Origin of the sequence: Amycolatopsis sp. GM8 (genome assembly GCF_021653975.1) — a bacterium.
In the GTDB taxonomy this organism is placed as follows: Bacteria; Actinomycetota; Actinomycetes; order Mycobacteriales; family Pseudonocardiaceae; genus Amycolatopsis_E.
Map to the genome: position 1 here is coordinate 167,864 of NZ_JAJKFK010000006.1, position 56,163 is coordinate 224,026.

At 70.4% G+C, this 56,163-nt stretch carries 58 protein-coding genes (2 of these 58 only partly in view); 44 read left to right on the forward strand and 14 right to left on the reverse strand.

Annotated elements, in window-relative coordinates; translation table 11 throughout:
- The 11 genes from LOZ83_RS40545 to LOZ83_RS27210 form a co-directional block, all read left to right on the forward strand.
- A protein-coding gene (locus LOZ83_RS40545) for a methyltransferase domain-containing protein (RefSeq protein WP_236794531.1) crosses the window boundary here: on the forward strand, positions 1–336 show its 3' end. It extends 735 nt beyond the left edge of the window; only the last 336 of its 1,071 coding nucleotides appear in the window; the start codon falls outside the window, past its left edge; its stop codon occupies positions 334–336.
- Between the two features lie 183 nt (positions 337–519).
- Positions 520–1,785: a class I SAM-dependent methyltransferase gene (locus LOZ83_RS27165; protein ID WP_236794836.1), complete on the forward strand. Its 1,266-nt coding sequence runs from the start codon at positions 520–522 to the stop codon at positions 1,783–1,785.
- Entirely contained in the window at positions 1,782–2,561 is a 780-nt protein-coding gene (locus tag LOZ83_RS27170; protein WP_236794532.1) for a glucose-1-phosphate cytidylyltransferase, read from the forward strand. The genes LOZ83_RS27165 and LOZ83_RS27170 overlap by 4 nt, the downstream gene beginning before the upstream one ends.
- Positions 2,558–3,583 (forward strand): NAD(P)-dependent oxidoreductase, encoded by a 1,026-nt coding sequence (locus tag LOZ83_RS27175; RefSeq protein WP_236794533.1) that lies wholly within the window; start codon positions 2,558–2,560, stop codon positions 3,581–3,583. Before LOZ83_RS27170 ends, LOZ83_RS27175 begins: the two co-directional genes overlap by 4 nt.
- Before the next feature lie 70 nt (positions 3,584–3,653).
- Positions 3,654–4,562: a glycosyltransferase family 2 protein gene (locus tag LOZ83_RS27180; protein ID WP_236794534.1), complete on the forward strand. Its 909-nt coding sequence runs from the start codon at positions 3,654–3,656 to the stop codon at positions 4,560–4,562.
- Positions 4,559–6,730 carry a glycosyltransferase gene (locus tag LOZ83_RS27185; protein WP_236794535.1) on the forward strand — a complete coding sequence of 724 codons (2,172 nt, stop codon included), beginning with the start codon at positions 4,559–4,561 and terminating at the stop codon, positions 6,728–6,730. Before LOZ83_RS27180 ends, LOZ83_RS27185 begins: the two co-directional genes overlap by 4 nt.
- A gap of 34 nt (positions 6,731–6,764) precedes the next feature.
- Entirely contained in the window at positions 6,765–7,121 is a 357-nt protein-coding gene (locus tag LOZ83_RS27190) for a DUF1616 domain-containing protein (RefSeq protein ID WP_236794536.1), read from the forward strand.
- Positions 7,118–8,350, forward strand: a complete 1,233-nt coding sequence (locus tag LOZ83_RS27195; RefSeq protein WP_236794537.1) for a lipopolysaccharide biosynthesis protein — start codon at positions 7,118–7,120, stop codon at positions 8,348–8,350. The genes LOZ83_RS27190 and LOZ83_RS27195 overlap by 4 nt, the downstream gene beginning before the upstream one ends.
- Positions 8,347–10,353 (forward strand): hypothetical protein, encoded by a 2,007-nt coding sequence (locus LOZ83_RS27200; RefSeq protein WP_236794538.1) that lies wholly within the window; start codon positions 8,347–8,349, stop codon positions 10,351–10,353. The genes LOZ83_RS27195 and LOZ83_RS27200 overlap by 4 nt, the downstream gene beginning before the upstream one ends.
- Positions 10,354–10,567: 214 nt before the next feature.
- Complete coding sequence (locus tag LOZ83_RS27205) at positions 10,568–11,092, forward strand: DapH/DapD/GlmU-related protein (RefSeq protein ID WP_236794539.1); 525 nt, start codon at positions 10,568–10,570, stop codon at positions 11,090–11,092.
- Complete coding sequence (locus tag LOZ83_RS27210) at positions 11,089–11,319, forward strand: hypothetical protein (RefSeq protein WP_236794540.1); 231 nt, start codon at positions 11,089–11,091, stop codon at positions 11,317–11,319. The genes LOZ83_RS27205 and LOZ83_RS27210 overlap by 4 nt, the downstream gene beginning before the upstream one ends.
- Before the next feature lie 2 nt (positions 11,320–11,321).
- Here the strand turns inward: LOZ83_RS27210 and LOZ83_RS27215 are convergent, their stop codons facing one another.
- Positions 11,322–12,551, reverse strand: a complete 1,230-nt coding sequence (locus LOZ83_RS27215; protein WP_236794541.1) for a hypothetical protein — start codon at positions 12,549–12,551, stop codon at positions 11,322–11,324.
- A 56-nt stretch (positions 12,552–12,607) separates the two neighbouring features.
- On the opposite strand from LOZ83_RS27215, the gene LOZ83_RS27220 reads away from it, so the two are divergent.
- The 5 genes from LOZ83_RS27220 to LOZ83_RS27240 all read left to right on the forward strand — a co-directional run bounded on the left by LOZ83_RS27220 (position 12,608) and on the right by LOZ83_RS27240 (position 17,697).
- Positions 12,608–13,444 carry a glycosyltransferase gene (locus LOZ83_RS27220; RefSeq protein WP_236794542.1) on the forward strand — a complete coding sequence of 279 codons (837 nt, stop codon included), beginning with the start codon at positions 12,608–12,610 and terminating at the stop codon, positions 13,442–13,444.
- A gap of 64 nt (positions 13,445–13,508) precedes the next feature.
- Entirely contained in the window at positions 13,509–14,327 is an 819-nt protein-coding gene (locus LOZ83_RS27225; RefSeq protein ID WP_236794543.1) for a family 16 glycosylhydrolase, read from the forward strand.
- Positions 14,328–14,420: 93 nt separating this feature from the next.
- On the forward strand, positions 14,421–15,038 hold the full coding sequence (locus LOZ83_RS27230; protein WP_236794544.1) for a malonic semialdehyde reductase: 618 nt from the start codon (positions 14,421–14,423) through the stop codon (positions 15,036–15,038).
- A gap of 74 nt (positions 15,039–15,112) precedes the next feature.
- Positions 15,113–17,158 carry a threonine--tRNA ligase gene (thrS, locus tag LOZ83_RS27235; RefSeq protein ID WP_236794545.1) on the forward strand — a complete coding sequence of 682 codons (2,046 nt, stop codon included), beginning with the start codon at positions 15,113–15,115 and terminating at the stop codon, positions 17,156–17,158.
- A complete protein-coding gene (locus LOZ83_RS27240) occupies positions 17,155–17,697 on the forward strand; it encodes an HIT domain-containing protein (RefSeq protein ID WP_236794546.1) in 543 nt (180 codons plus the stop codon). Before thrS ends, LOZ83_RS27240 begins: the two co-directional genes overlap by 4 nt.
- A gap of 62 nt (positions 17,698–17,759) precedes the next feature.
- Here the strand turns inward: LOZ83_RS27240 and LOZ83_RS27245 are convergent, their stop codons facing one another.
- Positions 17,760–18,302 carry a YceI family protein gene (locus tag LOZ83_RS27245; RefSeq protein WP_236794547.1) on the reverse strand — a complete coding sequence of 181 codons (543 nt, stop codon included), beginning with the start codon at positions 18,300–18,302 and terminating at the stop codon, positions 17,760–17,762.
- A gap of 96 nt (positions 18,303–18,398) precedes the next feature.
- Here LOZ83_RS27245 and LOZ83_RS27250 point away from each other — a divergent pair, with 96 nt between their 5' ends.
- The 6 genes from LOZ83_RS27250 to LOZ83_RS27275 all read left to right on the forward strand — a co-directional run bounded on the left by LOZ83_RS27250 (position 18,399) and on the right by LOZ83_RS27275 (position 22,666).
- Positions 18,399–18,908, forward strand: a complete 510-nt coding sequence (locus LOZ83_RS27250; protein ID WP_236794548.1) for a MarR family winged helix-turn-helix transcriptional regulator — start codon at positions 18,399–18,401, stop codon at positions 18,906–18,908.
- Between the two features lie 121 nt (positions 18,909–19,029).
- Entirely contained in the window at positions 19,030–19,641 is a 612-nt protein-coding gene (pgsA, locus tag LOZ83_RS27255; RefSeq protein WP_236794549.1) for a phosphatidylinositol phosphate synthase, read from the forward strand.
- Positions 19,638–20,561, forward strand: coding sequence for a phosphatidylinositol mannoside acyltransferase (locus LOZ83_RS27260; RefSeq protein WP_236794550.1), 924 nt, complete (start codon positions 19,638–19,640; stop codon positions 20,559–20,561). Before pgsA ends, LOZ83_RS27260 begins: the two co-directional genes overlap by 4 nt.
- Entirely contained in the window at positions 20,558–21,700 is a 1,143-nt protein-coding gene (locus LOZ83_RS27265) for a glycosyltransferase family 4 protein (RefSeq protein WP_236794551.1), read from the forward strand. Before LOZ83_RS27260 ends, LOZ83_RS27265 begins: the two co-directional genes overlap by 4 nt.
- Positions 21,697–22,191: an NUDIX hydrolase gene (locus LOZ83_RS27270; protein ID WP_236794552.1), complete on the forward strand. Its 495-nt coding sequence runs from the start codon at positions 21,697–21,699 to the stop codon at positions 22,189–22,191. The genes LOZ83_RS27265 and LOZ83_RS27270 overlap by 4 nt, the downstream gene beginning before the upstream one ends.
- A gap of 10 nt (positions 22,192–22,201) precedes the next feature.
- Positions 22,202–22,666, forward strand: coding sequence for an XdhC family protein (locus tag LOZ83_RS27275; protein WP_236794553.1), 465 nt, complete (start codon positions 22,202–22,204; stop codon positions 22,664–22,666).
- Between the two features lie 58 nt (positions 22,667–22,724).
- Here the strand turns inward: LOZ83_RS27275 and LOZ83_RS27280 are convergent, their stop codons facing one another.
- Positions 22,725–24,842, reverse strand: coding sequence for an elongation factor G-like protein EF-G2 (locus LOZ83_RS27280; protein ID WP_236794554.1), 2,118 nt, complete (start codon positions 24,840–24,842; stop codon positions 22,725–22,727).
- Positions 24,843–25,052: 210 nt separating this feature from the next.
- Between LOZ83_RS27280 and pdxS the strand changes: the two genes are divergently transcribed.
- A complete protein-coding gene (gene pdxS, locus LOZ83_RS27285) occupies positions 25,053–25,967 on the forward strand; it encodes a pyridoxal 5'-phosphate synthase lyase subunit PdxS (RefSeq protein ID WP_308190312.1) in 915 nt (304 codons plus the stop codon).
- 201 nt (positions 25,968–26,168) lie between these two features.
- Here pdxS and LOZ83_RS27290 read toward each other — a convergent pair whose 3' ends face one another.
- Positions 26,169–26,363, reverse strand: coding sequence for a hypothetical protein (locus LOZ83_RS27290; protein ID WP_236794555.1), 195 nt, complete (start codon positions 26,361–26,363; stop codon positions 26,169–26,171).
- A 108-nt stretch (positions 26,364–26,471) separates the two neighbouring features.
- Between LOZ83_RS27290 and pdxT the strand changes: the two genes are divergently transcribed.
- The 14 genes from pdxT (at position 26,472) to LOZ83_RS27360 (ending at position 38,788) form a co-directional block, all read left to right on the forward strand.
- Complete coding sequence (pdxT, locus tag LOZ83_RS27295) at positions 26,472–27,077, forward strand: pyridoxal 5'-phosphate synthase glutaminase subunit PdxT (RefSeq protein ID WP_236794556.1); 606 nt, start codon at positions 26,472–26,474, stop codon at positions 27,075–27,077.
- Positions 27,078–27,165: 88 nt separating this feature from the next.
- Positions 27,166–27,921, forward strand: a complete 756-nt coding sequence (locus LOZ83_RS27300; protein ID WP_236794557.1) for a YebC/PmpR family DNA-binding transcriptional regulator — start codon at positions 27,166–27,168, stop codon at positions 27,919–27,921.
- Between the two features lie 91 nt (positions 27,922–28,012).
- A complete protein-coding gene (locus LOZ83_RS27305; protein ID WP_236794558.1) occupies positions 28,013–28,549 on the forward strand; it encodes a DUF4262 domain-containing protein in 537 nt (178 codons plus the stop codon).
- A gap of 90 nt (positions 28,550–28,639) precedes the next feature.
- Positions 28,640–29,221, forward strand: a complete 582-nt coding sequence (ruvC, locus tag LOZ83_RS27310; protein ID WP_236794559.1) for a crossover junction endodeoxyribonuclease RuvC — start codon at positions 28,640–28,642, stop codon at positions 29,219–29,221.
- Entirely contained in the window at positions 29,218–29,814 is a 597-nt protein-coding gene (gene ruvA / locus LOZ83_RS27315; RefSeq protein WP_236794560.1) for a Holliday junction branch migration protein RuvA, read from the forward strand. Before ruvC ends, ruvA begins: the two co-directional genes overlap by 4 nt.
- Positions 29,815–29,838: 24 nt before the next feature.
- The gene (gene ruvB / locus LOZ83_RS27320; RefSeq protein ID WP_374202727.1) at positions 29,839–30,885 is read left to right on the forward strand and encodes a Holliday junction branch migration DNA helicase RuvB; all 1,047 of its coding nucleotides are present in this window, start codon (positions 29,839–29,841) and stop codon (positions 30,883–30,885) included.
- A 97-nt stretch (positions 30,886–30,982) separates the two neighbouring features.
- Positions 30,983–31,375 (forward strand): preprotein translocase subunit YajC, encoded by a 393-nt coding sequence (yajC, locus tag LOZ83_RS27325; protein ID WP_236794562.1) that lies wholly within the window; start codon positions 30,983–30,985, stop codon positions 31,373–31,375.
- A gap of 145 nt (positions 31,376–31,520) precedes the next feature.
- Positions 31,521–33,092: a protein translocase subunit SecD gene (secD, locus tag LOZ83_RS27330; RefSeq protein WP_236794563.1), complete on the forward strand. Its 1,572-nt coding sequence runs from the start codon at positions 31,521–31,523 to the stop codon at positions 33,090–33,092.
- A 1-nt stretch (position 33,093) separates the two neighbouring features.
- The gene (gene secF, locus LOZ83_RS27335; RefSeq protein ID WP_236794564.1) at positions 33,094–34,332 is read left to right on the forward strand and encodes a protein translocase subunit SecF; all 1,239 of its coding nucleotides are present in this window, start codon (positions 33,094–33,096) and stop codon (positions 34,330–34,332) included.
- Between the two features lie 3 nt (positions 34,333–34,335).
- Positions 34,336–34,854, forward strand: a complete 519-nt coding sequence (locus LOZ83_RS27340; RefSeq protein ID WP_236794565.1) for an adenine phosphoribosyltransferase — start codon at positions 34,336–34,338, stop codon at positions 34,852–34,854.
- 44 nt (positions 34,855–34,898) lie between these two features.
- On the forward strand, positions 34,899–35,180 hold the full coding sequence (locus tag LOZ83_RS27345; protein ID WP_236794566.1) for a hypothetical protein: 282 nt from the start codon (positions 34,899–34,901) through the stop codon (positions 35,178–35,180).
- Positions 35,177–35,572, forward strand: a complete 396-nt coding sequence (locus LOZ83_RS27350; protein WP_236794567.1) for a type II toxin-antitoxin system VapC family toxin — start codon at positions 35,177–35,179, stop codon at positions 35,570–35,572. Before LOZ83_RS27345 ends, LOZ83_RS27350 begins: the two co-directional genes overlap by 4 nt.
- A 94-nt stretch (positions 35,573–35,666) precedes the next feature.
- Positions 35,667–37,991 (forward strand): bifunctional (p)ppGpp synthetase/guanosine-3',5'-bis(diphosphate) 3'-pyrophosphohydrolase, encoded by a 2,325-nt coding sequence (locus LOZ83_RS27355; protein ID WP_308190314.1) that lies wholly within the window; start codon positions 35,667–35,669, stop codon positions 37,989–37,991.
- Positions 37,992–38,014: 23 nt separating this feature from the next.
- Positions 38,015–38,788 carry an enoyl-CoA hydratase/isomerase family protein gene (locus LOZ83_RS27360; RefSeq protein ID WP_236794568.1) on the forward strand — a complete coding sequence of 258 codons (774 nt, stop codon included), beginning with the start codon at positions 38,015–38,017 and terminating at the stop codon, positions 38,786–38,788.
- Positions 38,789–38,832: 44 nt separating this feature from the next.
- On the opposite strand, the gene LOZ83_RS27365 is transcribed toward LOZ83_RS27360, so the two are convergent.
- Positions 38,833–39,696, reverse strand: a complete 864-nt coding sequence (locus LOZ83_RS27365) for a peptidylprolyl isomerase (RefSeq protein ID WP_236794569.1) — start codon at positions 39,694–39,696, stop codon at positions 38,833–38,835.
- Between the two features lie 198 nt (positions 39,697–39,894).
- Between LOZ83_RS27365 and LOZ83_RS27370 the strand changes: the two genes are divergently transcribed.
- Positions 39,895–40,551, forward strand: a complete 657-nt coding sequence (locus LOZ83_RS27370) for a hypothetical protein (protein WP_236794570.1) — start codon at positions 39,895–39,897, stop codon at positions 40,549–40,551.
- 18 nt (positions 40,552–40,569) lie between these two features.
- Here LOZ83_RS27370 and LOZ83_RS27375 read toward each other — a convergent pair whose 3' ends face one another.
- Both LOZ83_RS27375 and LOZ83_RS27380 read right to left on the reverse strand, forming a co-directional pair.
- Positions 40,570–40,869, reverse strand: coding sequence for a hypothetical protein (locus LOZ83_RS27375; RefSeq protein WP_236794571.1), 300 nt, complete (start codon positions 40,867–40,869; stop codon positions 40,570–40,572).
- 37 nt (positions 40,870–40,906) lie between these two features.
- Positions 40,907–42,313, reverse strand: a complete 1,407-nt coding sequence (locus tag LOZ83_RS27380; RefSeq protein ID WP_236794572.1) for a YibE/F family protein — start codon at positions 42,311–42,313, stop codon at positions 40,907–40,909.
- Positions 42,314–42,450: 137 nt separating this feature from the next.
- On the opposite strand from LOZ83_RS27380, the gene LOZ83_RS27385 reads away from it, so the two are divergent.
- Entirely contained in the window at positions 42,451–42,855 is a 405-nt protein-coding gene (locus LOZ83_RS27385) for an SsgA family sporulation/cell division regulator (RefSeq protein ID WP_236794573.1), read from the forward strand.
- 7 nt (positions 42,856–42,862) lie between these two features.
- Here LOZ83_RS27385 and LOZ83_RS27390 read toward each other — a convergent pair whose 3' ends face one another.
- Entirely contained in the window at positions 42,863–44,962 is a 2,100-nt protein-coding gene (locus LOZ83_RS27390; protein ID WP_236794574.1) for a transglycosylase domain-containing protein, read from the reverse strand.
- Positions 44,963–45,090: 128 nt separating this feature from the next.
- Between LOZ83_RS27390 and sthA the strand changes: the two genes are divergently transcribed.
- Complete coding sequence (sthA, locus tag LOZ83_RS27395) at positions 45,091–46,503, forward strand: Si-specific NAD(P)(+) transhydrogenase (protein WP_236794575.1); 1,413 nt, start codon at positions 45,091–45,093, stop codon at positions 46,501–46,503.
- Between the two features lie 12 nt (positions 46,504–46,515).
- On the opposite strand, the gene LOZ83_RS27400 is transcribed toward sthA, so the two are convergent.
- From LOZ83_RS27400 to LOZ83_RS27410, 3 genes are read right to left on the reverse strand one after another with little or no spacing between them, the layout of a single operon-like run.
- Entirely contained in the window at positions 46,516–47,232 is a 717-nt protein-coding gene (locus LOZ83_RS27400) for a WbqC family protein (protein WP_308190315.1), read from the reverse strand.
- Positions 47,233–47,245: 13 nt separating this feature from the next.
- Positions 47,246–47,899, reverse strand: coding sequence for a YdcF family protein (locus LOZ83_RS27405; RefSeq protein ID WP_236794577.1), 654 nt, complete (start codon positions 47,897–47,899; stop codon positions 47,246–47,248).
- Between the two features lie 19 nt (positions 47,900–47,918).
- Complete coding sequence (locus tag LOZ83_RS27410; RefSeq protein WP_236794578.1) at positions 47,919–49,013, reverse strand: DNA-binding transcriptional regulator; 1,095 nt, start codon at positions 49,011–49,013, stop codon at positions 47,919–47,921.
- A gap of 459 nt (positions 49,014–49,472) precedes the next feature.
- On the opposite strand from LOZ83_RS27410, the gene LOZ83_RS27415 reads away from it, so the two are divergent.
- The 3 genes from LOZ83_RS27415 to LOZ83_RS27425 all read left to right on the forward strand — a co-directional run bounded on the left by LOZ83_RS27415 (position 49,473) and on the right by LOZ83_RS27425 (position 51,918).
- Positions 49,473–50,090, forward strand: coding sequence for a TetR/AcrR family transcriptional regulator (locus LOZ83_RS27415; RefSeq protein WP_236794579.1), 618 nt, complete (start codon positions 49,473–49,475; stop codon positions 50,088–50,090).
- The gene (gene mmuM, locus LOZ83_RS27420) at positions 50,087–50,941 is read left to right on the forward strand and encodes a homocysteine S-methyltransferase (protein WP_236794580.1); all 855 of its coding nucleotides are present in this window, start codon (positions 50,087–50,089) and stop codon (positions 50,939–50,941) included. The genes LOZ83_RS27415 and mmuM overlap by 4 nt, the downstream gene beginning before the upstream one ends.
- A 182-nt stretch (positions 50,942–51,123) precedes the next feature.
- Positions 51,124–51,918, forward strand: a complete 795-nt coding sequence (locus LOZ83_RS27425) for an SAM-dependent methyltransferase (RefSeq protein WP_236794581.1) — start codon at positions 51,124–51,126, stop codon at positions 51,916–51,918.
- Here the strand turns inward: LOZ83_RS27425 and LOZ83_RS27430 are convergent.
- From LOZ83_RS27430 to LOZ83_RS27440, 3 genes are read right to left on the reverse strand one after another with little or no spacing between them, the layout of a single operon-like run.
- Positions 51,915–52,820 (reverse strand): UbiA family prenyltransferase, encoded by a 906-nt coding sequence (locus tag LOZ83_RS27430; RefSeq protein ID WP_236794839.1) that lies wholly within the window; start codon positions 52,818–52,820, stop codon positions 51,915–51,917. The genes LOZ83_RS27425 and LOZ83_RS27430 overlap by 4 nt on opposite strands.
- Positions 52,820–54,037: a cytochrome P450 gene (locus tag LOZ83_RS27435; protein WP_236794582.1), complete on the reverse strand. Its 1,218-nt coding sequence runs from the start codon at positions 54,035–54,037 to the stop codon at positions 52,820–52,822. Before LOZ83_RS27435 ends, LOZ83_RS27430 begins: the two co-directional genes overlap by 1 nt.
- Positions 54,037–55,599: a prenyltransferase/squalene oxidase repeat-containing protein gene (locus LOZ83_RS27440; protein WP_236794583.1), complete on the reverse strand. Its 1,563-nt coding sequence runs from the start codon at positions 55,597–55,599 to the stop codon at positions 54,037–54,039. The genes LOZ83_RS27435 and LOZ83_RS27440 overlap by 1 nt, the downstream gene beginning before the upstream one ends.
- A 244-nt stretch (positions 55,600–55,843) precedes the next feature.
- Here LOZ83_RS27440 and LOZ83_RS27445 point away from each other — a divergent pair, with 244 nt between their 5' ends.
- Positions 55,844–56,163, forward strand: the 5' end (the start) of a protein-coding gene (locus LOZ83_RS27445) for a proteasome assembly chaperone family protein (protein WP_236794584.1). Its footprint extends 589 nt past the window's final position; the window shows 320 of its 909 coding nt (coding positions 1–320); the start codon lies at positions 55,844–55,846; the stop codon falls past the right edge of the window.

The window sequence follows — 56,163 nt, forward strand, 5'->3', positions numbered from 1 at the left end:
GGGCACGCGGCCGGCGCCGGGGCCCGCCGGTTACGTGATCGATTGACCGATTGTGCCGGGTCGGGCCGGCGAGTGGTCGGGTACGGCGCCGCCTCACGGGCCGTCGCACTGCTGCGGCACGCCGGTATCGGTCCGGAATTGCTGCCCGAGATAGTAGATATTTCTACCGCCAAGCACGGGCGCCGAATGCCCGCGAGTGCAATTCCGATAGTCGGTCCGGACACCCTGCGCGGCGATCTTCCGGACGCCGTCCTGCTGTTCGTGCCCGACCTGCTCGCCGAGGTGCGTGCCGCGTTCCCGGAGCTCGCCGGGCACGCTGAGTGGATCTTGGCATAGCGTTCACGCAGGTCAGCTCACACGTCGTGCTGAATCCGGCACGGAGCGCTCTGGCAATCACCCGATAGATGCGGATCGATCACCCAGTTGCGCGTAACACCAGAGCGTGACAGACCTATAGTCACCATGAACATCAATCAGGCGGGCGGGCCTGAGGAAACGAAACGGGGTGGCGGCGCGATCATGCTTGGCGTCGAGCGGCTGTCGTGCCGGCTGTGCGGAGACGCCGACCTCGTCAGCGTGGCCGACCTCGGGGCGAGCCCGCCGTGCGAGTCCTTTCTCGCGGCCGCGGAATTGGACGCGCCCGAATTGACGTATCCGCTGCATTTGCGATTGTGCGCGAATTGTTTTCTCGTGCAACTGCCGCCGTTGCTCGATCCCGACGAGACATTCACCGAGTACGCGTATTTCTCGTCATTCTCCAACTCCTGGCTGAAGCACGCCGGGGCATTCGTCACGACGTCCGTCGACCGGCTCGGGCTCGGCGACTCGTCGTTCGTCGTGGAGGTCGCCAGCAACGACGGGTACCTGCTTCGCAACGTCGTCGGGCGCGGGCTGCGCTGCCTGGGCATCGAGCCGTCGGTCAACGTCGGGCAGGCTGCGCGCGACGCCGGGGTGCCGACGCTGACGGCGTTCCTCGACGCGGAGACCGGCGCGGCGGTCCGGCGCGAGCACGGGCCCGCGGATCTGGTGGTGGCCAACAACGTCTACGCGCACATCCCGGACATCCTGGGCTTCACGCGCGGCCTGAGGGAGCTCGTCGCGGACGACGGCTGGCTCTCCATCGAGGTGCAGCACCTGCTGACCATGATCGAGCTGACCCAGTACGACACGATCTACCACGAGCATTTCCAGTACTACACGGTGGAAACCGCGCAGCGGGCGCTGAAGACCGCCGGGCTCGCGGTGGTCGACGTCGAGAAGCTGCCGACGCACGGCGGGTCCATCCGGCTGTGGGCGCGCCCCGAGGCCGTCGCCGGTGAGCCGAGCGAGCGGATGCGCGCGGTGCTCGCCGAGGAGAAGGCCGCCGGGCTGCACGAGCTGAGCGGGTACGAGGACTTCGCCGCCCGCGTCGACCGGGTCCGGCTCGACCTGCTCGACTTCCTGGTCCAGACCAAATGCCGCGGCGAGCGGGTTGTCGGCTATGGCGCGCCGGGCAAGGGAAACACGTTGCTCAACCACTGCGGTATCCGGCCGGACCTGCTGCCGTACACAGTGGACCGCAACCCCTACAAGCACGGCCGGTACACGCCGGGCACCCGGATCCCGATCGTGGCGCCCGAGCGGATCGCCGAGGACCGGCCCGACTACGTGCTCGTGCTGCCGTGGAACCTGCGGACCGAGCTGAGCGCGCAGCTCGCGTACATCGCGGACTGGGGCGGCCGGCTCGTGTTCCCCATCCCGCGGCTCGAGATCGTGTCCCCCGACAGAGAGGCGAGACAAGCATGAAGGTGGTGCTCTTCTGCGGCGGTTACGGCATGCGCATGCGTAACGGCCCCGCGGACGACGTGCCGAAACCCATGCAGTTGGTCGGTCCGCGACCGCTGCTGTGGCACGTGATGCGCTACTACGCCCATTTCGGGCACAAGGACTTCGTGCTCTGCCTCGGCTACGGCGCGCGGCACATCAAGGACTTCTTCCTGACCTACACCGAGACCGCGTCGAACGATTTCGTGCTGCGCGGCGGTCAGGTCGAGCTGCTGTCCACGGACATCAGCGACTGGTCGATCACCTTCGTGCACACCGGGACCGAGTCGACCATCGGCGAGCGGCTGCGCCGGGTCCGCGAGTACGTCGCGGACGAGGAGATCTTCCTCGCCAACTACGCCGACGTGCTCACCGACGCCCCGCTGGACGAGATGATCACGAACTTCGCCGCCGCCGACGCGGGCGCTTCGATGATGGTGGTGCCGCCGCAGTCCACGTTCCACTGCGTCGAGCTGGACGGGCGGCAGGTGCGTTCGATCAGTTCCGCGAGCCAGCTGCCGGTGTGGGAGAACGCCGGGTTCTTCGTGCTGCGCCAGGAGGTCTTCGACCACCTGCCGGAGAACGGGGATCTCGTCGAGGACGCCTGCGGCACGCTCGCCGAGAAGGGCCGCCTGGTCGCGTACCCGTACCGCGGGTTCTGGCAGCCGGCCGACACGTTCAAGGAGCGCGCCGCGCTCGACGCCGCGTACGAAAGCGGCGCGCGGCCGTGGATGCTGTGGGAAAGGGCGGCGGCATGAAGGTTCTGCTGACCGGGCACCAGGGTTATCTCGGCTCGGTGATGGCGCCGGTGCTGCGTGCCGCGGGGCACGAGGTCGCCGGGCTCGACTCGGGGCTGTTCGCGGAATGCGTGCTCGGGCCGAAGCCGGACGACCCGCCCGGCGAGCCCGTGGACCTCCGTGACGTCACCGCCGACCGGGTCGCCGGCTTCGACGCGGTGATCCACCTCGCCGCGCTGTCCAACGACCCGCTCGGCTCGCTCCGCCCAGAGCTGACCTACGACATCAACCACGCCGCGTCGGTCCGCCTCGCCAGGCTCGCCAAGGACGCCGGGGTCCGCCGCTTCCTTTACGCCTCAACGTGTTCGGTGTACGGCGCGGCGGGGGAGGACCTCGTCGGCGAGGACGCGCCGCTGCGGCCGGTGACCCCGTACGCCGAGTCCAAGGTGCGGGTCGAGGACGACCTGCACGAGCTGGCCGGCGACTCGTTCAGCCCGGTCTACCTGCGCAACGCGACCGCGTTCGGCTTCTCGCCCCGGCCGCGCGCGGACATCGTGCTCAACAACCTGGTGGGCCACGCGGTGCTCACCGGCGAGGTGCGGGTACTGTCCGATGGCACGCCGTGGCGCCCGCTCGTGCACGTGCTCGACATCGCGGCGGCCTTCACCGAGGCACTCGCCGCACCCGTGGACGCGGTGCACGACACCGCGTTCAACGTCGGCACCGAGGTCAACAACCTGACGGTGCGCCAGATCGCCGAAGCCGTGGCGGACGCGGTGCCGGACTCGAAACTGCTGATCACCGGCGAATCCGGGCCCGACCCCCGGTCCTACCGGGTGGACTTCTCGCGCATCCGGGCCGCGCTGCCCGGGTTCGAAGCCGCCTGGACGGTGCCGGCGGGCGCCCGCGAACTCGCCGACGCCTACACCCGGCACGGGCTGACCGCCGAGGCCTTCGAACAGCGGTACACCCGGCTCGCTCACCTGCGCGGACAGCAGGATCGTGGACTGCTGGCACAAGATCTGCGGCTCAGCGGAACCTGATCGCCCGCGAAGCGTCTGACCAATATCCCCCTCCCCGAAATCTCCCCCGGCCCCCGTGAGGAACCAGCGCGTGACGATCACCGAGTCCCCGCGTAGCGTCACCGGCGCGCAGCAGCCCGAGTTCGAGAACCTCGGCGACGCGATCGCCCGCGCCGCCCGGCACATCCCGAAGCGCCGTCTCGAACCCGACGTCACCATCGTCGTCCCGGCCAAGAACGAGGCCGCGAACCTGCGTGTCGTGCTGCCCGAGCTGCCCCGGGTGCACGAGGTCATCGTGGTCGACGGGCATTCCGGGGACGACACGCTGCAGGCCGCGCACGAGGCGCTGCCCGGGGTCCGAGTCATCCAGCAGACCCGCCGTGGCAAGGGGAACGCGCTCGCGTGCGGGTTCCAGGCCGCCTCCGGTGACCTGATCGTCATGTTCGACGCCGACGGCTCCGCGGACCCGGCCGAGATCGCCCGGTTCGTCGACGCGCTCGTCGGCGGTGCGGATTTCGCAAAGGGCACCCGGTTCGCCCCCGGCGGCGGCAGCCACGACATCACGGCGCTGCGCGCGGCAGGCAACTCGGGGCTGAACCGGTTGTCCAACACGCTGTTCTCCGGCGGGTTCACGGATCTGTGCTACGGCTACAACGCGTTCTGGCGGGACCTCGTGCCACGCCTGGCGCTGCCGCCGGTGTTCGCGCCGCCGGAGCCGGACATGCTGTGGGGCGACGGGTTCGAGATCGAGACCGTGATCAACTGCCGGGCCGCCGCACTCGGCCTGTGGATCACCGAGGTGCCGAGCGTCGAGCGCAAGCGCATCTACGGCGAGACGAACCTGCGCACGTTCACCGACGGCGGGCGCGTGCTGCGCACCCTCGTCGCGGAGTGGCAGCGCGTCGGCCGCCAGCGCCGTACCCGCCGGTTCGGCGAGTTCACCCCGGCCACGTTGCCGCAGGCGGCCGAAAGAGTGATCGAAAGAGCAGAAAGAGCATGACCGACACCGATCCCGCCACCACGGTGGTGATCTGCGCGTACACCGAGCGGCGCTGGGACGACCTGGTCGCCGCCGTGGCGGGAGTGCGGGCGCAGACCGCGCCGGTGGCCGAGATCATCCTTGTGATCGACCACAACCCGGAGCTCGAACAGCGCGCCGCGGCCGGGTTCTCCGGCGTGCTCGTGGTGCCGAACACGGGACGGCGCGGGCTTTCCGGAGCGCGCAACACCGCGATCGAACTCGCCAAGGGCGACGTGCTCGCGTTCCTCGACGACGACGCCGTGCCCGAACCGGACTGGCTCGAGCAGTTGCTCGACGGCTACCGGGACCCGCGGGTGCTCGCCGTCGGCGGGGCCGCGCGCCCGGTGTGGCCGGACGGCGAGCGCTCGCGGCTGCTGCCCGCGCGCGGGGCGGGCACCGGCGAGCTGGACTGGGTCGTCGGCTGCACCTACACCGGCCAGCCGGTGACCGACACCCCGGTGCGGAACCTGATGGGCTGCAACATGTCCTTCCGGCGTGAGGCGTTCCAGCTGGCCGGGCTGTTCACCGAGGATCTCGGCCGGGTCGGGCGCACGCCGCTGGGCTGCGAGGAGACCGAGCTGTGCATCCGGCTGGAGCAGGCCTCGCCGGGCGCGCTGATCGTGTTCCGGCCCTCGTCGGTGGTGCGCCACCGGGTCACGCCCGACCGGCTGACCTGGCGCTACCTGCGTCGTCGCGGCTGGGGTGAGGGGATCTCGAAGGCGCTGGTCTCGCGGTCGGTCGGGGCGGACGCGGCGCTGTCCACCGAACGCGATTACCTCCGCCGGGTCATCCCGGCCGCCGTGCTGCGTGAGTTCGGGAACTCGTTGCGCGGCAAGGGTTTCTCGGGGTTGGTCGCGCTGTTCGTCGTGGTGGGCGCGACCGCGGCCGGGTACGCGCGCGGCAAGCTGACCCGGCAGCGGCTGCGGATCCGGGTCAGCACCCCGAAACTCGTGCACGGCCCGATCCATGTGGCCACTGTGGACATTCGGGATATGCCCGCGCGGCTGCAGGTCCCGTCGCGCGCGGTCGGGCACTATCGCGCGGCGCAGGTACTGGTGCGCGACGGCGAGCGCACGCTGGACGTGGTGCTGCTGCCGGTGCACCGCGGCGCGGTCCGGCTCGACCTGATCGGCATCGGAACCCCCGCGGTGGCACCGAAACCGGAGTTCGAACGGCCGCTGATCAGCGTCGTGATCCCGACCGCGCACCGCAAGGACCAGGCCGTCGAAAGCGTGCGCGCCGCGCTCGCCGCGGGCTATCCCCGGCTGGAAATCCTGGTGGTGGACAACTTCCCGGCCGAGCCGGACGGGGACGACCGGCTGCGCGGCGAGGTCGAGCGGCTCGGCGCGCGCTACCTGGTCGAGCCGCGCAAGGGCGTGAGCACCGCGCGCAACACCGGTGCGGTGGCGAGCACCGGCGAGTTCATCGCGTTCCTCGACGAGAACATCAGCGTCGAACCCGGCTGGTTCGACGCGGTCGCCGAGGAGTTCGTCGCAGACCCGGACGTCGGCTGCGTGACCGCGATGGTGCTGCCGGCGAGCCTGGAGACCGACGCCGAGGTGCTCTTCGAGCGGCTCAAGGGCTACAGCCACACCGTCCGCCGCCAGCGGCTGGACCGCGAGACCGTGCGCGAGGACCCGCTGTACCCGCTGTCGATGGCGCGCTACGGCCCCGGCAGCTGCACGACGTGGCGCCGCTCGACGTTCGAGGGACTGCGCGGGTTCGACCCGTTGCTGGGCGCGGGCACGCCGGCGATGTCGGGGGAGGACCTGGACCTGTTCGTCCGCCTCGCCCGCGCCCGCGGCACGGTCGTCTACACCCCGCACGCGGTCGCCCGGCACACGCACCGCGCGGACTGGCTGGAGCTGCGCGAGCAGATGCGCGGCTACGGCGTCGGGCTCTCCGCGATGCTGCTGCTGTCGGTGGTGCGACGGCCGATCGGGGTGTTCTCGATCATCCGCCGCGTCCCGCGCGGGATGGCGCGGCTCGCGTCGCGGACACCCGAGCTGCCGCTGTCGGATCGTGCGGCCCGTTCGCGGCTGCGCCAGCTGCGCCGCGACGAGCGGTACGGCATGCTCGACGGCCCGCTCGCACTGGCGAGGGCATGGAAACGGCACCGGCTGGATGCACGGTCACGCCCCCGGTAGAGAATTGCCGTCGCGTTCGAACGGAAGGGTGGCAGTGACCGAGCAGCTCAGGATCCGCCGATTCACGGCGTACGGCCTGCTCGGTGTCTGTTTCGTGACCGTGCTCCTGATCGTGCTGGATCTGGACAGCCCGATCCGGACGATCGCGGTGCTGCTGTTCGTCGGCACCGCGCCGGGCTGGGCGCTGATCTCCTACGTCAACGTGCGGCACCTGTCGGTCACCTGGATCAGCGCGGTCGGGCTGTCGCTGTCGGTCGGGCTGATCGTGGCGCAGATGCTCGTGCTGACCCATCAGTGGCATCCGGAGGCGGCGGTGGTCGGGATGGCGATCGCGACGGCGGCGCTGCTGGTGCACCACGTGCTGCGCAGCCGCCCGCGGAGCGTGTCGTGACCCAGACGAAGCCCGGGCGCGCGGGCAAGGGAATGGTGGCCGACGGGCTCGCGCTGTCGGCCAGTGCCGGGATCACCGCGGTCGCCGGGATGGTCGGCTGGGTGCTCGCCGCGCGCCTGCTGCCCGCGGCCGAGGTCGGCGACACGTCCGCGTTCGTGTCCGGGTTCCTGCTCATCGCCGGGGTGGCCGAACTCGGCCTCGGCCCGGCGATCCTGCGCTGGCTTCCCCGGTCCGGCGCGAAGAACCGGCGGCTGCTCGCCCGCGGTTATCTCGCGGTGCTCCTCGGCGGGCTGGCCGGGTCGGCGGTGTTCGTGCTGGTGCCCGCGGGCGCCGACGTGGTGCATCGGCTGCCGGCCGGGGTGCTGCTGTTCGTGCCCGCCGCGGTCGGCTGGACGCTGTTCCAGTTCCAGGACGCGGTGCTCACCGGGCTCGGCCAGGCGCGCTGGGTCCCGGTGGAGAACGGGTCGTTCAGCGTGCTGCGGCTGGCTCTGCTGGGCGCGCTCGCGCCGGTCGTCGGCTCGCTCGGGCTGGTGCTGTCCTGGATGGTGCCGACCGTGCTCGGTGTCGTCGTCGTGACAGTGCTGGTGTTCCGCCGGGTGCGCCCCGGTGCCGGGCCGGGCGAGCTGCCGGACCGGCGGGAGGTCGTGCGGCTGCTCGCCCCGACCTACCCCGCGACCGTGTGCGTCGTCGTGCTGTACAACCTGGTGCCGCTGATCATCCTGCACCGCTTCGGCGCCGAGGCGAACGCGGTCTTCTTCGTGGTCTGGACCGCGATCAACGCGCTCGACGTGGCCGCCACCGCGTTCGTGAACCCGCTCGTCGTGCGCCTGTCCGCCGAGCCGGAGCACGCGCGGAGCCTGGTGCGGGGCGCCGGCGGGCGGCTGTTCCTCGTGTTCGCGCCGGTCCTGCTGATCGGTGGTGTGCTCGCCGGGCTGCTGCTGGCGATCTTCGGCCGGGACTACACCCAGGGCACCGACCTGCTCCGGATCCTGCTCGCCGCCCAGCTGCCGCGGCTGGCCGTCGTGCTCGCGGTCGGGGTGCACCTGGCGGCGGGCCGGGGCCTGGGCGTCGCCGCCCTGCACGCGGTCACCGCGCTGGCCGCCGTGGTGCTGGCGCTGGTGATGCCGAGCCAGCTCACGTTCGGCATCGGAATGCTTGTCGCGCAAGGTGTTCTCGCCGTCGTGGTGCTCGCCGACCTGCGTACCCGGCTGCCGGGGGCCCGCTCGTGACGAACCTGCCCACCCGGTTCCTGCGGCCGTTCCGCCCGAACCGGCCGGTCCGCCGCTACCCGGGCCGCAACCAGCCGGTGCACTACCCGCCGCCCAGCAGCCCGACCCGCTACATCCCGGCCGCGGGCAAGCTCGGCCCACCGGCACCACCGGACGCCAAGGCACCGCCGAAGCGGGCCGTCGAGTCACGGCCCCGGCTCGGCCAGGGCGCCGGCCGCCCCGCGATCCTCGCCGACCCGTTCGCCGGGCCCGCGCTCGCCGCGGTCGCGCTGATCCTGTGGGTCGTCGGGCTGCACCCCATCCCGCCGTCGGAGATGGGCGGTATGGGCATCGTCGCCGAGCTGTCCATCCCGACCCTGCTGTCCTATCCGATACTGGTCGCGGCGCTCGTGCTGGAACTGCTGCGCTACACCCCGCGCACCCCGTTCCTGTCCGGGTACACGCTGCTCGGCGTCGTGTTCGTGTACGGGCTGCAGCCCGCGGTCGAACAGGTCGCGCGGCTTCCGGTCGGCTGGCTGCACGTCGGGTTCGCCGACTACATCGCCACCCACGGCGACATCCTGCACAACTACGACGCGCGGTTCTCCTGGGCCGGTTTCTTCTCCCTCGTCGCGATGATCACCAAGGCGGCCGGGATCCCGGACGCGGTCCCGCTGCTGAACTGGGCGCCGCTCGTGCTGTCCGGGCTGATGGTGCTGGGCGTGCGGGCGCTCGCGGTGTCCGCGCTCGGCAACCGGCGCGCGTCCTGGATCGCGCCGTGGATCTTCCTCGCCGCCGACTGGACCGAACAGGACTACTTCTCGCCGCAGGGCGTCGCGATGGTGCTGCTGCTCGCCGCGCTGACGCTCACCTTCCGGCACCTGGTGCGGCCCCGGCTCACCGAACCGGTCAAGGCGAGACTGCGGGCCCGCCTCGCACCCCGCTCCAGCCCGAAGGCCCGGCTGGTCGCGCAGGGCGCGGTGGTGCTGATCGGCCTCGCGCTCGCGTTCACCCACCAGCTCACGCCGTTCCTGCTCGGCGCGCTCCTGTTGTTGCTGCTGCTGTTCGGCAGGCTGTGGCCGGCGTGGCTGCCGTTCCTCGTGCTCGGCGCCGCGGTCGTCTGGTTCTCCCTGGGCGCGTCGGAGTTCTGGAGCGGGCAGCTGATCCAGATGATCCTCAGCCCGCTCGGCGACGTCAGCTCGTCGGTGGACGAGGGCATCGTGAACCGGTTCGCCGGCGGCACCGGGCATCTGATCGTGCTCGCGGTCCGCGTCGTGACCACCGTGTTCGTGATGGGGCTGGGCGCGGTCGGCGTCGTGCTGATGCGCCGGGAGGCGCTGCGCTCGTGGCTGCTGCCGGTGCTGTGCCTGGCGCCGTTCGGGATCGCGGTCGCGCAGCCCTACGGCGGCGAAGTGTTCGTGCGGTGCTTCCTGTACTCGTTGCCGGTGCTGGCGCTGCCCGCGGCGATCGTGCTGGAACGGGCGGCGACCAGCGCGCGGCGGATGCGCTGGCGCAACCGGCCGACGCGCACCGTCCTGCTCGCCGGCATCCCGTGGCTCGTGCTGACCGGGCTGATCGCCACGACGGTCACCGCGCGCGGTGGCAACGACGCGTACACCAGCTTCACCCGCAGCGACATCTCCGCCGCGGCGTGGGCCGTCCAGCAGGCCAAGCCCGGGCAGCGGGTGGACTCGCTGGTGAACTCGGTGCCGTTGTCGTTCAGCAGGGTCGGCGAGGTCACCCAGTACGAAGTGGACGGTTACTGCCCGCGGCTGGACCAGCTCGACCCGCTCGTCGCGTGCGTCCGCGAGTCGGGGCCGGACTATCTTGTCCTCACCCCGCCCCAGATCGCGTACCTGAAGATCTTCGACGGCGTGCCCGCCGACTACGGCGACCGGCTCGTCAAGGGGCTGGCGGACACCGGGCTGTACCGGCTCGCCTTCAACGACGACGGCTCGCTGGTGCTGGCCAGGACCGCGCCGGCGGACAACAACATCCAGGGCAGTGGTGGAGGAACAGGGTGAGCGACTTGGAACAATGTCTCGGATCGGCTTGCGTGGCGGTGCGGGTGGCGGAACCTGAGGCGGCCCCTGGCTCCGGGATCGCCTCCTCATGAATGCCAATTCACCACGTCGGCGCTGTCCTCGCCAGGAACCACCTCAGAACCCGCGGCGGCGCCGGTTGACAGCCCACAGCGAGCGGCTCCGCCGCTCCGAACCGCCGCTTGGCCGCAGACTGATGGGCCAGGTGCGGATAGAGCTCTGGGCGATGACGGTCGGCGCGGTGGTCAACGGGCTGCTCGGCAGCGCGGTCATGCCGCGCCCGCTGCGGCTGGCCGGCTACAAGCTGCTCGGCGCGCAGGTGCGTTCCGGCAACATCTTTCCCGGCCTGCGCGTCTACGGCTCGATGCGGAACCTGGAGATCGGCCGGCGCACGTTCCTCAACGCCGAGTGCTACCTGGAGCCGGTGGCGCCGATCCGGATCGGTGAGGCCTGCCAGTTCGGCCCGCAGGCCATGATCGTCACCTCGCACCACCCGACGCTGCCCGACGGCACGGTGTCCCGGATCGCCGAGGGCCGCGCGGTCGAGATCGGCGACCGGGTGTGGGTCGGCGCGCGCGCCCAGATCCTGCCCGGTGTCCGGATCGCCGACGACGTCGTGATCGCGGCCGGCGCGGTCGTGACGCGCGACTGCCCGGTCGCGGGCGTGTACGCCGGGGTGCCGGCGCGGCTCGTCCGGAAGACGACGGTGGACACACCATGAGCCCGGCCGATGTGCTGACGCTGGTCACCGCGGTCCTCGGGGTGGCGCTGCTGGTCGTGCTCGTGGTCCGCACCGTGCTCAAGGAACTCGCCGTCGGCCGCCGCTCCACCGACTCGGCGAGCGCGCGCACGGTGCGGATCCGCACCCTGGACATCGTGGCGCTGGCGCTGACCGTGCTGACGGTGATCGGCGCGGTCTGGCGGATCGTGGTGGGGCTGACCGTATGACCTCAGTCCAGCGTGATCGAGTACGGCGCCAGCCGCTGTTGCGCCGAGCCGGAAAGGTTGAGCGTCAACGTTTCCGGGCCGTCCGTGAAGCGCACGAGGCTGTCCGGGACGTCGCGGGTGATCCGCACCGAGCCCTCGCGCAACCGTGGCGCGAGCCAGGTCCACGCCCGCGTGAGACTCGTCGGCCCGACGTCCGGCGGCGCCGACCACAACGCGGCGTACGGCAGGTCCGCGCTCGCCTGCGGCTGCCACAGCAACATGGCCGCCGCACCCGCTTCGGCGGCTCTCGCGACGGCGTCCAGGGTGACCACGGCCCGCGCCTGGTCGGTGTTCTCGGGCGCCTGCGGGTAGAACTCCGACCACCACACGGGCAGCCCGGTCAGGTTCCGCGCCCAGCGGGTCGCGTCGGCGTAGATGGCGCTCGCGGCGCCCGGCGAGGTGATCAGGCCCTGGTCGCGGGTCAGCGTCGACGCGTCGAGTGCGACGAAGTCCGCACCGTGCTTGTGCGTGTTCCAGTACGTGATGGCGTCGAGCGAACGCTGGTCGACGACCCCGTAGGCGCCCCGCATCGCCGACGGATGGGTGGTCGCGGCGAACAGGTCGAGCACCACGTACGGCCCGCCGATCAGCGCGTCCGGGCGCACTTTCTTCACCGCGTCGTAGACCTGGTTGTAGAAGTCGGTGAAGCCCGCGATGTCCCAGCCGCCGGCGCTGTCGTCCCAGAACCCCTTGAGTTCGTTCCACACCTGGAAGTAGCGCACCTGCGGATAGCGCTCGGCGACCTTCGCGGCCAGCGTGGCGAAGTCGCCGAAATGCGCGGGCTGCGGCGCGGCGGCGAGATCGTCCCAGTTCGTCGTACCGGCCTGGCCGCCCTTCATCCAGTCCGGTGCGCAGCACAGGGTGATCACCGGAACGCCGCCGGTCCGCCCGATCAGGTCCATCCGCTCGTCGAGCCGGGACCAGTCGTAGTCGCCCGGCGCCGGTTCGGGGTTGCCCACGCCGAAGCCCATGATGTGCTGGTTCTGCAGCAGGGGAGTGGCGCCGAGGATCCGCTCGCCGCTCGCGCGCTGGTCCGGCGGCAGCCACGAGTCCAGGCTGTACTGCCCGTGTGTCACGCCGAGCATCATCCCCGCCGTTCCGTCGGGCTCGTGCTGACCGGGCGCGGGCAGCCACAGCATCAGCGCCGTCACGAGCGCGGCCACCATCGCCAGGATGCCCATGATCCTGATCATGCGGGACCGATCACCGCCGCGCCCGCCGGCGGATCACACCGGAAGGAGGAATCGTCGTGAGACCCGCGGTCTCCGTCTGCGTTCCGGCATACCAGGCCGAGCGGTACCTCGCCGACACCGTCTCGAGCGTCCTTTCCCAGACCTTCGCCGACTTCGAGCTGGTGGTGCTCGACAACGCCTCGACCGACCGCACCGCCGAGATCCTCGCCGGCTTCGACGATCCGCGGCTCCGCGTGGTGCGCAACGAGCACGTGCTCCCGCTGGCCGACAACTGGAACCGGGCCGTCGCCGAAACTACCGCCCCGCTGGTGAAACTGCTGTGCGCCGACGATCTGCTGCACCCGCGCTGCCTCGAACAGCAGCACGCGGCGTTCGCCGCCGAGCCCGGCCTCGCGCTCGTGTGCAGCCGCCGCGACCTGATCAACGAGCAGGCCCGGATGATCACTCGCAACCGCGGACTGCGCGGTCTGCTCGGGAGGCGGCCCAGCGCCGACGTCGTCCGCAAGATCGTCCGGCACGGCGGGAACCCGCTCGGCGAGCCGGGCGGCGCGCTGTTCCGCCGCGAGCATTTCGACAAGGTCGGCGGTTTCGACGCGCGGTGGCGGTTCCCGATGGACCTCGCGCTGTGGATCCGGCTGCTGGAGCTCGGTGACTTCTACGGGATCGAGGAGTCGCTCGCCGCCTTCCGGATCAACCGCGGCTCGGTGTCGGCACGGGCGCAGCGCGCGGAGTACGCCGAGCAGCGCGACCTGAGCGAGAGCCTGGCGGCATCACCCGATTGGGAGATCCGGAAACGGGACCGGCTCGTCGGGGTAGCGCTGGCACCGGGCGCCCGGCTTCGCCGCCAGGCATTGTTCCTGCTGGCCAAGCATCAGGCCGAACGCGCGGAGTGACCGGCTCGCGCGGAAGTACGTGGAGGGCTGACATACACCCGAATGAGGGATGTATTTTGTCGCGGTGAAACGTCGAGTGATCGTCCTCGTGGTCTGCGTGGTGCTGGCCGTCGGCGCGGTGTTCGCCGTGCGCGCCACGGCGGCACGATTCGACTCCTCCGACGCGCAAGAGGTGGTGCCGACGCTGGGTTCGAGCCTCCCGAGCGTGATCCCCACCAGATCCTCCAGCGGTGAGGCCGGGGTCGACCTGAACTGGCCGCGCGCCGACGCCGACGAGTTCACCGGCACGAAGGTCAGCTCGGCCCGCTGGCGGGTCTACGACGGGTACAACACGGCGTCCAAGGAAACCCTGGACGCCAACCTGTGCAGCCTCTCCGGCGGGATCCTGACGATCACCGGCCTGGCCAACGACGCCGGCACCACGTGCGGCATGGCGTGGAAGCAGAACCGGACGTTCGGCCGGTGGGAGATCCGCGCGCGGTTCCCCGCGCCCGCCGACGCGGGTTTCAACCCGGTGTTCCTGCTCTGGCCCGCCGACGACGCGAACTGGATGCAGACCGGCGAGATCGACTTCGCCGAGGAGTACGACCCGGCCCGGCAGTACGTGCAGAGCTGGCTGCACGGCCCCGGCAACACCGACGGCGGCTACTACCGCAGCCAGCCGTTCGACATGACGCAGTGGCACAACTACGCCGTGGACTGGCAGCCCGACCGGATCACGCTCTACATCGACGGCCAGCCCTGGGGCGCCTACCTCGACAAGCAGTTCATCCCGCAGAAACCGATGCACCTGGTGATCCAGCAGAACTACAACCGCAAGCACCCGGGTGTCCCCGTGCGATCCTCGGTGCAGATCGACTGGGTGCGCATTTACGACAACTGAGCGTGATGCTGCCCACAGGAGCGGCGGGAAATAGTCAAACGCTCAACCAGGTTGCCCTAGGGTGTTGATGTACCAGCACTCCAGGGAGATTTCATGACTTCGAGCGTCAGCCTGACCGATGCGTTGCTAGTGCCGCAGGACGTGCAGGACCTGCTCTTCCGCGAGGCCCGCACGGCCAACAGCTTCAGTGCGGAGCCGGTTTCCGACGAGCAGCTCCAGGCGATCTACGATCTCGTCAAGTGGGCGCCGACGTCGATGAACACCCAGCCGCTGCGCGCGCTGGTGGTCCGCACCCCGGAAGGCAAGGAGCGGCTGCTGCCGCACATGTCCGAGGGCAACCGCGCCAAGACCGCGAGCGCCCCGGTGACCGTCGTGCTGGCCGCCGACACGGACTTCCACGAGAACCTGCCGAAGACCTTCCCGCACAAGCCGGACGCCAAGGACCTGTTCGTCGGCAGCGAGGAGGGCCGCGAGGGCTTCGCCCGGCTGAACTCGTTGCTGCAGGTCGGCTACTTCATCATCGGCGTCCGCGCCGCGGGCCTGGCCGCCGGCCCGATGACCGGCTTCGACAGCGCCGGCATCGACGGTGAGTTCTTCGCGGGCAACAAGTGGAAGTCGCTGGTCGTCGTCAACGTCGGCAAGCCGGGCGACAACCCGTGGTTCGGCCGGCTGCCGCGCCTCGACTACGACGAGGTCGTGGAGACCGTCTGATCCCTGGCGGAAAGCTTGCGGTGGACGGCGGATAGCATCGGTGGGTCACCGTTTTCGCGCACGAGGAGCCCATCGTGAACCTACCGTCGTCCGTCGCAGCCGCCCCCGCTTCAAGCGTGGTGGTACCGGCCGGGACCACGGCGGGGACGGCGGTCCGCGAGGCGGGCCTGCCGACGAAGGGCGCGGACGCGATCGTGGTCGTCCGCGACGCCGGCGGCCGGCTGCGCGACCTGGCCTGGGCGCCTGAAGCGGAAACCGCGGTCGAGGCCGTCGCGGCGAACACCGACGACGGCCGCAGCGTCATCCGGCACTCCGCCGCGCACGTGCTAGCCCAGGCTGTCCAGCAGCAGTTCCCGAAGGCCAGGCTCGGTATCGGCCCGCCGGTCAAGGACGGCTTCTACTACGACTTCCAGGTCGACACCCCGTTCACCCCCGAGGACCTGCAGGCGCTGGAGAAGCGCATGAAGCAGATCATCAAGGGCTCGCAGCAGTTCTCCCGCCGCGTCGTCGAGTCGGTCGAGGCCGCGCGCGAGGAGCTGGCGGACGAGCCGTTCAAGCTGGAGCTGGTGGACCTCAAGTCCGAAGTGGACACTGTGGACACATCAGAGGTGATGGAGGTCGACAGTAATCCCGCTGGCGAGCTGACCATCTACGACAACCTCGACCCGCGCACCAAGGAACGGGTCTGGAGCGACCTGTGCCGCGGCCCGCACGTGCCGACCACCAAGTACATCCCGGCGTTCAAGCTCACCCGGGTCGCCGCCGCGTACTGGCGCGGGGACGAGAAGAACCCGCAGCTGCAACGGATCTACGGCACCGCATGGGAGTCCCAGGAGGCCCTGGACGGGTACCTGGAGATGCTCGCCGAGGCCGAGCGGCGTGACCACCGCAAGCTCGGCGCGGAGCTGGACCTGTTCTCCTTCCCCGAGGAGCTGGGCTCCGGCCTGCCGGTGTTCCACCCCCGTGGCGGCATCATCCGCCGTGAGCTGGAGGCGTACTCGCGGCAGAAGCACGAGGAGCACGGCTACGAGTTCGTGAACACCCCGCACGTCACCAAGGGCGGGCTGTTCGAGACGTCGGGCCACCTGCCCTACTACGCCGAGAGCATGTTCCCCCCGATGCATCTCGAGGGCTCGGACTACTACGTCAAGTCGATGAACTGCCCGATGCACAACCTGATCTTCCGCTCGCGCGGGCGGTCCTACCGCGAGCTGCCGCTGCGGCTGTTCGAGTTCGGATCGGTGTACCGGTACGAGAAGTCGGGCGTGGTGCACGGGCTCACCCGGGTGCGCGGGATGACCCAGGACGACTCGCACATCTACTGCACCAAGGAGCAGATGCCCGGCGAGCTGACCTCGCTGCTGACCTTCGTGCTGGACCTGTTGCGCGACTACGGTCTCGACGACTTCTACCTCGAACTGTCCACTCGGGACGATTCGCCGAAGTTCATCGGCGAGGACGCCGAGTGGGAAGAGGCCACCGAGGCGCTGCGGACGGCCGCCGAGTCCTCCGGGCTGCACCTGGTGCCGGACCCGGGTGGTGCCGCGTTCTACGGGCCGAAGATCTCCGTGCAGGCCAAGGACGCGATCGGCCGCACCTGGCAGATGTCGACCATCCAGGTCGACTTCAACCAGCCCAAGCGGTTCGAGCTGAGCTACCAGGCGGCCGACGGCACCCGGCAGCAGCCGGTGATGATCCACCGCGCGCTGTTCGGGTCGATCGAGCGGTTCTTCGGCGTGCTCACCGAGCACTACGCGGGCGCCTTCCCGGCCTGGCTCGCGCCGGTGCAGGTGGTCGGCATCCCGATCGCCGACGAGCACGTCGATCACCTGCGGGCGATCGAGAAAGCCTTGCGGGCCAAGGGGATCCGCGTCGAGGTGGACACCAGCGACGACCGGATGCAGAAGAAGATCCGCACCCACACCACGCAGAAGGTGCCGTTCCTGCTGCTGGCCGGCGCCAAGGACGCCGAGGCGGGCGCGGTGTCGTTCCGGTTCCGCGACGGCGGCCAGATCAACGCGGTACCGGTGGCCGACGCGGTCGAGGCGATCGCCGGCTGGATCGCGCGCCGGGAGAACAGCTCGCCGACCGCCGAGGCGCTCGGGGCGGTTCTGGGGTGACCGAGCCCGAGATCGTTCCGCAGGACGGCATCGGCGTCCCCGACGCGCTGCAGCGCCTGTGGACGCCCCACCGGCTCGCGTATGTGCAGGGCCAGGACAAGCCCGAGGGCGACGAACCGGAGGGCTGCCCGTTCTGCCGCCTGCTCGACCTGCCCGACGAGGACGCGCTGATCATCGCGCGCGGCGAGCAGGTCTGGGCGGTGCTGAACCTGTACCCGTACAACCCGGGGCATCTGATGGTGCTGCCGTACCGGCACATCGCGGACTACCCGGACCTGACCACCGAGGAGACCGCGGAGCTGGCGGAGTTCACCCAGCACGCGATGCAGGTGATCCGCTCGGTCTCGGGTGCGCACGGGTTCAACATCGGGATGAACCAGGGCCCGGTCGCGGGTGCTGGGATCGCCGCGCACCTGCACCAGCACGTGGTGCCCCGCTGGGGCGGCGACGCGAACTTCATGCCGGTCCTCGGGCACACCAAGGTGCTGCCGCAGCTATTGGGGGAGACCCGGGCGCTGCTGGCCGCCGCCTGGAAGTGACCGGCAGACGCCGAACGCCCCTCCGCCGTTTGACGAAGGGGCGTTCTCGCTCGTAGGCGGGTTCAGTCCTGCAGCCCGGCCTCGATGTCCAGCTCGATCTTGATCTTGTCGCTGACCACGGCACCCGGGACGCCGGCACCGACGCCGAACTCGGTGCGGCTGACCTCGGTCGACGCCGAGATGCCCAGCACCTTCCCGTTGGGGCCGTCGCCGAAGCCGCCCAGCTCGGCGGCGAGGGTGACCGGCTTGGTGACGCCGTGGATGGTCAGGTCGCCGTCGATGAGGTAGTCGCCGTCTTCCACCCGGATCGCGGTCGAGGTGAAGGTCAGCGTCGGGAACTGCTCGACGTCCAGGAAGTCGCCGCTGCGGACGTGCCCGTCGCGCTGCTCGTTGTTGGTGTCGATGCTGGTCGCCTGGATCGTCGTGGTCACCGTCGAGTCGAGCACGTTCTCGGCGGTCACGATCGTGGTGTCGACCTGGTCGAAGCGGCCGCGGACCTTCGACACCCCCAGGTGCCGCACGACGAATGTCACGTCGGAGTGGGCGCCGTCGATCTTCCAGGTACCGGCGGTGTAGCCGGGGATCTCCGTCGTGGGTGCGCTCATGCCGGGACTCCTTTGCTTAGCCATGCTATCTATTGAGCTCTCAACCGGACTCTACCAAATCTAATTGAGGGCTCAACCAGAGGTAGAATTGTCCGCATGGCGGGAACTCGGTGGCTCAGCGACGAGGAGCAACGCGTCTGGCGTGATTTCTCCGCGGCAGTGGACATGGTACGCGGGCACGTGGAAGGCCGCCTGCAGCGTGATTCCGGGATGCCACACACCTACTACGAGGTGCTCGTCGTGCTGTCCGAGGCGCCCGGCCGCACCCTGCGGATGAGCGAGCTGGCCGAGCGGTGCCGGTCGTCGCGCAGCCGCCTTTCCCACGCCGTGGCGCGGCTGGAGGAGAACGGCTGGGTCCGCCGCGACAGCTGCGCGGCCGACAAGCGCGGCGCCAACGCGACACTCACCGCCGACGGGCTCGCCACGATCGAGGCCGCCGCGCCCGGTCATGTCGAAGCCGTCCGTGAAGCCCTGTTCGACGCGCTGACCCCGGACCAGATGCGTGCGCTCGGTGAGATCGCCGGCGCGATCCGTAACCGGCTGACCGCGCCGTGCACCGCCGCGATGGCCGAGGCGGACGCGGCCGAGGCCGGTTCCGCGGGATGAACGGCGCGCCGGGCCACCGGTCGCTGGTCAGGGGTGGTTACGCTGCGCTGGAACGATCCCCATCCCGCACCCAGGTGATATTGACAGCGATGAGCAAGCCCGCACCGTCTGTACAGATCTGATGCTGAACATCTTCGCGCGCGCCTCGGTGTCCCGCGCCCTCGACCCGCTCGCCAAGGTGCTGCTGCGCGCCGGCGTCACCCCGAACGTCATGACGGTGCTGGGCACGGTCGGCGCCATCGCGTCCGCCATCGGGTTCTTCCCGGCCGGGCTGCTGCTGTGGGGCACGTTCACGGTGTGGGGTTTCGCGATGCTGGACCTGGTCGACGGCGCGATCGCGCGCGCCCGCGGGCACGGCACCCCGTTCGGCGCCGCCCTCGACGCGACCTGCGACCGGCTGGTCGACGGCGTGCTGTTCGCGTGCATCGCCTGGTGGTGCTTCGTCGACTGGGGCAACCTGCGTGCCGCCGGCGCGACGCTCGGCTGTCTCGTGCTCGGCCAGGTCATCTCGTACGTCAAGGCACGCGCCGAGGCGGTCGGGCTGGCGGCAGACGGCGGGCTGATCGAGCGCGCCGAGCGACTCATCATCGCGCTCGTCGGGACCGGGCTGCAGGGCTTCGGCGTGCCGTACCTGGTCGAGGGCACCCAGTGGCTGCTCCTGGTGCTGTCCGCGGTGACCCTGGTGCAGCGCCTGCTCTCGCTCGCCGCGTCCGCCCGGGGGGCGAATCCGTGAGTAGCCTGTCCCAGCACGCGAGCGATCTCGCTTACGCCGCGGGCTGGCGGCTGGTCCGGCGGCTGCCCGCCGGGCTGGCCACCGCCGCGTTCGGGCTGGCGGCGGACTTCGCCACCCGCCGCCGCGGTCCCGGCGTGCTGCAGCTGCGCCGCAATCTCGCGCGGGTGGTGCCGCAGGCGGGCGCGCAGGAACTGGACGAGCTGACCCGGCAGGCCATGCGCTCCTACGCCCGCTACTGGCAGGAAGCGTTCCGGCTGCCCACAATGGACGTGAATTCCGTGCGCGGCCGGTTCCAGAGCGCGCTCACCGGTATGGAGAACCTCGACGCCGCGCTGGGGGAGGGCAACGGTGCCGTGGTCGTGTTGCCGCACATGGGAAACTGGGATGTCGCGGGCCTGTGGCTGGTCGGCTACGCCGGCTCGTTCACGACCGTGGTGGAGCGCCTGCGACCGGACTCGGTGTACCGCCGGTTCGTGGCGTTCCGCGAATCGCTCGGGTTCGAGATCCTGCCGGCGTCCGGTGGCACCGGCTCGTTCCGGTTGCTGCTGCGGCGATTGCGGGAGAACAAGGTGGTGTGTCTCGTCGGTGACCGCGACCTCACGGGATCCGGGGTGCCCGTGGAGTTCTTCGGTGAGCGCACGACGATGCCCGCCGGTGCCGCCCGGCTCGCGCTGAGCACGGGCGCCGCGCTGCTGCCGGCCGGCTGCTGGTTCACCGACGACGGCTGGGGCACGCGGATCCACCCGCGCATCCGCGTCACCTCGCGGAGCGAGGTCCCCGCCGCGGTCCAGGCGACGGCGGACATCTTCGCCGGGGACATCGCGGCGCATCCCGCGGACTGGCACATGCTGCAGAAGCTGTGGACCGCCGACCTCGACGAGCCCGCACCCGCCGTCGCGGAGGAGGCGGCGACCGGGTGAAGATCGGCATCGTCTGTCCCTATTCGTTCGACGTCCCCGGCGGGGTGCAGGGGCACGTGGTGGACCTCGCGAAGGCGCTCATCGCGCGCGGCCACGAGGTGTCCGTGCTCGCCCCGGCCGACGAGGACGCGGACCTGCCCGCGTTCGTGCATCCGGCGGGCAAGGCGCTCGGCATCCCGTACAACGGCTCGGTCGCGCGGCTGCAGTTCGGCCCGGTGTCCTACGCGCGCGTGCGCCGGTGGCTGCGCGACGGCGGTTTCGACGTGCTGCACCTGCATGAGCCGGTCGTGCCGAGCCTGTCGCTGCTCGCGCTGAAGGTCGCCGACGGGCCGATCGTGGCGACCTTCCACACCTCGACCCCGCGCTCGCGCACGCTTTCGGCGTTCCAGCCCGTGCTGCGGCCGCTGCTGGAGAAGATCACCGCCCGGATCGCGGTGTCCGCGCTCGCGCGGCGGGTCCAGGTCGAGCACGCGGGCGGGGACGCGGTGGAGATCCCGAACGGGGTCGACGTGGACCTGTTCACCCGGGCGTCCCCTTTGGACGGTTACCCGCGCGCGGGCGGCACGCTCGGTTTCGTCGGCCGGTTCACCGAACCCCGTAAGGGGATGGACGTCCTGCTGGCGGCCGCGCGCCGGATCCTGCCGGAGTTCCCGGAGCTGCGAATTCTGGTCGTCGGCCGTGGCGAGCCGGAGGAGCTGCGGCGGATGGCCGGGCCGGACCTCGCACCGCACATCGACCTGCTGGGCCAGGTGGACGACGCGACGAAGGCCCGCGCGCTGCGGAGCGTGGACGTCTACTGCGCGCCGAACCTCGGCGGCGAGAGCTTCGGCATGATCCTGACCGAGGCGATGGCCGCGGGCACCGCGGTTGCCGCGAGCGGGCTCGACTCGTTCCGCCGCGTGCTCGACGACGGCCGCGCCGGGGTGCTGACCGAACCCGGTGACGCGGGCGCGCTGGCCGATGCCCTGCGGGAGCTGCTGCACGATCCCGCGCGCCGCGGCTCGCTCGCCGCGGCGGCGGGGGAGCGGGTCGCCATGTACGACTGGCCGGTCGTGGTGACGCAGGTGCTGCGCGTGTACGAGATCGCGGTGGCGGCCGACCCGCGCCGGGTCAGCGCGCACGAGGAACTGCCGCAATGAGCGTTTTCGTTGTCCTGCTTGTGGTTCTCGCCGCGATCATCCTGTTCGGCGGGCTCTTCCTGGTGGCGACGGCGAACCGGCTCGATCGCCTGCACATCCGGCTGGACGCGGGCTGGGCGGCGCTGGACGCGGCGCTCGCCCGGCGCGCGGTGGTCGCCCGGACCGTCGCCGCGGGCGCGCCGCTCAGCGCGGAGGCCACGGCGGTGCTGCAGGCCGCCGACACCGCCGAAACCGCGCGGCGGTCCGAACGCGAGGCCGCGGAGAACGAGCTGACCAAACTGCTGGCCACGGTCCGGCGCGAGCAGCTGCCGCCGCGGCTGGCCGACGAGCTGGCCGACGCCGAACAGCGCGTCGTGATCGCCCGGCACGTGCACAACGACGCCGTGCGCGACACGCTTGCCTTGCGGCGCCGGCGAAAAGTGCGCTACTTCAAGCTGGCCGGCACGGCACCGCGACCGGAGTACTTCGAAATCGTGGAACCCGAGCTGTAGCTTGGGGCCTATGACCGACCCTTCCTGCGCGGTCGCGCACGGCGAAGCCGAGGCGGAGACCGAGACCCGCACCCTGGTGGCGGTGTTCGCCACGCCCGTCGCCGACTACCTGCTCAAGTACGGCAGTGACCTGGGCTATCGCACGGTGCTGCACGACCCGAAGGACGGCGAGCTGCCCGCGCTCGATCGCACCGCGGACGTGGTCGTCACCGACCACCACCGCGACGAACTCGGCGAGGTGCTGCGCGACGTCCTCGAGTACCCGGTCCGCTGGATCGGCGTGATGGGTAACCCGCGCCACCCCGGCCCGCATGTCGAGGCGCTCAAACAGCTCGGCGTGGCGCCCGAGCGGATCGACCGGGTGCACCGGCCGATCGGGCTCAACATCGGGTCCCGCACCCCGCCGGAAATCGCGATCGCCACCCTCGCCGGGCTGCTCGCCGACCGCAACGGCCGAGCCGGCGGCTTCTTCTAACGCGAGTCCGACACTCGAGACGCCGAGTCCGACACTCCTGCTCGCGAGTTCGACGCGGCTAGCCGGTTTTGACTCCTTCGGGCATCGGGTCGAACCGGGCGTGCCGGCGGGTGAAGGTCGCCGTACCCGACGTGAGTGAGCGCAGGTCCGTCGCGTACCGCAGCAGTTCCGTTGCCGGGACTTCGGCGCGCACGAGCGTCCGCCCGCCGTGTGCCGTCTCGGTGCCGAGCACCCGCCCGCGGCGCGACGACAGGTCGCCGAGCACCGTGCCCAGGTGGTCGTCCGGCAGCAGCACGGTCACCTCGTCCACCGGCTCCAGCAACGAGATCCGGCCCGCCGCGGCGGCATCCTTGAGCGCCATCGCACCGGCCGTCTGGAACGCCGCGTCGGACGAGTCGACACTGTGCGCCTTGCCGTCGACGAGCGTCACCCGGATGTCCACCACCGGGTTCCCGGTCGCCAGCCCGCGGGCCAGCTGCGCGCGCACGCCCTTCTCCACGCTCGGGATGAACTGGTGCGGCACCGCGCCGCCGACGATCCGGTCCACGAACTCGAAACCACTGCCACGCGGGAGCGGCTCGACCTGGATGTCGCACACCGCGTACTGACCGTGCCCGCCGGACTGCTTCACATGCCGGCCGTGGCCCTTCGCCGGGCTCACGAACGTCTCGCGGAGGCTGATCTTCACCGGCTCGGTGTCGACCTCCGCGCCGCCCGCCCGCAACCGGGACAGCACGACGTCCGCGTGCGCCTCGCCCATGCACCACAGCACCAGCTGGCCGGTTTCGGCGTTGCGTTCCAGCCGCAGCGTCGGATCACCCGCGACGAGCCGGGAAAGGTTGCGCGCCAACGTGTCCTCGTCACTGCGGTTGTGCGCGACGATCGCCACCGGCAGCAGCGGCTCGGGCATCGTCCACGGCCGCATCAGCACCGGGTCGTCCGGCGAGGACACGGTGTCGCCGGTCTCCGCCGAGCCGATCTTGGTGAGCGCGCACAGGTCGCCGGCCACGCAGTAGGGCACTTCGCGCAGGTTCGCGCCCAGCGGTGAGTACAGGTGCGCGACCCGTTCGTCGGCGTCGTGGTCCTCGTGGCCGCGTTCGGCGAGCCCGTGCCCGGACACGTGCACGGGCTTCTCCGGCCGCAGCGTGCCCGAGAAGACGCGCACCAGCGACACCCGCCCGACGTAGGAGTCCACCGCGGTGCGCACGACCTCCGCGGCCAGTGGCCCGCCCGGGTCCGCGCGCAACCCGTCGTGCGGGCGGCCGTCGACCGCGCTGACCTCCGGCACCGGATGCTCCAGCGGGGACGGGAACGCGCGGGCGATCCCGTCGAGCACCTCGGCGAGGCCGAGGCCGCTGGTCGCGCACACCGGGATGACGGGGTGCAGGGTGCCGCCCGCGACCGCGATCTCCAGGTCCGAGATCAACGTCGCCTCGGGGATCTCCTCACCCGCGAGGTAGCGGTCCATCAGACCCTCGTCCTCGCTCTCGGCGATGATCCCCTCGATCAGCTCGTTGCGGGCTTCGGCCATCCGGTCCAGGTCCGCCGGGTCGGGCTCGGCGAGCGCCGGCGGATAGCCCTGCGAGTAGTCGTAGCGCCGCTGCGTGATCAGCCCGACCAGGCCCGGTCCGTTCCCGCTCGAAGGCAGGTACAGCGGCAGCACCCCGGCGCCGAACGCCTCCTGGCACGCGGCGATCTCGGTCATCACGTCGGCGCGGTGGTGGTCGGTCCGCGCGATGACCACCGCGCGCGGCATGCCGACCGCGGCGCACTCCTCCCACAGTGTGACCGTCGCAGGGTCCACGCCCTCGGCCGCGCACACGACGAACAGGGCCGCGTCGGCGGCGCGCAGCCCGGCGCGCAGCTCGCCGACGAAGTCCGCGTAGCCGGGGGTGTCGATGAGGTTGATCTTGACGCCGTGGTGCAGGACCGGCGCCACCGACAGGCCCACCGACCGCTGCTGGCGGACCGCGGCCGGGTCGTGGTCGCAGACCGTGGTGCCCTCCACGACGGAACCGGCCCTGCTCACGGTGCCGGAAACCGCGAGCAGGGCCTCGGTGAGAGTGGTCTTGCCGGAACCCGATGGGCCGACCAGGACGACATTGCGCAGCATGCGGGGGTCGTCTACAGCGACCGCGGCCCCGGCATCACCGTTTCTGGACTGCTTTTCGGGCATGGCAGGCCTCCCCGGGACTTCGGCGTCTGTTCATGGTGTGCCTTCGATCACACACCCGTCGGACACGCCCCGGCAACCCCGTGTCCACCAGGACACCCGTCTGCCGGTCCCGGTGGCGAAAGTGGCCTTCCGGAATCGTGGCTTACTGGCCTGGGGAAGCGGTCCACCTGGTTCTAAACTGGACGTGTACCCCATTCGAAAGGCGTGGTCGTGTCCGAAGTTCAGTCCTCTGGTTCGCATGAGTCCGAGCGTGGCACCGCGCGCGTCAAGCGCGGGATGGCGGAGATGCTCAAGGGTGGCGTGATCATGGACGTGGTCACCGCCGAGCAGGCGAAGATCGCCGAGGACGCGGGCGCGGTGGCCGTGATGGCGCTGGAGCGGGTGCCGGCCGACATCCGCGCGCAGGGCGGGGTGGCGCGGATGAGCGACCCGGACCTGATCGACGGCATCATCGAGGCGGTGTCGATCCCGGTGATGGCGAAGGCGCGGATCGGGCACTTCGTCGAGGCGCGGGTGCTGCAGGCGCTCGGGGTGGACTACGTCGACGAGTCCGAGGTGCTCACGCCGGCCGACTACGCCAACCACATCGACAAGTGGGCGTTCACCGTGCCGTTCGTGTGCGGGGCGACGAACCTGGGCGAGGCGCTGCGGCGGATCAACGAGGGCGCCGCGATGATCCGCTCGAAGGGCGAGGCCGGCACCGGCGACGTGTCGAACGCGACCACGCACATGCGCCAGATCCGCGCCGAGATCAAGCGGCTCACGTCGCTGCCGGAGGACGAGCTGTACGTCGCGGCGAAGGAGCTGCAGGCGCCGTACGAGCTGGTGCGCGAGGTGGCCGAGCGGGGGAAGCTGCCGGTCGTGCTGTTCACCGCCGGCGGTATCGCGACCCCGGCCGACGCGGCGATGATGATGCAGCTCGGCGCGGAAGGCGTGTTCGTGGGCTCGGGCATCTTCAAGTCGGGCGACCCGGCGAAACGCGCCGAGGCGATCGTCAAGGCCACCACGTTCCACGACGACCCGGACCTGATCGCCAAGTTCTCGCGCGGCCTGGGTGAGGCCATGGTCGGCATCAACGTGGACGACGTCCCCGAACCCCACCGCCTCGCCGACCGCGGCTGGTAACCCGCGCGAGTCCGACGTTCACGACGGCGAGTTCGATGTTCAGGTGTCCCGGTCCTCTCGGACGGTGGCGGCGATGATCTCGCGAGGCACGCCGTCCGCCCGGCGCTTCGGCCCGCTCGAGGAATTCGGCCACGCTCGGGCCATCGGCGAACTCGGCCCACTGGCGTTCGAGATCTGCCTCGAGGTCGTGGCGTTTGCCGGTCATGCGCCGTCCAGCTGGGTTTCGCGTTCATCGCGGCTGGCACGAAGCGATTCGACGATGAGGTCGCCCGGGAGGCCGTCGGCGCGATACCGATCCATGTCGTCGAGGATCTCCGCCATCGTCGGACCGCCTGCGGACTCGGTTCGCTGGCGGTCGAGGTACGCCTCGAAGTCGAAGGGGCCGCCATCGGTCATGGCGTCAAGGCTAGCGCCCGGCACCGACAGGAAACCGCGTCGTTGTGCGTCCGTGTCGCGGTGCGACGCGGTGTGAAACCGCAGCTTAGAGTGGACTGAGGAGGTCGGATGGAACCGCGGATCGGGATCCTGGCGTTGCAGGGCGACGTGCGTGAGCACGCGGCTCTGCTGGAGCGCGCCGGGGCGCGGGCCACGCCGGTGCGGCGGGCGGCGGAGCTGGCCGAGGTGGACGGACTGGTGCTGCCGGGCGGCGAGTCGACCACGATGTCGCGCCTGCTCGGGACGTTCGAACTCCTGGAACCGCTGCGCGAGACGATCGCCGCCGGGCTGCCGGTCTACGGGTCCTGCGCCGGGATGATCCTGCTGGCCCGCCAGGTCCTCGACGGGCGGCCCGACCAGCGGCAACTCGACGGGCTGGACGTCGTCGTGCGGCGCAACGCGTTCGGCAGGCAGGTCGACTCGTTCGAGGCCGACCTGGACTTCGCCGGCCTCGACGGCGGGCCCGTGCACGCCGTGTTCATCCGGGCCCCCTGGGTGGAGAAGGCCGGCGACGGGGTCGACATACTGGCTCACACGGCCGTGGCCGGGGACGGGACGGCTAGGATCGTCGCGATCCGGCAAGGACCGGTGCTCGCCACCGCCTTTCACCCGGAGCTCACGGGGGACGAGCGCGTGCACCGACTCTTCGTGGGGATGGTGCGGGAAACGACGTAGATGGAGGAGAGATGAGCGGCCACTCCCGGTTTGGGATGTCACAGTGGCGGCCACTAAGCCTCCATCATGACGACAGTACGGAGGAGAGATGAGCGGCCACTCCAAGTGGGCGACCACTAAGCACAAGAAGGCCGCCGTCGATGCCAAGCGTGGCAAGCTGTTCGCGAGACTGATCAAGAACATCGAAGTCGCCGCGCGGACCGGTACCGGCGGTGGCGACCCGGACGGCAACCCGACGCTCTACGACGCCATCCAGAAGGCGAAGCGGAACTCGGTCCCGCAGGACAACATCGAGCGTGCCCGCAAGCGCGGCGCCGGTGAAGAGGCCGGCGGCGCCGACTGGCAGACGATCAACTACGAGGGTTACGGCCCGAGCGGGGTCGCGGTGCTCATCGAGTGCCTCACCGACAACCGCAACCGTGCCGCCTCGGAGGTTCGCACCGCGCTGAGCCGCAACGGCGGTTCGCTGGCCGACCCGGGCTCGGTGGCGTACCTGTTCAACCGCAAGGGCGTCGTGATCATGCCGAAGAATGACCTCGCCGAGGACGACGTGCTGATGGCCGTCCTCGACGCGGGCGCGGAGGAGGTCAACGACCTCGGCGACAGCTTCGAGATCGTTTCCGAGGCCACCGATCTCGTCGGGGTGCGGAAAGCCTTGCAGGACGCCGGATTCGACTACGAGTCCGCGGAGGCGAGCTTCCTGCCGTCGGTGAACGTGCCGTTGGACGCCGAAGGCGCGAAGAAGGTCTTCAAACTGATCGACGCCCTCGAAGATTGTGACGACGTGCAGAACGTTTACGCGAACTTCGATGTCTCGGACGAGGTACTCGCCGAAGTCGGCTGAGCGAAAAGATTCGCGGAAAAATCCCGGTGTGCCTGGCATGCCGGGATTTTTTACGTGCCACTACTGTCCGCATGCGAGCCGATCCGGCACAATGACGGCCGTGACGACCGAGACGACTCCCGGGGTGCTCGCCCCCGAAGATCACGAGCTTCTCGAGTGGATCGTCTCGGAAGCCGAGCGCAGAGGAAACGCGGTCATCTCGGTTCCCCGTGACGCCAACGGATCCGGTTACTGCTTCACCGCCTGCGTGTGGGCCATGCACCAGATCCCCGAGGCGGTCGTCGTCGGGCTGCCGGAGCAGATGGCGCAGGTCCTGCTCGACGCCTATGTGGACCGCGCGGCCACCGGCGGCGCGTTCACCCCCGGCCAGATCTGCGACGACTTCTTCGACGGCGTGCCGGTTACCTTCGAACGGGTGAATCCCGGGCATTACCCGGAGTACTTCGGCAGCGCCTTCCTCGTGTACCCGGACGGCGACTTCCCCGCGCTGCAGATCATCGTGGCCACCCCCGAGGAACGCAAATGGCCGTGGGACGCGGACGCGCCCGAGGGTTTCGCGCAGTGGCAGCCCGTGCTGACCGACTCCGGCCGTCCCGAGAGCTGGACCCCCGGCGTCGACGGTCCATAGTGGACATTCCGCCGGCACGGCGCGTCCTGCCCGGCGATCGGCCACCCGCCCGGTAACCTCCGAACTGGTGTTCGGACGGAAGGGCGGATCATGCGGGTGCTGGGTGTCGACCCGGGGCTGACGCGGTGCGGGCTCGGGGTGGTCGACGGCGGCACCGGGCGCACGGTCAGCTGCGTCGCGGTCGACGTGGTGCGCACGCCGCCCGACGCGGCGCTCGCGACGAGGCTGCTGCGCATCGCCGAGGCCGTGGACGAGTGGCTCGACCGCTACCGGCCCGAAGCCGTCGCGGTGGAGCGAGTGTTCAGCCAGCACAACGTGCGCACGGTGATGGGCACGGCGCAGGCCGGGGGAGTGGTGGCACTGTCCGCCGCCCGCCGCGGCCTGCCGGTCGTGTTCCACACGCCGAGTGAGATGAAGGCCGCCGTCACCGGGTCCGGCCGGGCGGACAAGGCGCAGGTCACCGCTATGGTGACCAGGTTGCTGGGGCTGGCGGAGATGCCGAGCCCGGCGGACGCGGCGGACGCGCTGGGGCTGGCGATCTGCCACCTGTGGCGCGAACCGATGCGCGCCCGGCTCGCCGAGGCCGAGGCGCGGGCCGCCGAGCTGGCGAAGAAGCACCGGGCCCGGCTCGCGGCGGCGGCCAGGCAGGCACAGAAGGGAGCGGCGCGATGATCTCGTCGGTGCGCGGAGAGGTGCTGTCGGTCGGGCTGGACCATGTGGTCGTCGAGGTGGGCGGGGTCGGCCTCGCGGTACAGGCCACGCCGTCCACGCTCGCGACGCTGCGCCGCGGCGAGCAGACCCGGCTGCACACCGCACTCGTCGTCCGCGAGGACTCCCTGACGCTGTTCGGCTTCGCCGACGCCGAGGCCCGCGAGCTGTTCACGCTGCTGCAGACCGTGTCCGGCATCGGCCCGCGGCTTGCGCTCGCCGCGCTGGCCGTGCTCGACCCCGACAAGCTGCGCACCGCGCTCGCCGAAGGCAACATCACCGTGCTCACCCAGGTCCCCGGCATCGGCCGCAAGGGCGCCGAACGGCTGTCGCTGGAGCTGCGCGACAAGGTCACCGCGGCCGCCGGCACCGGCACGGAGGCGATGCCCGCCGCCGGTTCGGCCGTCCGGGCGGAGGTCACCGAAGCGCTCACCGGGCTCGGCTTCCCGCTCAAGCAGGCGGAACAGGCGGTCGAGAAGGTGCTGGCCGGTGCCGAAGAGGCGGACACCTCGACGCTGTTGCGCGCGGCACTGACCACCCTCGGCCGCAAGCGATAGGCCCCGGGCGTGCACGATGACAACGTGACCGAATTCGAGGCCGACGAGACCCTCTCGGCGCTGCCGCAGACCGGCGAGCGCGAGGTCGAGACGACGCTGCGGCCGCGCAAGCTGGCCGAGTTCGTCGGCCAGCCTCGGGTCCGCGAGCAGCTCGAACTGGTGCTGGAGAGCGCCCGCCGCCGCGGCGTCCCGCCCGATCACGTGCTGCTGTCCGGCCCGCCCGGGCTGGGCAAGACGAGCCTCGCGATGATCATCGCCGCCGAGCTGGACGCGTCGATCCGGATCACCTCGGGCCCGGCGCTGGAGCGTGCCGGGGACCTGGCCGCGATGCTGTCCAACCTCGTCGAGGGCGACGTGCTGTTCATCGATGAGATCCACCGGATCGCCCGCCCCGCCGAGGAGATGCTGTACCTCGCGATGGAGGACTTCCGCGTCGACGTCGTGGTCGGCAAGGGCCCGGGCGCGACCAGCATCCCGCTCGAGATCGCGCCGTTTACGCTGGTCGGGGCCACCACCCGGTCCGGCGCGCTGACCGGCCCGCTGCGCGACCGGTTCGGCTTCACCGGCCAGATGGAGTTCTACGCCGACGAGGAGCTCGACCTGGTGGTCCGCCGGGCTGCCTCGATCCTGGGCATCGGGATCGACGCGGAGAGCAGCGCGGAGATCGCCCGCCGCTCGCGCGGCACACCGCGGATCGCGAACCGCCTGCTCCGCCGCGTGCGCGACTATGCCGAGGTCAGGGCCGACGGGCACATCACGCTCGAGGTCACCCGGGCCGCGCTCGAGGTCTACGACGTGGACGAGCTGGGGCTGGACCGGCTCGACCGCGCGGTGCTCGGCGCGCTGGTCAACTCGTTCGGCGGCGGGCCTGTCGGGGTGTCCACCCTGGCGGTCGCCGTGGGTGAGGAGCCGACCACGGTGGAAGAGGTCTGCGAACCGTATCTGGTACGCGCGGGTATGCTCGCCCGGACTCCACGGGGACGGGTGGCCACCGCGACCGCGTGGGAGCATCTCGGCCTCCGTCCGCCCACGGACTACGGCCGTTCGGACCAGTCGGCGCTGTTCGATTAGCACGCCACTGGTGAGAACCGTGGTGGCACCTGGCACACTCGAAAGAGCACATCCGGACAAATGAGGTGCGCGAGCCCCGTGCACCGAATGGAGAATCATGAACCAGCTTTTCCTGCCGTTGCTCCTCATACTGGTGGTGGCCATCCCCCTGGTCATGGGCAGCCGGAAGCAGAAGCGCGCCGCGCAGGAGCAGAAGAACCTGCAGTCCAGCCTGTCCGAGGGCGACCGCGTGATGACGACCTCCGGCATGTACGGCACCGTGGCCGACACGAGTGATGACACCACGATCGATGTCGAGATCGCGCCGGGTGTGGTGACCACCTGGCTGCGCCAGGCGGTGCGGGAGAAGGTCGCGCCGGCGGTCGACGAGGAGTTCGAGGAGACCCCCGGCGAGTCCGCTCCGGTCGACGTCGACGAGGTCGACGAGACCCCGGCCGAGGAGAAGGCCGGCCCGCAGATCGCGCCGCCGCTCGAGCACGGCAAGAAGTAAAAGGCTCTGCCAAGATCGGCACCCCTGGCGCCCTGAGGCGGCGCCGGGGGGACAACGCTGCGCTCACGCCGCACCGAGTACTGTTTCGATGCCGGCAACGGGCCACCAGCCCGAGTTCTGACCAGTCCCGAGGAGAACGACCACCGTGGCACCACCCGCCGGGCGGATCCGCCCGGGACGCTATCTCGGCTTGTTCGCACTGATCGTGGTCGTGCTCTACGCGCTGGTGTTCTTCACCGGCGGCGGGAAGCCGGCGCCCAAGCTGGGGATCGACCTGCAGGGCGGCACGCGCGTGACGCTGACCGCGCGGACCCCGGACGGCTCGGCGCCGTCGAAGGACTCGCTGAACCAGGCCCGCCAGATCATCGAGAAGCGGGTCAACGGCATCGGGGTGAGCGGTACCGAAGTCGTCCTGGACGGCAACAACATCGTGATCACGGTGCCGGGCGAGCAGGGCGACCAGGCCAAGAAGCTCGGCCAGACCGCGAAGCTCGGCTTCCGCAAGGTCCTCGACGCGCAGCAGGCCACCGCGCCGCCCACCCCGGCGGCGCCGTCGGCCGACGAGCAGTCACCGCAGCAGATCCAGCAGGCGAAGGCGACCCGGCAGGATCCCGCGCTGGTCACCGGTTCCGGGGACAGCCTCGCGGAGTCGGCCACCGCGCAGCAGACGCTGGCCGCGTTCACCTGCTCGGCGCAGGATCCGTTGCGCGGCAACGATGATCCCAACGCGCCGCTGCTGGCGTGCAACCAGGACGGCACCGAGAAGTACCTGCTGGGCCCGGTCTTCCTGCAGGGCACCGAGATCGACAGCGCGGTGGCCTCGCCGCCGGCGCAGAACAAGCCGGGCTGGACGGTGGACCTGACGTTCAAGTCGGCGGGCCGGCAGATCTGGGCGGACTTCACCACCAAGAACATCCAGCAGCGGGCCGCGTTCGTGCTGGACACCCAGGTGGTGTCCGCGCCGACGATCCAGAGCGCGATCGTCGACGGCAACACCCAGATCAGCGGCCAGTTCACCCAGCAGCAGACCAAGGACCTGGCGGACATCCTCAAGTACGGGTCGCTGCCACTGTCGTTCACCTCGTCGGACGCCACCACGGTGTCCGCGACGCTGGGGCTGGCCTCGCTGGAGGCCGGGCTGATCGCCGGCGGTGTCGGGCTGGCGCTGGTGTTCGTGTACTGCCTGTTCTACTACCGCCTGCTGGGCGCGCTGACCATCGTGTCCCTGGCTCTGTCCGGGCTGGTCGTGTACGCGGTGCTGGTGCTGCTCGGGCGGTGGATCGGGTTCACCCTGGACCTGGCCGGTGTCGCCGGGTTCATCATCGCCATCGGTGTCACCGCGGACTCCTTCGTGGTGTTCTTCGAACGGTTGAAGGACGAGATACGCGAGGGCCGCTCGTTCCGCTCCGCGGTACCGCGCGGCTGGACGCGGGCGCGGCGCACGATCCTGGCCTCGGACGCGATCCTGTTCCTGGCCTCGGCGGTGCTGTACGCGATCGCGGTCGGGGACGTGCAGGGCTTCGCGTTCACCCTCGGCATGTCGACCGTGCTGGACCTGGTCGTGGTGTTCCTGGTGACCCATCCGCTGGTGGCGCTGGCGTCGCGGTCCAAGTCCCTGTCCAACCCCAAGCTGACCGGGCTCGGTGGCGTGCAGCATCTCGCCGACGAGCGCCGGAGCGCACGCAAAGCGGCCGCCGCGGCCACGAAGGAGGCGTGAGGTGACCAGCGAGCAGAGCACGCCCGCGGCCACGGAGCAGGGTAAGCGGGGCAGCGTCTTCCACCGGCTGTACGTCGGCACGGGCGCGTTCGACATCATCGGCAAGCGCCGGCGCTGGTACATCTTCTTCGGCGCGCTGGTGCTCGTGTGCATCGCCTCGATCGGGGCCCGCGGCTTCAACTGGGGTATCGAGTTCGAGGGCGGCACCCAGATCCAGCTGCCCGCGCACGGTGTGCACGGCACGATCACCGCGGACCAGGCCAAGCAGGTCTACGCGGACGCGCTCGGCAGGCAGGCGGCCTCGGCGCAGACGGTCGGCGTGGGCAATGCGGCGACCGTGCAGCTGCGCTCGGAGACGCTGGCCGAGTCCGACGTGTCGAAGGTCAAGGACGCGCTGTTCAGCGAGCTGCAGCCGATCGGGTCGAACGGGCAGCCGAGTGTGCAGGCGATCAGCGACAGCGCGGTCAGCGCGTCGTGGGGCGGGGAGATCTCCCGGCAGGCCCTGATCGCGCTCGGGGTGTTCATCGTCCTGGTGACGATCTTCCTGGCGATCTACTTCGAACGCTGGATGGCGCTGGCCGCGCTGATCTCACTGGTGCACGACATCGTGGTCACCGCGGGGATCTATTCGCTGGTGGGCTTCGAGGTGACCCCGGCGACCGTGATCGGCCTGCTGACGATCCTCGGCTTCTCCCTGTACGACACGGTGGTCGTGTTCGACAAGGTCAAGGAGAACTCGCGCGGCCTGCTCGGGCTGACCCGCCGCACCTATGCCGAGACGGCGAACCTGGCGCTGAACCAGACGCTGATGCGGTCGATCAACACCTCGGTCATCGCGCTGCTGCCGGTGCTGGGCCTGCTGGTCGTCGGGTACATCCTGCTCGGCTCGGGCACCCTGCAGGACCTCGCGCTCGTCCAGCTGACCGGCATGCTCGCCGGTGTGCTGTCGTCGCTGTTCCTGGCCACCCCGCTGCTGGTCGACTTCAAGATGCGCGACCCGAGGTACAAGCAGCAGGCCGAACGCGTCCGGGCCCGCCGGGCGAACCTCGCCCGCAAGGCCGCCGACCGCGAAGCCCACGGCGAGGACGACTTCGACGCCTCCGACGACGACTCGCTCGCCGCCGAGCTGCGCAAGGAAAAGGCATACGCGGCCGCGGCCAGCGTGCCGGCCCGCACCCCGAAGGGCACCCGGCCACAACAGCCTCGCCGGGGACGTCCCTCCGGCAAGCGGAAGCGCTGAGCCGTGGACCTCGACGCCGCGCTCGGCCTGATCGCCGAGGTCCCCGACTTTCCCGAGCCCGGTGTGCTGTTCCGGGATCTCTCGCCGCTGTTCGCGCACGGCGAGGGGTTCCGGACCGTCGCCGAGGCCCTCGCGGCGACGGTGGATCCCGAGGTCGATCTGCTGGCCGCGGTGGAGGCGCGTGGGTTCATGCTCGCCGCGGCCGTCGGCTACGCCCGCGGGCTGGGTGTGGTGCTGGTGCGCAAGCCCGGCAAGCTGCCGTCGGTCGCGGCCCGGGTGGACTATGCCCTGGAGTACGGCACCGCGACGCTGGAACTGCCGGAGCACGTCGTCCCGCCGCAGGCACGGGTCGCGGTCGTCGACGACGTGCTCGCCACCGGCGGCACCGTCAACGCCGCCTGCCAGCTGCTGGAACAGGCCGGTGCGGTGGTGTCGGGGGTTTCGGTCGTGCTGGAGCTGGCGGCCCTGCCCGGCCGGGCGACCCTCGCCGGCCGCCGCGTGCACTCACTGCAGGCCACCTGATCGAGCGCATGCACTCACGCATGCGGATCCGGTAGCATGATCTCGTGACGGCTTTGCAGATCCGCGATGTGCCGGAACCGGTGCGAGCGAGGCTCGCCGAGCTCGCCAGGGAAAGGGGGCTGTCCTTGCAGTCGTATCTGCTGGACCTGGTCAGTGACGAAGTCCGGCGGCAGGACAACCTGGCCGTGCTGCGCCGGTTCGGCGAGGGCCGGCACGGCACCCGGCTGACCCGTGCGGACATCCTGTCGCCGCTGCACCAGGCCAGGGCCGCCCGGGACGAGACGATCCGGGACGAGTGGCCCGAAACCAGGCCGGAGAGCGAATGATCGTCGTCGACGCGTCGGCGCTCGGGTACGCGCTGCTCGACGAAGGCGCGACCGGTAACCAGTGCCGTGACCTGCTCGCGGCGGACGACCGGTGGATCGCCCCCGAACACTGGACGGTCGAGGTGCTGTCGATCATCCGCGGCAATCTGCTCGGCGGGAAGATCTGCGCGGACCACGCCGCCGAGGCGGTCGAGGGCCTGGCGAGCCTGCGGGTCATGGTCCCGCAGACCCGGGTCCTGCTGCCGCGGATGTGGGAGCTGCGCGACAACCTCACCAGCTACGACGCCGCGTACGTCGCGGCCGCCGAGGCGTACGAGTGCGGGCTGCTGACCGCGGACGACCGGCTGGCCCGGGCGCCCGGGATCGCCTGCCCCGTCAAGATCCTCGGCTGAATCCCGCCGGACGCGCGGGGAGCACGAACCCATCCGGCCCAGGCGGGTTACGCTTGTTGTTCCAGAGGGTCACCGCGAGGAGCAGGAGGTGGGGGTGAGCCAGGAACTCGATTCCGGGGCGCCCGCCGACAACGCGTTGACGCACCAGGGTGCGACCAGGGCACCGTCGGCCACGCGGCGCGTCCGGGCCCGGCTCGCGCGGCGGATCACCGCCCAGCGCGCGGCTTCGGTCAAGCAGGTACTCGAACCGCTCGCCGCGATCCACCGCGAGCTGCACCCGAACGCCGATCTCAGCCTGCTGCAGCGTGCCTACGACGTCGCCGAGGAGCTGCACCGCGACCAGCGGCGCAAGTCCGGCGACCCGTACATCACCCATCCCCTCGCCGTCGCCACGATCCTCGCCGAGCTGGGCATGGACACCGTCACGCTGGTGGCCGCGCTGCTGCACGACACGGTGGAGGACACCGGCTATTCGCTGGAACAGCTGGCCGAGGACTTCGGCGACAAGGTCGCCCAGCTCGTCGACGGTGTGACCAAACTGGACAAGGTCAAGCTCGGCACCGCCGCGGAGGCCGAGACCATCCGCAAGATGGTCATCGCGATGGCGCGCGACCCGCGGGTGCTCGTCATCAAGCTCGCCGACCGGCTGCACAACATGCGCACGATGCGCTTCCTGCCGCCGGAAAAGCAGGCCCGCAAAGCGAAAGAGACCCTCGAGGTGCTCGCCCCGCTGGCGCACCGGCTCGGCATGGCCACCGTCAAATGGGAGCTGGAGGACCTCGCGTTCGCGATCCTGCAGCCCAAGAAGTACGACGAGATCGTGCGCCTGGTCGCCGACCGCGCCCCGTCGCGGGACATCTATCTGCGCAAGGTGATCGACGAGCTGAACCTGAGCCTGACCAACTCGCGGATCACCGCGAAGGTCGAGGGCAGGCCGAAGCACTACTACTCGATCAACCAGAAGATGATCGTCCGCGGCCGCGATCTCGACGACATCCACGACCTCGTCGGCGTGCGGATCCTGGTCGAGGACGTGCGCGACTGCTACGCGGCGATGGGCGTGGTGCACGCGTTGTGGCAGCCGATGCCCGGCCGGTTCAAGGACTACATCGCGCAGCCGCGGTTCGGCGTGTACCAGTCACTGCACACCACGGTGATCGGGCCGGACGGCAAGCCGCTCGAGGTGCAGATCCGCACCTACGAGATGCACAACACCGCCGAGTACGGCATCGCGGCGCACTGGCGCTACAAGGAGACCCGCGGCACCCACAGCAACGCGACCGCGCACGCGGTCGACATCGACGAGATGGCGTGGATGCGGCAGCTGCTCGACTGGCAGCGTGAGGCGGCGGACCCGGGGGAGTTCCTCGACTCGCTGCGCTACGAGCTCGCCGCCCGCGAGATCTTCGTGTTCACGCCCAAGGGAGACGTGGTCACGCTGCCCGTCGGCGGCACGCCGGTGGACTTCGCCTACGCCGTGCACACCGAGGTCGGGCACCGCTGCATCGGCGCCCGCGTCAACGGCCGGCTCGTGGCGCTCGAACGCAAGCTCGAGAACGGCGACGTGGTCGAGATCTTCACGTCCAAGGCGGAGAACGCCGGGCCCAGCCGGGACTGGCTGACGTTCGCCCGCTCGCCCAAGGCGCGCGCGAAGATCCGGCAGTGGTTCGCCAAGGAGCGCCGAGACGAGGCGATCGAGGCGGGCAAAGAGGCGATCACCAAGGAGATCCGCAAGATCGGGCTGCCCATCCAGCGCCTGGTCAACGCGGAGTCCATGGGCGCGCTCGCGGCGGAGTTGCGGCACCCGGACATCAGCTCGCTCTACGCCGCGGTCGGCGAGAGCCACACCAGCGCCAAGCACGTCGTGCAACGGCTGGTCGCGCTGATCGGCGGGGTCGAGGAGGCCGAGGAGGAACTGGCCGCCCGGTCCACCCCGTCCACCGTGCACCGGCGGCGCGGCTCGAACGACGTGGGTGTCGTGGTCAAGGGCGCCAGCGACGTGTGGGCCAAGCTGGCGCGCTGCTGCACCCCGGTGCCCGGCGACGAGATCCTCGGCTTCGTCACGCGCGGCGGTGGCGTGAGCGTGCACCGCACCGACTGCACCAACGCCGAGGACCTGCGCAACCAGCCGGAGCGGCTGGTCGAGGTCGAGTGGGCGCCGTCGGAGAACTCGGTGTTCCTGGTGTCCATCCAGGTCGAGGCGCTCGACCGGCACCGCCTGCTGTCGGACGTGACGAAGGTGCTGGCGGACGAGAAGGTCAACATCCTGTCCGCGTCGGTCACCACGTCACGGGACCGGGTCGCGGTGAGCCGGTTCGCGTTCGAGATGGGCGATCCGAAGCACCTCGGGCACGTGCTCAAGGTCGTCCGCGGCGTCGAGGGCGTCTACGACGTGTATCGCGTCACGTCGGCGTCCTGATCGATCCGGCTAGGGTGCCGTCTATGGCATCAGGGCTGGAGTTCGCGCGGGACGGCGAGGTCGGGAAGCTGACCTTCACGCGGCCGGAGAAGAAGAACGCGATCACGCACGAGATGTGGTCGGCGATCCCGGAGTACGTCGCACGGGTCGAGTCCGATCCGGACCTGAAGGTGCTGCTGATCACCGGCGCGGGCGGGGATTTCTCGGCCGGCGCGGACATCGGCGAGTTCCGGACGCTGCGAGCGAGCGCGGACGGCGCGGCGGCCTACGACAAGGTCGTCGACGGTGCGGTTTCGGCGCTCGCCGGGATGCGGAAGCCGAGCGTGGCGATGATCCGCGGTAACTGCATCGGTGGTGGCTGCCAGGTCTCCGTCGCGTGCGATTTCCGTTTCGCCGCACCGGATTCGCGGTTCGGGATCACCCCGGCGAAGCTCGGGATCGTCTACGACTTCCGGTCGACCCGGCAGCTCGTGTCCCTGATCGGGCCGGCGCACGCGCGGTACTTCTTGTTGTCCGGTCAGCTGATCGGCGCGGCGCGGGCGTCGGAGATCGGGTTGGTCAACGACGTCTTCGGCTCGCTGGAGGACGAGGTAGCGGCGTTCGTCGCGACCCTGTGCTCGCGCTCGCAGGCCTCGATCCGCGGCATGAACCGGGTCATCGAGAAGATTCTGACCGGGCAAACGGAAACCGACGCCGAGATCGAGGAGATCCGGTTGGCCGCGGTGCACGGCGAGGACTACGCCGAAGGCGTCTCGGCCTTCCTGGAACGGCGCACCCCGGAGTTCCCCTACCGCTGACGCGCGCGAGTCCCCGCTCCGCGTGCGGAACGGGGACTCGCGGGTCAGGCGGCGACGGTGGCGCCGGTGAACTTGACCGGGGTCTTCGGCGCGCCGGTGCCGTCCTGGCTCTGTGCGGCGGAAGCCGGGTCGACGCCGTCGCGGGCGACCTTGTCCAGCGCCTGCAGCCCGGTGTCCGAAATGGACCCGAACACGGTGTAGTCCGGGTCGAGCTGCGCGTCGCCGTACACCATGAAGAACTGGCTGCCACCACTGTTGGGCTGCGACGTCTTCGCCATCGCGAGGATGCCGCGGCCGTAGGTCAGCTGCGGGAAGGCCTCGTCCGGGATGGTGTAGCCGGGACCGCCCATGCCGGTCCCGGTCGGGTCGCCGCACTGCAGGATCTGCAGCCCCTCGGTGCCGAGGCGGTGGCAGGAGGTGTCGGTGTAGAAGCCCTGGTTGATCAGACTCACGAAGCTGTTCACGGTGCACGGGGCGAGCGCGCGGTCCAGCGTCAGCGGGATGTCGCCGACGGTGGTCTTCAGCGTGACGTTGACGGTGCCGGTCGACGGGACGTTCTTGCCGTCGGGCACGGTCGCCTTCTTCGCGCCCTGCTGGTCGGCCGCCGCGGCGGGGTAGTCGCACGTCGTCGGGTTCGGCAGCGGGGTGGCCCGCTTCGCCTCGGTCACCCGCTGGGTCGGGATCTGGATGGGGCTGCTCTCGGGCGCGCTCGTCGGCGACGCGGCGGGGGTCGAGCCGTCGTCGCCTCGCGTCACGAAGAACACGACCAGCCCGGCGACCACCACAACCACGCCCACGGTCGCTCCGACGCCGATGATCTTGCGCCGGCGCGCGCGCTCGGCACGGCGGACGAGCTGCCGTTCGAGTTTGCGCTTCGCGGCCTCACGGCGTTGCTGGTTGGTCGCCACCTGCCCCCTCCAGAATCTGTTCGTCGTCACCGATCGGGTGGCGGCAGTCTATGGGCACAGCCTGTGAGAACCCCGTACAGGTCCGGTTAGGGTGAACGCGCCGGACTTACTGGAGGTGCTTTTCGTGCTCGTCGTCGGATTCGTCGCCGGCGTTTTCCGGGCGAATCGTTACTGGTTCGTGCCTGTGGCGGTGGCCCGGTGACCGAGCCGAACACACCCGCCGCCGAACCGGAACGCCTGCCACTGCACCAGGAAGACCCCCGGCTGCGCCGCCGGCGGCTGGTGTCGGGACTGATCGGGGCCGTGCTGGTCGCGGCCGCGTTCGGCGGCATCGCCGGGCTGATCGGCGGCCAGCTGCCCGGCCTGATCGTCGCGGCGGTCGTCGCGCTGCCGCTGGTGTACGTCGTGCTGTACGCGGCGCGACGGCGCCTCTGGCTCGAAGGCAGCACGGTGCTGGTGCGCACCTGGCGCACGCGACGGGTGAGCGTCGTCGAAGCGAGCCGGATCGACCTGCTGGTGAGCGACGTGCGCGGGATGCGGACGGTGAGCCTGCTGCTCAACGCCGGCCAGCGCGGCAAGGTCGTGAAGATCGACCTGGCGGTGTACGCGGGCACCGGCGGGCGTGAGCTGGGCGTGCTGGCGTTGCGCAGGCTGGCGAACGCGCTGATGAACAACATCGAGGCCAACGGCATGGTCTTCTCGGAACTGCTGGTCGCGCAACTGAAGTCCGAGGCCCGCGGGGACGGTGCGGCCGACCGCCCGCTCTACCGGCTCGCCTCGGCGGCCCCGGCGGGCCGGCTGGCGCAACGGTTCACGATGGACGCCGTCAGCCGGTTCGTCGCGCACCTCGACTGACGCGCCGGGCCGGGATCGTCAGCCGGGCGTGGCGGCGCGGCGAGGATCCCGGCGCCGCGCCGGGCTGATCGCGGCGTCGGCCTCCCGGGACGGCGCGGCCGCCAGCCGGCGTTCGATCTCCGCCAGCTGGTCCCGGACCTTCTCGAGCTGGTACACGACCTCCGGCAGTTCTTGCGCGGCGAAGGTGGCGAGCCGTTCGATCTGCTTCACCGTGTCCCCGAGATCGGTCAGCACGATCGTCAGCCGGGGCAGGCTCTGCACGGCCTTGAACATGGTCCGGGCGACGCGGGACAGCCGGCGCGGCAGTGCGAGATCCATCGCGAGATCCCTCCTGTTCGCTTCCGGACTTCGTACCTCACGATTCCCGTTGCGGCGACACCGGGGCCTTGACCTGTGGCTTGCGTGTACTCCTGTGACTCCTGTGGTCACTGGGAACGGTTTCGCGGCTCGCGATGAGGGCCGCGACGATCGTGGTCACCGGGACGGCGGCGACGATACCGACGCTGCCGGCCAGCGTGCGGACGATCTCCTCAGCGATGTCCTGCGAGCCGAGGATCGCACCGAGCCCGATGCCGGAGAGCGACGAGTAGAGCAGCACCGGCAGCGCCGCGCCGGCATAGGCCATGACGAGCGTGTTGACCGCCGAGCCCACGTGGTCCCTGCCGATCCGCAGGCCCGCCCGGTACAGCTCCTGCCAGCCGAGGTCCGGGTTCGCCCGGCGCAGCTCCCAGACGGCGCTCGTCTGCGTCACGGTCACGTCGTCGAGCACCCCGAGGGCGCCGATCACGATCCCGGCGAGCAGCAGGCCCCGCGCGTCGATGCCGTGGCCGAGCGAACCGATGAGGTTGGACGTGCTGTCGTCGAGCCCGGTCAGCGAGGCCGCGGCGGAGAAGACCACCGACAGCAGGCCGATGAGCGCGAGGCTGACCATCGTGCCGAGCACCGCGACCGAGGTCCGCGCGGACAGCCCGTGCGTCACGTACAGCGCGATGAACATGATCACCCCTGACCCGGTGATCGCCACCAGCAACGGGTCCTCGCCGGCCAGGATCGCGGGCAGCACGAACAGCACCAGTACGACGAAGCTCATCACCAGCGCGCCGAGCGCGGCCAGGCCCTGCCAGCGCCCGAGCACCACCACGGCGATCGCGAACAGCGCGGCCAGCAGCGCGAGCGGCAGGCCCCGCTGGAAGTCGACGATCTGGTAGGAGTTCGAGTCCTTCGTGTCGCCGCCGTTGTAGGCCAGCACCACCTTGTCCCCGGCGCTGAACCGTGGCGTGCTGGGCTCGATCGGCACGATGAGCTTGATGGAACGCCCGGCCGCGGCACCGTCGGTGAGCTGGACGTCCGTGGTCAGGCAGGGTTTCTGGTCCGGCTCGTCCGGCGTGCCCTGGTCGCCGACGTGCACCTGGCCGGGCGCGAGGCACGGGCCGCTCAGCGCGGTCGTGATGGTGCCGTGCACCGGCTGGCCCTGCTGGTAGCTGGCGGTGGGCTTCGCCGTGCCCCACGGGTACAGCACGAGCAGGCCGGCCAGCGCGGCGACGGCGATCGGCGCCAGCAGCCAGATCAGCAGCAGGCGCACCCGGCGGGACGCGGGCGCCGCCGGGCCGTGGCCGTGGCCGTGCCCGTGTCCGTGTCCGGTGGGCGCACGTCGCCGTGCGGGCGGATTCGCCTTCGGCGCGGGCTTGCGGGCGCGCGGCGGGTCGTCCGTGATCCGGCGGATCGGGCCGGTTTCGGCGTCGGAAAGGTCGTCACGTGCCACCGCGCTATCGTGCCCATCGTTTCCGGCCCGCCCGCCGCCGGGTCGGGCGCGTGCGAACTTGTGACCGGAATCCGCGTAACGTCACGGACCTTCGGGCGTCTTCTCGCTGAAAGGTGAAGTAGCAGGGGAGGACAGCCGTGCACACCGACCTCGTGGAACAGCACCAGTTCGTGACCCTCAACGGATTTGGCACCCCCGTGTTCTCGCGGTGGACCTATGTCGCCGGCGACCCCTATGTCGTCACCCTCGCCTTCCGCACGCAGCGCGGCGAGTGGATCGACTGGAGTTTCGCCAGGGACCTGCTCATCGAAGGGCTCGAGGTGCCCGCCGGGCTCGGCGACGTGCGCGTCCGCCCGGACCTCGCGTTCACCGACGAGATCCTGGTGATCGAGCTGGAATCGCCGGACGGGTACGCCATCGTCGAGATCCGCCGCCGGGACGTCGAGAAGTTCGTCGACGCCACCTGCCAGGTCGTGGCACCCGGCACCGAGACCGAACTGCTCGACATCGACGCGTTCATCGCCCAGATCATCGAGGTCTGACCGGAGCTCAGCGGGCGTTGAGATACGCCGGGTCCGGCTGCGGGATCCCGGTGTCCGGCTTGCCGGCGAGCAGCTGGCTGAACGCGTGGAAGTACGGCGGCGCGGCCACCGTGCCACCGAACGCGCCGTGCCCGCAGCTGCCGAGGTGCACCGGGGTGCCGGGGCAGATCTCGGCGGGGTGCGGGCCGTCGGCGAACACCATGGACGACACGGCGTAGTTGTCGACCCCGCCGACGAACGCGACCGACTCGCTCTGCTGCGTCGTCCCGGTCTTGCCGATGTCCTGGTGCCCCCAGCCCGCCGCGCGGGCCGCCTGCGCCGAGGTGCCGGTGATGGTGTCCTGGCTCAGGCCGGCTTCGAGGCTGTTCGCCAGGCCCGGCGGCACGACCTGCTCGCAGCCCTGCTGCTTGACCGGCACCGGCTTGCCGAACCGGTCGGTGACCGACAGGATCGGGTTCGGCGGGCACCACATGCCCCCGCTCATCAGCGTCGCAGACACGTTCGCCATTTCCAGCGGGCTCACCGGGCTGTCGCCCAGTGTGAAGGACAGCTTGTTCTGGAAGTACTGCGACTGCGGCTCGTTGTACTGCGTGCTCGACGATTTCGGGTCCGGCGTGGCGCCGGCATCGTTGGTGTTGAGCGTGTTCCGCAGCCCCAGCCGGCGCGCCATGTCGAGCACCGCCGGCAGGCCGACCTCCTGCTCCAGGTTGACGAAGGCGACGTTCGGCGAGGTGGCGAGCCCGTCGCGCAATGAGATCGGGTCGCCGTAGGTCCCGTCGTTCTGGATGCAGTACGGCGGGGTGTACCGGTTCGCGCCGGGCTGGGTGAAGCACTGCCCGCCGGGGTTCGGCAGGGGAGTGTCGAGCCCCGCCTTGCCGGCCTCCAGCGCCGCCGCCGAGGTGAAGATCTTGAACGACGAACCGGCGCCGAACACGTTGCCGGCGCCCGAAACGATGTTCGTCGACGTCTCGCCCTGCGCGGGATCCGTGCCGTAGTTCCGGTTCGCGACCATGGCGAGCACCTCGTGGGTGTTCTGGCCCGGCGAGATCACCGCGAAGGTGTTCGCGACCCCGTCCTGGGTGGTCGGCACGTTGGCGTCGACCGCGTTCTTGACGGTCTGGCTGACCACCGGGTCCATCGTGGTCCTGATCGTGTAGCCGCCGGTCTCCAGCCGGTCGGCGCTGAACCCGGCCTGCTGCAGGTAGCTTTCCGCGTAGGCACAGAAGAATCCGGCGTCCGCGGGCGCGCCGAGGCAGCTGCTCGACGGGATGTCCGGACCATTGTCGACCACGCCGAGCGGGCTCGCCTCGGCGATCGCGGCGTCCGGCGCGGCGAGCATCCGGTTGGTCACCATGTCGTCGATGACCGTGTTGCGCCGTTGCAGTGCCTGCTGCGGATGCGTGTACGGGTTGTACAGGTTCGGGTTGTTCACCATGCCCGCGAGCAGCGCCGCCTGCTGCACGTTCAGCTTGTCCGGCGTGGTGTGGAAGTACGCCTGCGCGGCGGCGCCGACGCCGTAGACGTTCCCGGCGAACTCGACCACGTCCAGGTAGCCGGTGATGATGTCCTGTTTGGACTGAGTCTGGCCCAGCTGTACCGCGATCTTCGCCTCGCGCAGCTTGCGCGCGAGGGTGTCCGCGCGGTCGGAGAACTGGGCCGCCTTGTTCGTCCGGTCCACGACGTTGATCAGGTAGTTCTTCACGTACTGCTGGGTGATCGTCGACCCGCCCTGGGTGCTGCCACCCGAGCTGTCGTGCAGCGCCGCGCGCACCATGCCCTTCGGGTCCACGCCGCCCTCGCTCCAGAACCGGCGGTCCTCCACCGACACGATCGCGGCGGTCATCGTCGGCGCGATCTGGTCATACGTGACGGGAAGCCGGTATTGGTCGAAAAGCGTCGCGATCGGGTTGCCGGCCCGGTCGGTGACCGTGGTGACGAGCGGCTGCTCGCTCGTGGCCAGCGAGGCGGAGATCGAGTCGACCGAGTCGCTCACCTGGTTCGACAGGACGCCGGCGCCCATCGCGATCGGCGCCAGCACACCGGCCACCAGCACACCGGCGAGCGCGCACGAACCGAGGAATCTGGGCACATTACGGGAAAGCTGCACCCAGCCGACGATAGTCAGTATTCGGTGAGACCACTGTTGTGGGTTTTCCCATTACCATTCGATGGTTTTCCTTTGAATTTCCGACGGAAAGGCTTGCGCGGTCACCCTCGGATGGCCAGGCTGGGCGCGTGACCGAATACGACTACGACTTGATCGTCATCGGGTCGGGCCCTGGGGGACAGAAGGCGGCCATCGCCGCCGCGAAGCTGGGCAAGCACGTGGCCGTGGTCGACCGGCACGACATGGTCGGCGGCGTCTGCGTCAACACCGGGACCATCCCGTCCAAGACACTGCGCGAAGCGGTGCTGTACCTGACCGGCATGAGCCAGCGTGAGCTCTACGGCGCCAGCTACCAGGTGAAGCAGGACATCACGATCGCGGACTTGCTCTCGCGCACCCAGCACGTGGTCGGCCGCGAGATCCAGGTCGTGCGCGCCCAGCTGCTGCGCAACCACGTCGAGCTGCTCACCGGCACCGGCCGGTTCCTCGACGCGCACACCATCGCGGTCGAGGGCAGCCACCGCGGCGACCGGCACACGATCACCGGTGACAAGGTCGTCATCGCCACCGGCACCAGCCCGGCGCGGCCCAGCGAGGTCGACTTCGACGCGGCGCGGGTGCTCGACTCCGACGAGATCCTGCAGCTGCAGGAGATCCCGTCCACGCTCGTCGTGGTGGGCGCCGGGGTGATCGGCATCGAGTACGCCTCGATGTTCGCCGCGCTCGGCAGCCGGGTCACGGTCGTCGAGCAGCGCGAGCGGATGCTCGACTTCTGCGACCCGGAGATCGTCGAGTCGCTCAAGTTCCACCTGCGCGATCTCGCCGTCACGTTCCGGTTCGGGGAGAAGGTCGCGAACGTCGAGGTGAACGACCACGCGACGGTGACCACGCTGGTGAGCGGCAAGCGCATCCCGGCCGACGCGGTGATGTACTCGGCGGGCCGGCAGGGCATGACCGAGGAGCTGGACCTGGCCGCCGCCGGGCTCGAGGCCGACCACCGCGGGCGGCTCAAGGTGGACGAGCACTACCGGACGCCGGTCGAGCACATCTACGCGGTGGGCGACGTCATCGGCTTCCCGGCGCTCGCCGCGACGTCGATGGACCAGGGCCGGCTCGCCGCGTACCACGCGTTCGGCGAGCCGGCGAACGAGCTCGGCTCGCTGCAGCCCATCGGCATCTACACGATCCCGGAGATCTCCTACGTCGGCGCGACCGAGGCGGAGCTGACGGCCTCGGCCGTGCCGTACGAGGTCGGTACCGCGCGCTACCGGGAGCTGGCGCGCGGGCAGATCGCCGGCGATTCGTACGGGATGCTGAAACTGCTGGTCTCCACCACGAACCGGACGCTGCTGGGCGTGCACGTGTTCGGCACCGGCGCGACCGATCTGGTCCACATCGGACAGGCCGTGATGGGCTGCGGCGGCACGGTCGACTACCTCGTGGACGCGGTGTTCAACTACCCGACGCTGTCCGAGGCGTACAAGGTCGCCGCGCTGGACGCGACGAACAAGATCCGCGCGCTGGACCGGTTCGCGACCTGAGGCCGTGGCCGGTCAGACCGGCACGGCCGCGCTGATCTCGGCGCGGACGGCGTCCGGGCCGAGCACGGCGAAGCCCCACAGCGCGCTGAGCGTGCGCATGCCGTCCTTGCCGGCGAGTTCGGGCGGCGGCGGGTACCGGACGGTCAGACCCCGTGCGGTGAAAGGGCTTTCCTCGAGGTAACGGGCGCCGCCGCGGCCGCACAGATAGGTGTCGGCGCCGACCGCGCTGGTCAGGTCCGCGAGCCGGGCCGAGCGGTCGTCGCTCACCCGCAGGGCGCTGCTGCGCACGACCTCGCCGCGCCAGCCCAGCTGCGCCAGCAGCGCGCGCGCCGACACCTCGGCGACGTCGGCGACCCGGTCGTTCAGCTCCAGCGCGGCGAGCACCTCGTCGAGGGCGTCGCGGGTGCGCGCCCAGTGCGGCGCCCGGCGGTAGTACTGGTGCACGAGCTGGCCGACGCGGCGCCGGCTCAGCTCGGGATCGGCGAGCAGCAGCTCGCTGATCCGGCTGTCGCGCCCGCGCGGGCGGTGGACCGGAATGGTCAGCCAGCGTTGCACGACCGGGTCGCCGGGCGGGGCCAGCCGGGCACGATGCTGATAGTCGCGCGCGTTGAACTGGACGTCGTCCAGCACGACCCACACGTCGGCCTGAAATATCTTCGCGATTGTCGACAGGCGGGGAAAGAAATTCGGTTGATGGACTGCGCAGGATCTCGGGTCGGTGACGGCCACGGGCGGTATTCGATCACAGCATCCGGCTCGAGAATCCGGCGGCCACCAGTCGCTGATAGGCGGCCAGCACCGACGGCGGGACCTGCTGGGAAATGGCGAAGCCCTGACCGGGATACTCGATGATCCGTTGCAGATCACCGATCATCATGTCGATCAGCTCCGTGCCGTGGTCCCTGTCCTGCGTGTACTGGGTGAGCGACAGCGGCACGGACGCGCACACCGGCTCGACCTCCGGCCACACCTTGCGGGTCGTCGCGTAGGCGCGGCGCTCCATGTACGGCATCGACACGAGCATGATCGACTCCGCCGAAACCCCTGCCATACTCAGGACTTCACGCGAAAGTGTGATGTTCTCGCCGGTGTTCGTCGCCTGCGGCTCGACGAGGATCGCGTCCTCCGGCACCCCGAGTTCCAGCGCGCGCTCGCGGTAGTGCACGCCCTCGCCGCGCGGGAACGTGTCGAAGGTCTCCCTGCTGTTCGCCCCGCTGAATACCATCACCGGAAAAAGTCCACGGTGGAACAGTTTCGCCGCGTGCGCGGCCACACTCAGGTCATGGCAGCCGAGCACGATCGCGGCACCGCATTTCCGCGGCGTGTGGTTCAGCCGGTGATAACACCAGATGATCTCGGCGTCGGCCCAGGTACGGTCGATCAGTTCTTTCCGCATTCGAGCCGGGACCCGATCCTCACGCCTGGCGCTCGAAAGCACGGCGAATTCCGTCGATACTCTGCAACTGGTGCAACAGCCCGAATCTGGTGGAAATGCGGGCGCAGCGGTCGAGAATGGTGAGCCCGTTACCCGCGGTCGCCCGGTCCGACAAAAGAATGTGCGCGTGCGCGGTGTCCAGGCGCACCTTCTGCAGGGGAGTGTCGTTGACCCGGTGCGTCAGCGCGACTTCCATCGCCTGCCCGGCCGCGCCGAGATCGCCCGCCCCGCGGTGCGCGAGCGCCAGCTTCTGGTGCGCGACCGACCAGTCCTCGGGCTCTTCCAGCGTTTCGAAATCGTGGATCGCGGGCACGATGTGCCGGGTCGCGGACTCGTTGAGGCCGCGCTTGCTCAGCGCCGTCCCGATCCACAGCCGGGCGCGGGTGCGGTCGTGCTCGGACAGGCGCTCGTCCGCGGTGAGCGATTCGTAGTGGCGGGCCGCGATTTCCAGCCGGCCCGACATCTCCTCGAGCACGACGAGCTTCAGTTCGATCTGCGCGATCCGGCGCGGTGTGCCGAGTTCGGTGAACACCCGCAGCGCCTTGCGGTAGGTGTGCTCGGCCGAGGCCGGGCCGGTGATGACTCCCTGGTCCTGCAACACTTCGCCGAGCAGGCGCAGCGAGCGGCCGTAGAGGTGCATACCGCGGGTGTCGTTGCTGTTGGGGTGGAAACGGCGCAGCCAGCGGTCCAGTAGCGTGCGGGCGAGCGGGAACTCCTGGCGGCCGACGCAGGCCATCGTGCGGTCGAGGTCGTCGGCCCAGGCCTCGTAGTCGTAGCCGGCCACCTGCGCCACCAGCAGGGCACCTTCGTCCGGTCGCAGGACCAGCACGTCGAACCGGCGCCGCGCCTCGGGTTCGGCGCGGGCGAGCGCGGTGTCGAGGATCGCCTGGGTGTCGGGGCGCGGCACGGTGCCCGCCCCGCCGGACTCCCATTTCGCCACCGTCCTGGCCGCGACGCCGAGGTACGAGGCGAACGCCCGGACCGACAGCCGCATCGCGTGCCTCAGCAGCCGCGCCTCGCGCCCACTCCAGTGGTGCGCGGTCGCGGCTACCTGACCAGGGTCTCCGGGAGCCACTCGATGAGGTTAACCGGCGCGGGGTGTGGCAAGTACACCACAAGTGCAACAGCAGTTCGTTTCCGCGCGTAATTCCATCGTTCAGCCTAGAGGAAGGCACTCGTCGCCGGGATGTCTCCTTGTCCCGGGCCGATACCCGGCGCCGGGTGCCGTTCCACCCGCCGTCCGGCCGGCCACCGCGGGTGGGCACGGTGGCGCGGTGGCCGGCGCGGCGGTGCGGGGCCCGCGCAGGGGCGGTCCCCGCACCACGCCCGCGAGTCCGACGCCCGAGACGCCGAGTCCGACCTTCAGGACGGCGAGTTCTGCGTTCGCGACAGTGAGTCCGACACTCGCGGAGTGTCGCTTTAGGACTGTCGGCGCACCTGTCGCCACCGGCGGTGCGCCTCCCGGGGCATCGGGTTCCGGCGGGTTTCGGTTTCCGTGCGGCGGTGGGGTTTCTCCGGCATTACCATGGGATGGGTGAGGTCCGGAACGACGGCGGCCCCGGCGCGCAACGCCTTCCGCGAGCAGCAGTGGCGCGAGGCGCACGAGCGCTATCTCCTTTGCGCGGGCACGGTTTTCGAGCGGCTCGGCTATCACGCGGCGACGGTCGCGGACATCGTCGTGGCCGCCAACGGCAGCCGCGCGACGTTCTACGCGCACTTCCGGGACAAGGCCGACATCGCGGCCTGCCTGTTCGAGCGGACGCTCCCGGCGGGGGCCGCGATGTACCACCGGGTCGCGGAATTCCCTGAGCTGAACCGGGAAATCGTGCGCGTCTGGCTCGACGAGCACGTGCTCGGGTTCTGGTCGCGGCACCGGGTCGAGGTCGAGGCGGTCAACCACGCCATGGCCGCGGACCCGTCCGTCGCGGCCCGGCACTACCGGTGGATCGTCGACGCGGTCCGGCTCGCGGGCTGGCCCGGCGCCGACGATCAGGTCGGGCTGACCCGGGCCTCGCTGCTGGTGTTGCAGCTCGAGCGCTTGTGCTACCACTGGATCGTGCGCGGTGTCGAGCACGACCGCCAGCAGATGCTGGACATCCTCGCCGATCTCTGGTTCCGCGAACTGACGCTGTTGCGCGAAGGCCGTAGATGATCGTGCTGGACGGCGGGCTGGCCACGGAGCTGGAAGCCCGCGGCCACGACCTGTCCGACGCGCTGTGGTCGGCACGGCTGCTCGCCGACGATCCACTCGCGATCGTCGCCGCGCACGAGGCGTTCTTCCGGGCGGGCGCCCAGGTCGCGACCACGGCGAGCTACCAGGCGAGCTTCGCGGGGTTCGCCGCGCGCGGGTTCGACGGCCGGCAGACGAGCGTGCTGTTGCGCAGAAGTGTCGAGCTGGCAAGGAAAGCAGCCGCCGGCGGGGCGCGGTGGGTGGCCGCGTCGATCGGCCCGTACGGCGCCACGCTCGCGGACGGCTCCGAGTACCGCGGCCGGTACGGGCTGAGCGTCGCCGAGCTGACCGCGTTCCACCGGCCGCGCGCGGAGGTGCTCGCCGAAGCGGGGCCGGACGTGTTCGCGCTCGAGACGGTGCCGGATGTCGACGAGGCGGTCGCGATGCTCGCCGCGGTCGAGGGGCTCGGGGTGCCCTCCTGGCTGTCCTTCACGATCTCCGGCGACCGGACCCGCGCCGCCCAGCCGCTCGAAGAGGCGTTCGCCGTCGCCGCCGGCCGGGACGACGTCATCGCGGTCGGCGTCAACTGCTGTGATCCGGACGACGCCGCGCGGGCGATCCCGCTCGCGCGGGAGGTCAGCGGCAAGCCCGTCATCGCGTATCCGAACAGTGGCGAAGAGTGGGACGCGGCGACCCGCCGGTGGGCCGGACGGGCTACTTACGCGCCCGAACGGGTGGCCGGAGCTGATCTTGCCGGCGGCTGCTGCCGCGTCTCGCCGGATGCGATCCGTGTCCTCGCGACCACTCACGTGAGTGAAACCCCTGGTCACTGACCGTCAGTAGATATCGGTAGTTCGAAAGATACCTCCCTCGTTCGGTCGGTTGGTGAACTCTGCGGTACTGAACGCGCCATGCCGCGGCTGATCGCAGTAGAATCGCTCACCTCGGTGACTGAAGATCAGCCACCATCGGTGGAGAGGTACCTCGAGGAGGCGTACCGGAAGTGGCATCGCCTATGAAGACCCCGTCTGTCGAAGGCGCCGACGATCCGGGCACGATTGCCCGCATCCGGGACTGCTGGCTCGACGGCAGCCACCACACGTCCGTGGACCGTGAGGTCGGTGAACACATCCTCACCTGTGCCCCGCACCTGCCGTTCCTCGTCCGCGCCCAGCGGCAGCTGCTCGCCCGGATGGTCCGGTACCTGACCAGCCAGGGCATGACCCAGTTCCTCGATCTCGGATCCGGCGTCCCCGCCGACGGCCAGGTGCACGAGATCGCCCAGGCGGCCAACCCCGACGCGAAGGTCGTCTACGTCGACATCGACGCCAGCCTCGCCGAGGAGGGCGCGCGGCTGCTCGCGGACAACCCGAACGCCGAATACCTGCGGGCCGACATCCGGCACCCGGCGGACGTGCTCGGCGCGCCCGAGACCCAGCGGTTGCTCGACCTCGACCAGCCGGTCGCGGTGCTGATGATCGAGACTCTGCTGCACCTGCCCGACAGCGCGCGGCCCGTGCGGCTCGTCGCCGACTACGTGGCGGGCCTGACTTCCGGTAGCTACATCGGTATCTCGCACTTCAGCCAGAACGAGGACCTGGAACAGGGGCTGAACATCTTCAGCCGGATGTTCGGCATGCCACCGGCGGTGACGCTGCGGTCGCGCGAGCAGCAGGAACGGTTCTTCACCGGTCTCGAGATGGTCGAGCCCGGCCTGGTGCCGGTGCCGATGTGGCGGCCCGACTCCGAGCACATCGACCGCAACCCGCATCTCGCCGAGGTCTTCGCCGGCCTCGGCCGCAAGCGCTAGCCCGCCACCAGCGGAATCACGGCGAGGAAGAGGTCACCGAGCGCGATGACCGGCATCGCGCGGCGCAGCATGCGCTTCGCGCTCGCCGGATGTCGGCCCGTCTTCAGCACGTCCGCGAGGAAGACGGCGTACGCGGCGATCCCGGCGACGCACCACACCGGCCCGAACAGCCACGACAGTCCCCACGCCAGCAGGAGCAGGCCGGCGCCCATCAGCAGGCAGGCCCGCGCCGACGTGCCCCGCAGCCCGTAGCGAGCCGCCGGGGTGTCCTGGTTCGCGGCCAGGTCGGCCGCGCGGTCGGGTAGCGACCACCAGGCGGTGCGGCCGCCCGCCATGACGCCCAGCCCGGCGAACACGAGCCAGACCGGCGCGGGCACGCCCGCGGCGACCGCGAGGTAGGTGACCAGGGCGGGGCCGGTCGTCGCGCCGAACCCGAACACGATCGCCCCGGCCAGGCCACGGCGCTTCAGGTGGAACGGCTCGACGTTGTACAGCACGTGCGCGAGCACGGTGCCGAGCGCGGCGGCGGCGAGTTGCGGCCTGCCGAGCAGCACCGAGACCGCGCCGGTGAGAACCACTCCCGCCGCCGTTTCCGCGGCCGAAAGAATCAGGAGGCCGTTTCCGCCGAAATGTCTCGTGGCGACCGCGAGATACCCTTTCTCGCGATGCCCGCTGTCCAATTCCACATCGACGGCGACATTGAACGCGAGCGGTCCCACGATCAGCAGCACATTCGCCACGGCCACGGTGAGTACCGGCCAGGAGAGCAGCTGACCGGGCGCGGAAACCGCGAAGCACGCGCCCATCAGCGCGTAGCCGAGGTAGCTGATCGGCAACGGGAACTGCAGGCGGTGCACGAAAACGAGGTCCTGCCACAGGCCGCGGGTCGCCTTCTCCAGCATCACGCGACCACCCGCATCCGCAGCCGGTTCGACGGTGCCATCGCGTGCCCCCGCAACGCCGGTTTCCCGGCGCGCGGGTTGACACAGCGCAGCGTGCGCCGCCGCAGCACGGCGGCCGTGATCATCCGGATCTCCAGCTGCCCGAGCTGGCTGCCCAGGCAGAACCGGGTGCCGCCGCCGAAGGGAAGGTAGCCGGCCGGGGTTCCCTTGCGGCCGAGGAACCTGTGCGGGTCGAACCGCCGTGGCTGCGGGAAAACGTCCGAGCGGTGGTGCGCGAGGTAGATCGCCGGGGTCACCACCGTGCCGGCCGGGCAGCGGTGCCCGAGCAGCTCGGTCTCCTCGGTCAGCATGCGGTTCCCGGCGACCTCGACCGGCGGCGAGAGCCGCAGCACCTCCTGGATCACGGCCTGCAGCAACGGAACCTCGGCCGGATCGCTCGCGTTCCCGGCAGTGTCCAGTTCGGACAGTACGCCCTCGCGCAGCCGCGGGTTTTCGGTGAGCTGGAACAGGGTCCACGCGGTCGCCGAGGCCGTGGTCTCGTGCCCGGCGAACAGCAGTGACACGATCTGGTCGCGCAGTTCGCCGTCGTCGATCCGGCCGATCGGATTGTCCGGGGCGAGCATGAGCGCGACCAGGCTGTGCGGGTCCGAAGTGGACTTCGCGAGCCTGACCAGCGCGCGGTCCAGATCTTCCCCGGACTCGGGCAGGCTGCCGCGCAGGACTCGGTAGGCGAGCGTGCGGCGGCGCGAGCCGAGCGCGCGGTCTATCCAGCGGGTGAACGCGGCCAGCACCGTGCGGTCGGCGCTGCCGACGATGATCCGCGCGACGATGTCGAGCGCGACCTGGCGGGTCCAGTCCGCGAGCGCGAAAGTCTTGCCGGGCACCAGTTTCCCGACCGCGTCGTCGACGACCTCGGTGATCATCCCGTGGTAGCGCGCGAGGTTGCGGCCGCGCAGCGGGGTGCCGAGCACCCGCCGGTACGCGGCATGCCGTTCGCCGTCGGCCCACAGCAGGGACTTCGGCCCGAGCAGCGGGCCGAGCGACCGGCTGCCGGGATGGCGCAGTCCCCGGTCTGCCCGGAAGATTTCGTCCAGCGCCTGGGGTTCCCACACCATCAGGCGGCCGGGCCGGATGGGCAGCACCCCGTTCGGCAGATCGGCGTGCGCGTCGAGGAAAGGCAGCGTGCGGAAGGCGAGTTCGAATTCCGTGCGGTTCATCAGGCCGTCCGTTCGGTGCGCTCGTCCTGCCGCGCGAGGCGGGCCGCCACTCGCGGATGCGTGCCGGCCACGTGCAGGGCCGCGATGGTCTCGGCCCGGATGATGCGACCCGGGGTGTACAGATCCTTGTCGTGCCAGAGCGGTGGTGACGGGTTGTCCCCGGAATCGAGCAGGTAGGAGCAGCCGCGCGCGGCCGCCTGCTCGATCGCCGGATCCGGCCGGACCGCCTTGGCGCGCAACAGGATCTGCACGGCGTACGCGGTCTCCTCACTGGTGCCGTCCCAGAATCCCCAGGAACCGTTGGCGTGCTGGGTGTCGAGCACCCACCGCACGGCTTTCCGTGCCGCAGCCGTGCTTTCGCCGTAGCTCGCGAGCGCCACGACGCAAGTCTCGGTCGCGTAGTACGGCGACGCATGCCACTTGTCGGTCCAGCTGCCGTCCTCGTGCTGCCTGCCGCACAGCCATTCCGTGAGGCCGACCATCGTGTCGGCGACGCGGCGGCCCCCGCCCGGGTCTGCCGCGAGCGCTTGCAGGACATGGGCGTTCGTCGTCACCGACGGGGTGCGCTCGTCTGGGAAGGTGGCGAAGTGCTCGTCCACCTGGTACTCCCAGAGGGAGTCCAGCGGGTAGGCCGCGCCGAGGTTCGCCAGCGCGTGCAGGGCCGTCGAGGTGTCGTCGGCGTCGGGCGGAAGGCCCGCGCCACCGGCCACGCCGGACTCGGTGAACGCCGCGCGCAGTCCCTCGACGAGCTCCGGCGGGACGGTGACGGGCAGGCCGATGTCGGTGAACGTGGTCAGCACCCACGCGCGCTCGAACACATCGAGCGGCGCGGCGACCGGCACCGGGCCGCCGTGGCGTGCCTGCAGGTGTTCCAGGTACCGTACGCCGGGATGCGGATTTCCTTGTGCCGCTTCGGTTCCGAACCAGGCGGCGGTCGCGGCGGGGGAGCAGCCGACACCGTACCGCCCGGCCCGCACGAACGGCGCGCCCTGTGCCACCGGGCCGAGCATTTCCAAGGAGTGCCAGAGCTTTTCGGGCAGTGCGGCACCGTGCTCGACCGCTTCCCGAAGCTGTATCAGGATTTCCGGATACGTGCCGGAGGGACAGGATAGCCGTCGCCCGTAACGCCAGAAACCCAATCCTGGCAACGGTTTCGTCTCGAGTGCGGCGAGTTTGGTGTTGAGCTCGGCCACCAGCCAGGGAACCAGGATCTCGATGGCCACCGTGTCCGGCAGCGAGATCTCCGGTTCCAGCATCCGGGACAACGCGTGCAGTCCGCGGTGGACCGCTTGTCCCACTTGGGGATCCGCCGCCCTGGCCAGCTCGGCGAACAGCGCGTCGACCGCCGACAACGTCGGCAGCAGGGCGTATTCGCCCGGCCCGCCCCAGTTTCCGGCTGGTTCCTGTGCGCGAAGGAGGAAGCGAATTCTCCCTTCGTGGCCGGCCAGCCGGGGTGCCAGCGCGGCCACCCTGGCCGTTTCGTAGAGTGAGGGGGAGAAATCCCCGAAGGAGTCCGCCGTCATTTCGGCGAGGAGTTGCTGAGCCTGATCCGCCAAATTCATCTGAGTCCCCCGGAATCGCGGCGGCGAACATGTGACGAACCCCGCCGCGGACTTGCGGCTGCTGTGACAGGGAGATACCCAAAGTATCACCACAAGCTGCCAATAAGGCGGGGTTTCGTCCTACCGGCCCAGCGATTTGGTTCCGTCGGGGGGTTGCCTGGCCGCCGGCCGTCGCGGGATGAATCCGGCGCCCCAGTACGTTCATCCTCAAGAAGGACAGTTTCACGGCACGCAGGAGGCTAAGGTGTTCGATCCGGAGGAGCTCTACGAGGTGGACTCCGAGCTTCCCGAACTCACCGGCGCGGTGCTGCTGCATCAGCTCGACGGGTTCGTGGATGCCGGCATGGCGGGCAAGTCCGTCACCGAGCACCTCGAAACCCGCCTGGAACACACCGTCGTCGGCCGGTTCGACGTGGACCGCCTGGTCGACTACCGGGCCCGCCGCCCGATGATGACGTTCGCCTCGGACCACTGGGAGACCTACGACGCTCCAGAGTTGTCGCTGCGCCTGTTCCACGACGAGGCGGGCACGCCGTTCCTGCTGCTCACCGGTCCCGAGCCGGA

Coding starts and splice junctions, on each gene's coding strand:
- LOZ83_RS27405 (WP_236794577.1), bottom strand. CDS start 47,899: ATGCGGAAAGAACTGATCGACCGTACCTGGGCCGACGCCGAGATCATC.
- LOZ83_RS27425 (WP_236794581.1), top strand. CDS start 51,124: ATGAAGACCCCGTCTGTCGAAGGCGCCGACGATCCGGGCACGATTGCC.
- ruvA (WP_236794560.1), top strand. CDS start 29,218: ATGATCTCGTCGGTGCGCGGAGAGGTGCTGTCGGTCGGGCTGGACCAT.
- LOZ83_RS27375 (WP_236794571.1), bottom strand. CDS start 40,869: ATGGATCTCGCACTGCCGCGCCGGCTGTCCCGCGTCGCCCGGACCATG.
- LOZ83_RS27275 (WP_236794553.1), top strand. CDS start 22,202: ATGACCGACCCTTCCTGCGCGGTCGCGCACGGCGAAGCCGAGGCGGAG.
- LOZ83_RS27290 (WP_236794555.1), bottom strand. CDS start 26,363: ATGACCGATGGCGGCCCCTTCGACTTCGAGGCGTACCTCGACCGCCAG.
- LOZ83_RS27170 (WP_236794532.1), top strand. CDS start 1,782: ATGAAGGTGGTGCTCTTCTGCGGCGGTTACGGCATGCGCATGCGTAAC.
- LOZ83_RS27305 (WP_236794558.1), top strand. CDS start 28,013: ATGACGGCCGTGACGACCGAGACGACTCCCGGGGTGCTCGCCCCCGAA.
- LOZ83_RS27210 (WP_236794540.1), top strand. CDS start 11,089: ATGAGCCCGGCCGATGTGCTGACGCTGGTCACCGCGGTCCTCGGGGTG.
- LOZ83_RS27270 (WP_236794552.1), top strand. CDS start 21,697: ATGAGCGTTTTCGTTGTCCTGCTTGTGGTTCTCGCCGCGATCATCCTG.
- ruvC (WP_236794559.1), top strand. CDS start 28,640: ATGCGGGTGCTGGGTGTCGACCCGGGGCTGACGCGGTGCGGGCTCGGG.
- LOZ83_RS27350 (WP_236794567.1), top strand. CDS start 35,177: ATGATCGTCGTCGACGCGTCGGCGCTCGGGTACGCGCTGCTCGACGAA.
- pdxT (WP_236794556.1), top strand. CDS start 26,472: ATGGAACCGCGGATCGGGATCCTGGCGTTGCAGGGCGACGTGCGTGAG.
- LOZ83_RS27175 (WP_236794533.1), top strand. CDS start 2,558: ATGAAGGTTCTGCTGACCGGGCACCAGGGTTATCTCGGCTCGGTGATG.
- LOZ83_RS27250 (WP_236794548.1), top strand. CDS start 18,399: ATGGCGGGAACTCGGTGGCTCAGCGACGAGGAGCAACGCGTCTGGCGT.
- LOZ83_RS27360 (WP_236794568.1), top strand. CDS start 38,015: ATGGCATCAGGGCTGGAGTTCGCGCGGGACGGCGAGGTCGGGAAGCTG.
- LOZ83_RS27245 (WP_236794547.1), bottom strand. CDS start 18,302: ATGAGCGCACCCACGACGGAGATCCCCGGCTACACCGCCGGTACCTGG.
- yajC (WP_236794562.1), top strand. CDS start 30,983: ATGAACCAGCTTTTCCTGCCGTTGCTCCTCATACTGGTGGTGGCCATC.
- LOZ83_RS27165 (WP_236794836.1), top strand. CDS start 520: ATGCTTGGCGTCGAGCGGCTGTCGTGCCGGCTGTGCGGAGACGCCGAC.
- LOZ83_RS27205 (WP_236794539.1), top strand. CDS start 10,568: ATGGGCCAGGTGCGGATAGAGCTCTGGGCGATGACGGTCGGCGCGGTG.
- pgsA (WP_236794549.1), top strand. CDS start 19,030: ATGCTGAACATCTTCGCGCGCGCCTCGGTGTCCCGCGCCCTCGACCCG.
- LOZ83_RS27185 (WP_236794535.1), top strand. CDS start 4,559: ATGACCGACACCGATCCCGCCACCACGGTGGTGATCTGCGCGTACACC.
- mmuM (WP_236794580.1), top strand. CDS start 50,087: ATGATCGTGCTGGACGGCGGGCTGGCCACGGAGCTGGAAGCCCGCGGC.
- LOZ83_RS27300 (WP_236794557.1), top strand. CDS start 27,166: ATGAGCGGCCACTCCAAGTGGGCGACCACTAAGCACAAGAAGGCCGCC.
- LOZ83_RS27435 (WP_236794582.1), bottom strand. CDS start 54,037: ATGAACCGCACGGAATTCGAACTCGCCTTCCGCACGCTGCCTTTCCTC.
- LOZ83_RS27430 (WP_236794839.1), bottom strand. CDS start 52,820: ATGCTGGAGAAGGCGACCCGCGGCCTGTGGCAGGACCTCGTTTTCGTG.
- LOZ83_RS27230 (WP_236794544.1), top strand. CDS start 14,421: ATGACTTCGAGCGTCAGCCTGACCGATGCGTTGCTAGTGCCGCAGGAC.
- LOZ83_RS27215 (WP_236794541.1), bottom strand. CDS start 12,551: ATGATCAGGATCATGGGCATCCTGGCGATGGTGGCCGCGCTCGTGACG.
- LOZ83_RS27440 (WP_236794583.1), bottom strand. CDS start 55,599: ATGAATTTGGCGGATCAGGCTCAGCAACTCCTCGCCGAAATGACGGCG.
- LOZ83_RS27280 (WP_236794554.1), bottom strand. CDS start 24,842: ATGCCCGAAAAGCAGTCCAGAAACGGTGATGCCGGGGCCGCGGTCGCT.